This is a genomic window from Micromonospora fluostatini (genome assembly GCF_050410825.1).
Classification (GTDB): domain Bacteria; phylum Actinomycetota; class Actinomycetes; order Mycobacteriales; family Micromonosporaceae; genus Micromonospora; species Micromonospora rosaria.
Map to the genome: position 1 here is coordinate 6289055 of NZ_CP191251.1, position 57340 is coordinate 6346394.

Genomic DNA, 57340 nt, shown 5'->3' on the forward strand with positions numbered 1-57340 from the left:
GCGCCTCTTCCCTTGCCCGGGAAAAAGCCAAACCGGGACGGGCCTCGGCCGGCGATGTCACCGGCCGGGGGGTCTGGTGGTCAGGGCGGTGACGGCCGCCTCGACCAGCGCGGTGTCGAACGGGTCACCGGTAGCGAGATGCTGGAGGGCGACGCCGTCCAGGAGGGCGACGACGCTGCGGGCGGCCTCGTCGCCGACGAGGGGCGTGAGAACCTGCCGGAGTGTGTCCACCCAGGCCATGGCGAGCCCTCGCAGTTCGGGGTCGCGGGCGGCGGCCAGGTAGGACTCGAACTCGGTGAGCGCCCGTCCCCGGTCGGCGAGGTACCCGCAGAGCAGGCGGGTGAGCCGGGCCGGCAGGTCGGTGCCGTCGCCCAGGTGCGCGGCCCAGGTGCCCAGCTCGACGTCGAGGTCGGCGTGGGCCTGGGCCAGCGCGGCGGCCACCAGGTCGGCCAGGCTGGGAAAGTAGTAGGTGGTCGCGCCGAGCGGCACCCCGGCCCGGCCCGCCACCGCCCGGTGGGTGGTGCGCCCGACGCCCACCTCGGCGATCACCTCCAGCGCCGCCGCCAGGATGGCGCGGCGACGGCCCTCCGGGTCGCGGGGCCGGACCGCCCGCCGGGGGCGGTCGGCGGCGCTCAGTGCCCACCGCCGAGGTTGAGGATCACCACGCCCGAGATGATCAGACCGACCCCGACGACCTTCACCAGGCTGAGCGGTTCGCCGAGGAAGGCCGCGCTGATCGCCACGATCGCGGCGGTGCCGAGACCGGACCACATCGCGTACGCCACGCCGACCGGCACCGTCCGGACGGCCTGGGCGAGCAGGGCGAACGCCGTGACGTAGGCGACGACCAGGCCGACGGTCGGCCAGAGCCGGGTGAACCCGTTGGTGAACTTCAGCAGGCTGGTGCCGGCCACCTCGGCGGCGATGGCACCCAGCAGGAACACGTACGCCACGAGATCCCCTCATCTAGTACAAACGTACATGTACAAACGTACACCTTGACCGGGTGCCCTGGTGACGCCGAGGTACGGTGATCCGCGTAAATCTCTCGTACACCCGGAGCGGCTCCACCAGGGCGATGGGCGGCATCGCCCTGGCCGCCGGCCTGCTGATCGCCGGGCTGACGGTGAGCCCGGAGCGCCCGTCGCCCGGTGGGTACGTCCTTGCCGGACTGCTCGTCGCGACCGGGCTCGGACTGCGGATCGAAGCGGCGATCCTCGCCCGGAGTGAGGGCGAGCGGGCCGGCTGACGACCGGGTCGGTCGGGGAAAGGGGTGTGTGCGCCGGCTCCCGTGGCGTAGTCACTCAGCTGGTCACCCAGGAAAGCACTAGAGGGCACATCCATGGATCGGATGTGCCCTCTGACCTCTGTCGGGGTGGCCGGATTCGAACCGACGACCTCTTCGTCCCGAACTGGCGGCAGGCCGGTCGGGTCGGATGTCATGCGAGGTCGTCCGGCGTGCTGAGGTCGTTCGTGGTCGGGTTCGGTGGGTGGGGTTGCTGTACTTCGTTGCTGTACTGCTCGTCGACGAGGAACTGTCTGAAGTGGGTGCGCATCTCCAGCCAGTGGCGGTGTTCGTCGCAGGGGTGGAGTCGGCCGCAGCGGCACAGGCTCAGGGCGGACTCGGAGTGCTTGGTCAGCAGGATGTCCGCGTAGGCGACCTGGGCTCTGGCGTACTCGCGGAAGGCTGCTGAGGTGTAGATGGCTCCCATCGGTCACCGCCCGGTCCCGGAGGTGTGGCGGTGGTGCCAGAGGACTTCGGCGACGGCGTCGACGGGTTCGATGTCGCCGGCCGCCAGGCGCTCGCGGGTGACGGCGATCCAGGGTGGTGAGGCGGGGGTGGCTTCGCCGCAGGCGGTTCGCATTCCCTCCTGGGCGAGTTGGGCCAGCCGGCAGGGGTCGCGTTGGTTCTCATGCCAGCAGCCGGTGACCACGCAGAAGCCGGCGCTGTCGGGTCGGTGGCTTCCCAGAGGGCGCGGGCCAGTCGCCACAGCAGGCGGTGTTGGCACTCGGCGGGCGGCTCGACGGGCGGGTTGTCGACATCGAAGGACATGCGCCGACCATCCCGCCCGGCGGCGGGCCGTTCCATGGCCAGCGGTCATGTCACGGTGACATGGGACGGCTCGACCAGCGCGAACGGTCGCCCTAGGCTGTCGGCCTGAACACCTTGAGTAGTCGGAACGCGACGCTGGGAGCTGCCGTGCTGCTCGATTCGCTGCGGATACCGGAGGATGCGTGGTCGCACGGTGAGGTGCTGGCTGTCCTGGCCGCCCGGGACATCGGCGGGTTGTTCCGCTGGATCACGAGTCTCACCGGGGCGAGTCAGAGCCGGATCGGCGCGGCAGTTGGGCTGGAACAGGGCTACGTCAGCCGGATCATGGCCGGACGCAAGGTCACCTCGATCGACGTCCTGGAGCGGATCGCCGACGGATGCCGGATGCCCGACCAGGCGCGTACCACGATGGGCCTGGCACCCCGGCAGGCCGCACCACCAACCGGCCCCGACCGGCTCACCTCCAGCGAGCCGCCGGCCATCCGGACCTGGCAGGAGGACGTCCGCAGTGCCGCAGAGCTTTGGCGAGGTGACGTGAACCGTCGAGACATCCTCCGTCAGGTGGCCTTCAGCTCCGCCGGCTACACCCTGCCCGCGCTGCGCTGGTTCACCGCCCCCGACCCGGCCCCGGTCACCCAACCCGGCCGCAACACCGTCGGTCAACCCGAGATTGACACCATCCGCGCGATGACCACGACCTACCGCCGGCTGGACAACCAGTACGGCGGCGGGCACGCCCGCGACACCGTCGCCCGCTACCTCCACCAAGAGGTCACCCCGCTGCTCACCGACGGCCGGTACGACCACCCCACCGGTCAACGGCTGCTCAGCGCTGCCGCCGAACTGGCTCAACTTGCAGGCTGGCAGGCGTACGACACCGCCGAGCACGGCATCGCCCAGCGGTACCTGACCCTCGCCCTGGACTTCGCCCACGCCGCCGCAGACGACGGCCTCGGCGCGGAGATCCTCGCCGCGATGAGCCACCAGGCCACCTACCTCGGCCACACCGCCACCGGCCTCGACCTCGCCCGCGCCGCCGGCCAGACCGCCCGCCGCGCCGGCATCCCCGCCCTCACCGCAGAAGCCCACGTCATGGAAGCCCACGCCCTGGCCAAAGCCAACGACGAACGGGCCTGCGCCGCCGCCCTGCACCAGGCAGAACAAGCCCTCGACCGGGCCGACCGCAGCACCGACCCGCAGTGGCTCAGCTACTTCGACGAGGCGTACCTGTCGGCCAAGTTCGGCCACTGCTTCCACGCCCTCGGCCGCAACACCCACGCCGAACGCTTCGCCGCCCGATCCCTGCGCATGGACAACCGCTACGTACGCGGCAAAGCCTTCAACCTCGCCCTACTCGCCAGCGTCCACGCCCAGCAGGGCGAACCCGACCGGGCCTGCACCATCGGCGCGGAAGCCCTGACCCTGACCACCCAGCTACGCTCCGCCAGAGCCGTCCGATACCTCCGCGACCTGCAAACCCAACTTGCCCCACACCGGCGACTACCCGCCGTCCGGCACTTCACCGGCCGCATCAACGCCACCCTCGGCCCCCGACGCTGACCCCTACAACTCCCCGCGAGCCTTACGCGCGACCAGTTCCAGCACCGCGATCACCGTTCCGGCACCGACGATCTCACCCCGGGACACCAGGCCGTACGCCTCGTCGAGCGGGATCCAGGCGACCTGCTCAGCCTCGTTCACGTCCACGGGTGCGCCGATGTGCTCTGCCCGCCGGGCAAGGAAGAGCAGGTTCTCGGCGTCGGCCGTGCCGACCCAGGGTTGGAAGGACAGCAACGGCTCGACCGCCTGGGGCCGCCAGCCGGTCTCTTCCTCGACCTCCCGCACGGCACACTGCGCCGGGTGCTCGTCGTCGTCGACGTAGCCACCGGGCAGCTCCCACACCCACCGGTCGAACACGAACCGGTGCCGCCGCATCAACAACAGGCGCTGCTGATCGTCGAGTACGGCGACCATGGCCGACCGGGGAGCTCGGATCACGTACTGCTCGAAGCGCACCCCATCGGGCAACTCCACCTCGGCGATGCTGAGCCGCGCCCGCCGGGTGTCGTTCACGACCCGCTCGCCGTGGATGGTCCACCGGGTCAACTCCGTCGCCTGCTTCTCCACCACCCCGCCAGTATCCGCACCGAACCCCCGCTCGCGTAGTAGGCGGCGTCCACCGGGGGCACAGCCGGGTGCGCCGCCCAGACGAACCCCAACACCGAACCCGTCGGGGATGCGGTCTCCAGCTGTCGGCTGTTGCCGGTGGGCAACGTGCAGCACCGGCGAGCAGGTGCCGAGCTTCGTCGGTTCGCGTTCGAGGTCGATCTGATTCGACGCTCTTGCTGCCTCGCCACCTGACCCCTTGCTTATAGTCCTGGGCGCTTTGTGCAGTCTGCTTACATTCGTCGCCTCTGGTTGACGCCCCGACACGGTCGCCACCCTGCTGCGGATCACCGCGGTGCTGGAGAGGGCGACATGCTCGGCGCCGGACACTGCCTGAACGTCCAGAGCGGGGATACCTATCGTCGAGCCGCATCCGTAGGCTTACCCAGGTGACGAATTCCGATGTGGACGGCGGATCAGCCGCAGAACCCACGGAGCACGCTCCTCCTAGGCATTGGTCAACTCCTGAACAGCAGCTTTGGTCCTCTTTCCGTCGAGGCCAAGAGCTCAACCTAAACGGGGTCAACCCCGTAACCACCAACGTGGCCGGTTCTGACCACTGGGGTCCAGATAAGACAATACGGGCAGAGGTTCTTGCGAGCCTCCTTATCCACAGCCCTCCAGGGGAACCGGGTCGACCTAACCGGCTAATCCTGTCCGGAGCGCGAATCTCTGGCCTACTGGACCTCGGCTGCAGCAAGGTTACTCCCTTCTCTCTGAAAAACTGCCTTTTCGAAGAAGAACCTCTCTTGAATGATGCAGCGGCAGAATTTGTAGGTTTCACAAGTTGTGTACTCCCTGGACTTTCCGCCGCGCGCATGACATGTACCGGCCCTGTCTGGGTTACGCGCTGCAGGATCGCCGGGGGTGTGTGCCTAGAGGATGCAAATGTTGCCGGCGATGTGATACTCCGAGAATCCAGCTTTGAGACCCCCTCTCGGCAATTTTCGATTGACCTCGGCGGCGCGCGCATTGCAAGCGACTTGGATCTAGATCAATTAGTCGCCAACCAGGTCATCCATCTTCATAACGCCTCTATATCTGGCGACATTAACCTTACGGGTGCCAACCTGAACTGCCCTGGAGGGTGGGCCATTTCCGGAAGCCAGGTAGATGTTGGGGGCTCCATCTTCTTCACGAACAATTTCCGCTGCAACGGAGCAGTCAACCTAGAGGGAGCGAAGGTCGACGGTAAGGTACTCTTGACTGGCGCTCAGATCGTGCGTCCGGACGACATTGCACTAGTTCTAGATCACGCCGTGATTAGGCTAGGTGCCCAGGCGGACCGCGCAAGATTCGAGGGAACGGTACGTCTACACCACGCCCACATTGGCTGCCAGATCTCATTCTCGGGCGCTCAAATAATTAGATGCGCCGACAAGAAGGCGCTTTCAGCCGATCACCTCATCGTAGAGGGTTCGGTGACAATGAACAAGGGTTTTCGCTCAGAGGGATTGGTGCATCTACACGGTGCCAAGATTGAATGCAATTTACTCCTGAATGAAGCACGCATATTGACAGACAAAGGGCCGGCCTTGACGCTGGACGGCGCTTCAATTGGCGGCTTGCTGAGTGCCGATAACTGCGATTTCCAGGGCTACCTGGACCTTGAGGGTGCGACGGTTACGGGGCCCGTCAACCTCAGGGCAGCGAAGCTTGCCACAAACAACTCCTTGGCCCTTGATGTTCGTCGTGCCGACTTGCGGGGAGGAATCTTTGCAACAGGAGGCTTTAGTGCGCAAGGGTTGGTCGCTCTAGCTGATGCAAAGGTCGCCGTAGGCGTAGATTTCAGTGATGCGAGGATTACTAATCCCAGAAAGAAAGCTCTGAATTCGGCCGGACTCACACTCATTGGCAACTTCGTATGCAGTCGAGTTGAAGTCGACGGCCTTGTAGATCTAGCCGCCGCCGTCATTGACGGCGATGTGAATTTTGCAGATGCTGCCCTGACTGGAGTCCCCTTGGAAGAGGCGTCGAGGGGAACCGAAGTTGACCCGTTCCGCGGAGGTGACTGGCGGGGAGCCTCGCTTCGAGCCACTGCTAGTAAGGTTAGCGGGGACATCAACCTGCGCGGTGCACGCTTCACTCAATCTCTGGTACTTGATTCTGCCTCCGTGCAGCGGGCAGTCTACCTTGACTCAAGTCGACTTGAGGGTGAGGAATCCGGCGCTTTAGCCGCGCGCTCTTTGCGCACTGCGATGCTTAGTCTAAAGCTGAAGACGCAGCCAACAGGCGCAGTACTACTGGCCTCGGCTACCATTGGAACACTCGTCGACGACGCAAACTCTTGGCCCGAAAAAAATCCGATTTCACTTGACGGACTCCGCTACGATTTTATTGACACTGATTTAACCATAAAGGATCGCCTCCGAATTCTTCGGCATGCGACATCGACCTACGCCCCCCATCCTTATGAGCAACTAGCATCGCAGCTTTCCGCCTCGGGTCAGGACGAGGATGCAAGAAAAGTGCGACTTGCCGCCATCCGGCGCTCCTATGAAGGGTCACGTCCGCTGATTCGGGTTTGGGGTAAGGTGCAGGATACTGTTGTCGGCTATGGCTACGCACCTTTCCGGGCGCTATTCATATCCCTCCTTCTCCTCGCAGGCTCAGTCTCATGGTTCACATTCACTCCTCTCGCTTGCGGCAATCCCGGAAAGGAGGGCCTACCACTCTGCCCGATTAAAGATAATGAACACCCCACATGGGACGCCTGGCTCTACTCGGCTGACCTTCTTATTCCGCTCGTGAACCTCGGACACGAGAATTCATGGGACCCGACAGGTGCATCTAAAGTGATTACCTCAATCCTAATAGTCGGCGGATGGATTCTTACGACAACAGTTGTCGCGGCTGCAGGGCGCTCTTTGCGAGGTCGCCCATAACCGCGAAGAAGCGTTACACGCCAACCCGATTCTCCAACATTCTGCGGGCTTGTCGCACAGCAGACGACGCTCCTGCCATCCCGTCTGCCGTCGACCCGCACTTCTGGGGAGCGGGCCGCCGCCCGGCCCGCCATGTCAAGACGGCTTGGACGCCCGTACGAACGCTGGCGGGTCGGGCGGCGGCCCGCTCGGCTCGCCCGGGTTGACGGCGGGCGGGATGGCTTCCCGCCGCAACCACCCGCGGACCGCGAGCCGCCGACGGAGCCCCGGCCATCCTGGAGCCGGAGCGCCCCCGCCGGAGGCGCAGTAACCGCAACCCCGCCACCGGCCCGGCAGCCGCCGACGGACCCGGCGTGCGCTTCCCTACGCCGCGCGGGCTGCTGGCCGCGCGGCCCGGTCGGCTGCCGGCCCCACCACCCCACCGGGAAACGGCCTGTCGTCATGCGGCGGCCACCGGGCTACCCGCCCTCCGCGCCAGCCGCCGGGCGTGTTGCGTGGCCGGAGTCGGAGCGCCAGCGGAGCGACGGACGCGCGCCCTGGCGGCGGCGCGTGCGGCCCGTCAAGGGCCGCCTTGATAGACGTACAGAAAGTCCTCCCACACCGGCCGGCAGCCGACTTGTCCTCCGTCGGCAGCCGGCCGCCCTGCGGGTCACGGCGGGTTGACGTGTTGGTACCCGGTGCTAATCTGGCCCTCGTCGAGCGCACCAGCGCGGCCTTCCCGCCGGATCGCTGAGCTCGACTTCGGAATTGCTGAGCGGCCTTCCTGCCGCTGATGCGGGTCACGTCCCGCCGGCTCTCGATCGCACCGGCCACTGCGCCGACCCGGAATCCGCTGAGTGGCCAGCATGGTCTTCCCGCCGTCCACGATGGCCCTCGGATTCGCGCACCTCGACGGGTGGGGATCGCCTGCGGCAACCACCGGAAGCCGACGACCAGGCACCCCACCCGTCCCGGCCTCACCCAGAATCCAGGGACCCAGCTCAACGGCGGTACGCCACCCGATGGCCAACCCCGCCCTCCGGCGTGAGCCGCCCTCTCCGGCGGTGCCAGGAGACACCACGAACACCACTGACGGGACACCGCTCCGGCGTCCGGTGGCAGTTCGTCGCCCGTCCCTGCCACCCCTGAGGAAAACCCGTGTCCACCCTGCCCACCCTCGCCGCCAACCGTGACGCTCAGGCCCTGCACCGCGCCGCTGCCCCGGACTTCTTCGGCTGGCTGGAGCACACCCGCGCCGCCGGCGGCTGCACCCGCCCGATCCGCCTGACCGGCACCCTTACCACCATCGCACCCGGCACCGGCCGGGTCCTGGCCGAGCGGCACACCGACGAGCTGCCCGACCGGTCGCTGTACAAGGCGTGCGGCAATCGCCGTGCCGCCCAGTGCCCCGACTGCGCCTGGGTCTACGCCGGTGACGCCTTCCAGGTCGTCCGCTGCGGCCTGACCGGCGGCAAGACCATCCCCACCACCGTTGCCCGGCATCCGGTCGTCTTCGCCACCTTCACCGCGCCGTCGTTCGGCCCGGTGCACCACCGGCACATCCCCCGACACACCTGCGCCAAGCGGCGGCGCTGCGACTGCCGCCCCGCACCCTGCCGCGCCCGGAGCACCGCCGGCACCTGCCCGCACGGGCAGCCCGCAGCCTGCTTCACCCGCCACGACGCCGACGATCCGCAGCTCGGCCGACCGCTCTGCCTGGACTGCTACGACCACGACCACCAGGCCGTCTGGAACTACTTCTCCGGTTAGCTGTGGCGGCGCACGAAACAGGCCATCGAACGGCACCTCACCGCAGTATGCCGCCGACGCGGCATCCCCCACGTCCAGGTCGTCACCGACTCCGGCCGCATCCGGAGGGTGCCTCCGGTGGGGGTGTCCCACGGCAAGGTCGCCGAGATGCAGCGCCGGGGCGCGGTGCACTTCCACGTCCTGCTGCGCCTCGACGGCGTTGACCCGCACGACCGGCACGCCCTGGTGCCGCCGCCGGCCGGCGTCACCGTCGACGACCTCGACGCCGCCGTCCACGCCGCCACCCGACAGATCACCGTCACCACCCCGCCGCACCCCGACCGACCGCAGGGCTGGCCGATCGCCTGGGGCGAGCAGGTCGACGTACGCCGCATCGGCGTAGGCGACGGCGACGTGACCGATGCCAAGGTCGCCGCCTACCTCGCCAAGTACGCCACCAAGTCCACCGAGGTCACCGGCCACTGCTCCACCCGACTTACCCCGGACACCGTCGACGCCTACGCCGACCCGGAGGGCGACCACCTCGCCCGCCTCATCGACGCCTGCTGGCGACTCGGCCGCCCCGCCCACACCCCGAGCCCTCGCACCGTCGACACGACCGGCGAGCGTCAACCCGGCCTTGACACCAGACCGAACGAGTACGCCGGGCTGCGCCGGTGGGCGCACATGCTCGGCTTCGGCGGTCACTTCCTCACCAAGGCCCGCCGCTACTCCGTCACCTTTGGCCTGCTCCGCGACACCCGCGCCGCCTACCGCCGCACCGAGCACACCAGCACCGCAGACAGCGACGACACCGCCGGTACGGTCACCGTCGGCACGCTGGCCTTCGTCGGCTCCGGCTGGCTGACCGACGGGGATGCCCTGATCGCCAACACCAACGCCGCCCAACGCCGGGAACGCCGCCGGATCGGCCGGGAGGAACTCGCCCACACGACGTGGTCGGGGGTGGCGGCGTGACTCGCCCTCTCACCCCGCGTTGGTACTCGCCCGCCGAGGTCGCCGTCCTGCTCGGCTTCGGCCTGTCCAAGGTCAAGATGAAGATCGCCACCGGCGAGCTGCGTTCGGTCAAGGACGGCAAGTACCGCCGGATCCTGCCCGAGTGGGTCGACGAGTACGTCCGTGACCAGGTCGAGCGGCAGGAGGCCGCCTGATGCCCGGACGCACCCGCGCCAACGGCGAAGGCTCGATCTTCCCGTACCGCACCGGCTTCGCCGCGTACGTCTGGGTCACGAAGCCCGACGGGAGGCGGACCCGCAAGTACGTCTACGGCCAGACCCGGGAGGTCGTCCACGACAAGTGGATCAAGCTGCACCAGCAGGCCAAGGCCGGGCCGGTCGCCACCCGGGTGCCGACCCTCGGCGACTACCTGACCTACTGGCACCGGGAGGTCGTGCGCCCCAATCTCGCGCCGTTGACCTGCGCCACCTACGAGACGATCCTCCGGCTGTACGTGATTCCCGGACTCGGCGGGAAGCGGCTCGACCGGCTCCAGGTGCGTGACGTGCAGACCTGGATCAACGAGGTGGGCCGCACCTGCCAGTGCTGTGCCCAGGGTAAGGACGCCCGGCGCCCGGAACTCAGGCGGCGCTGCTGTGCGCTCGGCCGGTGCTGCGGCGACACGCCGTCCGCTCGCACGGTCAAGGACGTCCGGGGTGTGCTGCGCTCCGCGCTCAACCACGCCGCCACCGAGGAGCTGGTCACCCGCAACGCCGCCGCCCTAGTCAAGCCCCCACCGGTCCGCCGCCGCAAGGGCCGGGCGTGGACCAGTGACGAGGCGCGGCGCTTCCTGGAGTCCGCGCGGGCCGACCGCGACCCGCTGTACGCCGCGTACGTGCTGATCCTGGTGCTCGGCCTGCGCAAGGGTGAGGTGCTCGGCCTCACCGAGGAAGCCGTCGACCTGGCGGCGGGAGAGCTGTCGATCGGTTGGCAGTTGCAACGGGTCGGCGGCCAACTGCTGCACCGGGAGACCAAGACGCAGACCTCGGACGCCACACTTCCGCTGCCGGACATCTGCGCGGCGGCGCTTACCCTCCGCCAGCAGGCGAGGAAGGCCGATCGCGACGAGGCGGGTATCGCTTGGCAGGGATCGCGGCTGCTGTTCACCACCCGCTTCGGAACGCCGGTCGAGCCGCGCAACTTCAACCGCTCCTGGGACGCCCGCTGCGCCCGTGCGGGGGTCCGGAAGATCACCGTGCACGACGCCCGGCGTACCTGTGCCACCCTGCTCGTCGACCTGGACGTGCACCCGCGCGTGATCATGCAGGTGCTCCGGCACGCGGAGGTGTCGGTAACGATGGAGATTTACTCGCAGGCGTCCTCGGACGCCACCCGCGACGCCCTCAAGCGCCTGGGGGAGATCCTGCGGTGATCACCGCTGCTGTACCCGGCTGCTGTACGAAAGCACTAGAGGGCACATCCATCGATCGGATGTGCCCTCTCACCTGGTCGGGGTGGCCGGATTCGAACCGACGACCTCTTCGTCCCGAACGAAGCGCGCTACCAAGCTGCGCCACACCCCGAGGCGTGCGGACAAATACTAGCCCACAGCGCCCGGGGGGCAAACTCGGTACCCCCTTCCCTCCGGGGTCCTCGATGCCACCCCCCGGGCGACCAGCCCGGACCGATGGACGGGGCAGCTCGACAGGGTGGAACCCGCATCACCCGCGCCGGCCACGCCCTCCCGAGCCGCCTGCCGGTAGCTCAGGAGGACCGGACGTGGGTCAGCGGGGGATCAGGGTGAGGATGCTCGCCTCCGGCGGGCAGGCGAACCGCACCGGGGCGGTGGGGTGGGTGCCCAGGCCGGCCGAGACGTGCAGCCAGGCGTCCGACTCGGGCCAGCGGTGCAGGCCCTTGGCCATCGACCGGGGCAGGCCGCAGTTGGTCACCAGCGCCCCGACCCCCGGCACGCAGACCTGGCCGCCGTGCGTGTGGCCGGCCAGCAGCAGTCCGAAGCCGTCCGCCGCCATCTGGTCGAGCACGACCGGCTCCGGCGAGTGGGTGAGCGCGATGGCGAGGTCCGCCGAGGCCGAGACCGGGCCGGCCACCAGGTCGTAATCGTCCCGGCCGATGTGCGGGTCGTCCACCCCGACCAGTTCGACCAGCCGCCCGCCCGCCTTGATCGAGGTGCGGGCGTTGTTCAGGTCGGCCCAGCCGGCCCCGACCAGGACGTCCCGCAGCTCCTCGTAGGGCAGTTCGGCGCCCTCGGCGTACTCCCGGTCCGGCAGGAAGTAGGAGAAGGGGTTCTTCAGCACCGGGCCGGTGTAGTCGTTGGAGCCGAAGACGAACGCGCCCGGGTAGTCGAGCAGTGGTTGCAGGGCGCGCAGCACCCCCGGGACCGCGCCAGGGTCGGCCATGTTGTCCCCGGTCACCACGACCAGGTCCGGGTCGAGGGCGGCCAGCGACGCCACCCAGTTCTGCTTGCGGGCCTGGTTGGGCATCATGTGCAGGTCCGACAGGTGCAGGATGCGCAACGGCTCCGCGTCGGCCGGCAGCATCGGCACGTCGTACCGGCGCAGGGTGAACATGTTGCGCTCGACGAGCGCCGCGTACGCGAGGGTGGCCGCGCCGGCCACGACGGTTCCGGCCGCGAGCCGGCGGAATAGTGTGCGCTTTCGCATGGCGATCAGGGTAGTTTGACCGTCCATGAGCACGCTGAAGGACCGGCTCACCGCCGACATGCGAACCGCGCTCAAGGCGCGCGACGAACTGACCACCTCCACCCTGCGGATGGCGCTGGCCGCCGTCGGCACCGCCGAGGTGGCCGGCAAGGCCAAGCGCGAGCTCACCGACGACGAGGTGCTCGCCGTGCTGACCAAGGAGGCGAAGAAGCGGCGCGAGGCCGCGACCGCCTTCGCCGACGCCGGCCGCGCCGAGCAGGCCGCCAAGGAGAGCGCCGAGGGCGAGGTGCTGGAGCGGTACCTGCCCCGGCAGCTCTCCGACGCCGAGCTGACCGAGCTGGTCTCGGGAGCGCTCGCCGACGGCGGCTTCACCGGGAAGGCGCAGATGGGCCCGGCGATGAAGGCGGCCCAGGCCGCGGTGGCCGGCCGGGCCGAGGGCGGTCGGGTCGCCGCCGAGGTACGCCGGCAGCTCGGCCTCTGACCGGGGCCGCCGGCCGGCCGGCGGCGAGCGCCCTGGACGGACCTGTCGGGTACGACGAAGCGGGCGGCACGAATCCGTGCCGCCCGCTTCGGTGTGTCGGGTGTCGCCCGGCTCAGCCGCCGGGTCGACCGTCGGGCGGGCCCTGGCCGCCGTCGTTCTGGTTGCCACCACCACCGTTGCCGGCGCTCACCTGGATGGTGACCACGCCGCCCTTGATGGTCCGGCCGTTCGGGCTGGTGCCGGCGGCGGTCCCCGGCGGGCAACTCGACGCGACCCGCGCGTCGGAGACGACCGCCTGGAAGCCGGCGCCCTGGATCCGGGACTTCGCGCTGTCCACGGACTGACAGCTCACGTTCGGGATGCTCCGCTGGTCACCCTCGGAGATCTTCTGCCCCGGTGGGGTGAAGTTGATCCGCTCCTTGCCCTTCATCGCGGCACGGAGCGTCTCGGCCACCGGCGGGTTGATGCCGTCGCGGGTCTTGTGCGGCATCCGCTGCCGGGTCTGCGGCCAGTCCGGGTCGGCCATGATGCCGGCCACCGCGTACTGCTTGGTCATCGCGACCAGGGAGGCGGTCTTCTCCGAGTCGGTGGTGCCGGACTTGCCGGCCACCGGGGCGTCCACGATGCCCTTGACCTCGGCGGCGGTCCGGCTGCCGCCGCAGCGGCTGGTGCGGGAGTTGTCCCCGACGGGGCAGCGGGCGGCGTCGACCGCGGCGCGGGCGACCTCGGTGCTGACCGCCTTCTTGCAGCGGGGGTTGGCGATGTCCAGCTTCTTGCCGTCGGGGTCCTTGATCTCCTGCACCGGGATCGGCTCGCAGTACTTGCCGTCCGCCGCCAGGGTGGCGTACGAGTTGGCCAGGTCCAGCGGGGTGACCGAGGAGACGCCGAGGGTGAAGGCACCCCAGTCGTGCGCGTAGGCCTTGTTGTCGGCCCACTTCGCCTCCTCGCTCACCCGGAACTCGATGCCGAGCCGCTTGGCCACGTCGACCACGTTCTCCGCGCCGACCCGTTGCTGGAGCGGGACGAAGTAGGTGTTGGTCGACTGGGCGAACGCGCTCCACATGTTCTGTACGCCGCCGGCCTTCTTGTTCGAGTTCGTCGGGCAGTAGTTGTTCGTCCCCGGGCAGGCGGCGGGACTGCCCCGCTCGACGATGTACTGGGACTTGAACTGCTGCGGCGAGTCGAACGAGTAGCTCAGCGGGATGCCCTTCTCCAGGGCGGCCACGATCGTGAAGATCTTGAAGACCGAGCCGGCCTGGTACCCGGTGATGCCGTCACCGCCGGTGAGCAGCGGGTTCACGGTGTTCGGGTAGTTGCCCCGGATGCCCTTGTCCCGCTTCCTCGGCTCGCTGGCGAGCTCGTTCTGCGGCTTGTCCGGGTCGTCGAGCTTGAAGTTCCGGTTCACCGACAGGGCGCGGACCCGGCCGGTGCCCGGCTCGACCACGGCCACCATCCGGGCCGCCTTGCTCCGCACCGAGAGACCGTCGCGGACCGCCTTGTCGGCACCGTCCTGCGCCTGTACGTCGAGGGTGGTGGTGATGGTGTAGCCGCCGCTCTTGAGCCGCCGCTCCCGGTCGTACGTGGTCGAGCCGAACTCCTCCTGCTGCAGCCACCACCGGTAGAAGTAGTCGCAGAAGAAGCCCCAGCCCTTCTTGGTGGTGGCGACGCAGCCGTTGGGGGCGCGCTTGCCCTTGACCGTCAGCTTGACGGCCTTGGCCTTGTCGGCCTCCTCCTGGGTGATCGCGCCGGTGGTGACCATGTTCTGGATCACGTAGTTGCGCCGGTCGACCGCCTGCTGGTACCCGCTCTTGGTGGTCGGGTTGAAGGCGGTGGGCGCCTTCACCATGCCGGCCAGCATCGCCGCTTCCTCGATCTTCAGGTCCTTCGGGGGCTTGCCGAAGTAGACCTGGCTGGCGGCGAAGATGCCGTACGCGCCGTTGCCGAAGGCGGCGATGTTCAGGTACCGCTCCAGGATCTCGTCCTTGCTGAGCTCCTTCTCGATCTGGAGCGCGTAGTTCATCTCCCGGACCTTGCGGGCGCTGGTGTCCTCGGTGGCCGCGACCACGTCCTGCGGGTGGGTCGCCGAGTAGGCGATGTTCAGCCGCACGTACTGCATGGTCAGCGTGGAGGCGCCCTGCCGCGAGTTGGCGGCGGAGGAGTTGTTGACGAAGGCCCGCACGACGCCGTTGAGGTCGACGCCGTTGTGCTTGTAGAAGTCGTGGTCCTCGGCCGCGATGATCGCCTTCTGCATGACAGGCGAGATGTCGGCCAGCTTCACGTCCCGGCGGTTCTCGTCGTACATGATCGCCAAGGGGGTCTTGCCGTCGGAGGCGAGCACGTAGCTGATCTGCGGCGCCCGGGCCATCGTCAGCTCCTTGGGCAGGGCGCCGAATGTCTCCGCGCCCGCCTTGGCGGCTAGTCCGGACATCGCCACCGCGGGGAAGGCCGCCGCAGCGACCACGACCCCGGCCAACAGGCCACAGATGAGCAGCGATGCGGCGTTGGTCAGCACATTGTGGTCACGTTTCCGCATCCAGGTCACCTCGACAGGGTACGCGAGTAGGGAACGAGGGGCGCTGGGGCCACTTTCCCCATTTCCTGCACGCGCCGGTCTCGTTGTGCTAAACGCACGACCCCCCGTCAGTGGTTGCGCGAAACCGGGCGAGTCTCCTCCGTGGTGTTCCGGTCGCGCAGCGTTTTCCTGCACCGGGGTGGGGTAAGCGGCCGGCGATAGCCCGGGAAGCCGGGAGTGTCCGGAATGATGGATTTCGCCGACAACGTTGCGTAATCAGGCGACTACAGAGCATGATGGTGGCGACGATCCAGCCGCAGTCGTCCGTGCCGCCTTGGGGGAGGCCGGGCAGGACGACCGGGACGTGGACGGCTGGTCGCGACGACGTCGGTAGTACTCCGAGGGGGGACGTGTACAGATGGGCATGATCACTGACTGGCCGTCGCTGGCGGCGTGTCAGAACGGAGACCCGGACGCCTTGTTCGTCCAGGGCGCCGAACAGAACGTCGCCAAGCGGATCTGCCGCAGTTGCCCAGTCAGGTACGAGTGCCTGGCCGACGCGCTCGACAACCGGATCGAGTTCGGAGTGTGGGGTGGCATGACCGAACGTGAGCGCCGGGCGTTGCTGCGCCGGCACCCGCAGGTGGCGAGCTGGCGCAAGATGTTCGAGGCGGCGATGAAGAAGAACGCCAAGGACAACAAGTCCGGTAAGGACAAGGTGCTGGTCAACGTCGGTTGACCAGCCGGTTCACGGCTGGCTGATCGCCGCGCCGATCGCCCGCAGCCCGTCGACGTCGTGGACGTCGACGGGCTGTGCCGCGACCGAGACCGCCGGTACCGCCGGGAACGCCGTGGTGAACCGCGCCGCGACCCGCCGCTCGCGGTCCGCCTGCTCGGCCAGGGCGGCGTGCGCCCGCAGCACCTCGACGGTGCCCTCGTGCCCACCGGCCTCGGCCAGCCGCTGCGCGGCGGCGAGGCTCTCCGCCGCGTCCGGGGCCGCGACCGCCGGCCGGTGCACCCGGTTCAGCACCAGCCCGGCCAGCGGCATCCGCTCCTCGCGCAGCCGGCCGGCGAAGTACGCGGCCTCCCGGACCGCGTCCGGCTCCGGTGCCGCGACCAGCAGGAACGCCGTCTCCCGGGCCTGCAGGATCCGGTACGTCTGCTCGGCCCGCTGCCGGAAGCCGCCGAACATCGAGTCCAGTGCGGCGACGAAGCCGGACAGGTCGGTGAGCAGTTGGGCGCCGAGCACCTTCTGCACCACCTTTGAGAACATCCCGAAGCTCGCCGTGACGAAGCTGAACATGCTCCGCCCCCCGGTCCGCGCCGGGGCGAGCAGCAGCCGCAGCATCCGTCCGTCGAGGAACCGGGAGAGCCGGGCCGGCGCGTCCAGGAAGTCCAGCGCGGAGCGGGACGGCGGGGTGTCCACCACGATCAGGTCCCACTCGCCCCGGGCGTGCAACTGGCCGAGCTTCTCCATCGCCATGTACTCCTGCGTGCCGGCGAAGGTCGAACTCATGGCCTGGTAGAACGGGTTGGCGAAGATCTCCGCCGCCTTCGCCGGGTCGGTGTGCTGCAGCACCACGTCGTCGAAGGTCCGCTTCATGTCCAGCATCATGGCGTGCAACTCGCCGCCGCTGGCCTCGACGTCGAGCCCCTTGACCTGGCGGGGGGTGTTGTCCAGCTCGGTCAGGCCGAGGGACTGGGCCAGCCGGCGGGCCGGGTCGATGGTGAGCACCACGGTACGCCGGCCGTGCTGCTCGGCAGCGCGTAGCGCGAGCGCGGCGGCGGTGGTCGTCTTGCCCACGCCACCCGCGCCGCAGCAGACCACGATCCGGACGCCGGGGTCGGCGAGGATCCGGTCCACGTCCAGCCGCGGCGCCGCGTCTTCGGAAGGCACCAATCGAGCGTATCGGTCCACCGGGCTGCTCCGCCGGGTGCCGTGGGCAGGTGTGAGTCAATCCGCGGGGACCAGCGCCGCTGCCAGCGTCTGCAACCCGGCCCGGTCGACCCCGCCCGGCAACAGCGGCAACTCGGTGATCGGCCGCCCCAGCTCCACCAGGTCGGCCCGGAGCGAGTCCTCCAACTCGCGCCGGGCCGCCTGGTCCCGCGCCTCCCCGTGCAGCCCGGCGACGGTGGCCCGGTCGGCCGGCAGGCCGGCGGCGAGCAGCCCCCGGCGCAGCTCGGCCTGGCTGACCATGGTGCCGGCCGGCAGCGGCGCCCGCGCCGCGTTCACGATCACCCGGCCCACCGGGAACCCGAGCTGGGTCAGCTCGGCGATCGCGTCCACCGTCTCCTGGACCGGCATCTCCTCCAGCAGCGTCACCACGTGCACCGCCGCCATCGGGGAGCGCAGCAGCGCGGCGACCCCCTCGCTCTGCGTCTTGATCGGCCCGACCTTGGCCAGCCGCGCGGTCTCCGCGGTGACGTTGAGGAACCGGCCGATCCGGCCGGTCGGCGGGGCGTCCAGCACCACCGCGTCGTACACCCGGCGTGGCCCGGTGGAGCGGGTGGTGGCCTCCTTCACCTTTCCGGTGAGCAGGACGTCCCGCAGGCCGGGGGCGATCGTGGTGGCGAAGTCGATCGCGCCGAACTTGCGCAGCGCCCGGCCGGCCGCGCCGAGCTTGTAGAACATGTCGAGGTACTCCAGCAGGGCCTCCTCGGCATCCACCGCCAGGGCCCGCACCTCGCCACCGCCCGGGGCGTCGGTCAGGTGCCGCTCCTCGTACGGCAGCGGGTCGGTGCCGAAGAGCTGGGCGATGCCCTGCCGGCCCTCCACCTCCACCAGGAGGGTGCGCCGGCCGCCGGCGGCCAGCCCGAGGGCCAGCGCCGCCGCCACGCTCGTCTTGCCGGTGCCGCCCTTGCCGGTCACCACGTGCAGGCGGGCCGGCCAGCCGGGGCCGGCCGGGTCCGTCAGCCGCTCAGAGACTCGCACCGGTCGAGCCTATCCAGTCCCGGGCCGCCGGCCACCGCCTCCCGCCGCGACCACCGTCGCACCGGTGGCGGTGGGTCGGGTCGCCGGGCCGGCCGCCGTCAGCCCACCTCGCAGACCCACCAGCCCTGCTTGCGGACCACGGTGAAACGCAGGTCCTGGTCGGCGACCTTCTCGTCGGAGGTGGTCATGGTGAGTCGGGTGGTGACGGTGGCCCGGTCGCCGTTCTGGTTGTCCACCGTCGGCGAGGTCCACCGGAACCGGGGGTTGCGGTGGGCGGCGGCGTACTCCTCCACCTCGGCGACCTTCGCGGCGATCTTCTTCTCGTCCCGGGCCGCCGCGCAGACCAGGTCGGCCGCGCCGGCCGGGTCGCGGTCCCGGTAGACGGCCGCCATGAAGCTGTCCACGGCGGTGGTCGGCTCCGGGGGGCCCTCACCGTGCTCCGCGTCGCGCAGGGTCAGGAAGGCCGCCACGCCGCCGCCCCCGCAGAGCAGCACCGTCGCCACCAGGACGAGCGAGGCGATCACCAGGCCCCGCCGGTTGCGGGCCGGGCGGGGCGCGGCGTGCGCGGCCGGGCCGGTGGGCGCGGCGTGTTGGGGCCCGGTGGGCGACGTGCCGCGGGCGGTCGACTCGTCGCGGGGTGGGGGAGCAGCGGGCGATCCGGTCGGGCCACCGTGCGGCGGTTGGGTCATCTGGTCCCCCGGGGTGCGGCGTCGGGCCACCGGAAGGGGCGGCGACGCGAGTCGAGCCGTGGCGGGCGAGCCGGGCGCCCGTCGGGAAGGGTAGCGGTCTATGCCCCGATGAGAGGAGTGAGCCGGGTGTCCGGATCGCCCGCCGGTCCCCGTCGGCGGGGGCGGCGCGGGTCCGGTCCGGCGGGCGGGGTGCCCCCGGGCGAGGTCTGGAGACCACGAGGGCGGCCGGACCGCCATCGTGTACCGGACGCGGGATGTGTCGCATATGTGACTTCGAGTGATCGACTGTGCGCGTCCGGTTGAATGTCGGGACTTTCGGCCCTACCTTCGGCCGCGGTGGCGGGGGTCGGGTCGGACGGGCTGTCCGTCCCGGATGCCAGAAGACAGGACAAAAACGACGCCGGGAGGCACTGCGATGCACGACGCGGACGACACCCCCCGATCCTCTGCCCCCTTCGGCGACCGGGCCCGACGGGTCGGGGCCGGCGGAGAGGCCGACGGGCCGGTCAACGGTCCGCCCCTCAACGAACGGTCGTACCGGCGCCTCGCCGACCCCGGGGAGCTGGTCCGCAGCCTGCACCGGTCGGACGAGCGGGTCCGGGACGAGGAGGAGCCGGGGTACGTGATCCACCTGCCGATCCGGGTCGCCGACCTGGCCGCGGCGACCGCCCTGGCCGGCCGGGTCGCGGTCTCCCTCGGTTTCCTGGTCGAGTTGGACGCCGGGGAGACGACCGTCTCGACGGCCGACGACCAGAACAACCGGCAACGGGTCTTCTGCGACCTGCCGCTGGCCGACCGGTCCCGCTGTCCCCAGCCGTACGACCACGGCGGGCCGTGCGGTGAGGCGCCCACCGCTCCTGAGCAGCGCCCCGCGCCCCGGCCGTCGGCCGGACCGTAGGCTGTCGCGGAACTGTTCGACGTCCACACAGGGAGCGCTCACCGATGCAGAAGTGGGAATACTCCACCGTCCCGCTGCTGGTCCACGCGACCAAGCAGATCCTCGACAACTGGGGCGAGGACGGGTGGGAACTCGTCGCCGTGATCCCCGGCCCGAACCCGGAGCAGCTCGTCGCGTACCTGAAGCGGCCCAAGGCGTGAGCGCCGACCCGCGCGCCGTGCTCGCCGACCTCGGGCTGGAGCTGCCCGAGGTCGTTCCGCCGGTGGCCAGCTACCTGCCGGCCGTCCGGTCCGGGCAGCACGTGTACGTCTCCGGGCAGCTCCCCGTCGCCGACGGCACGCTGCTCGCCACCGGCAAGGTGGGCGACGCGGTCTCCGCCGAGCAGGCCCGGGACCTCGCCCAGCGGTGCGCGCTGAACGCGCTGGCCGCGGTGGACTCGCTGGTCGGCCTGGCGAGCGTGGTCCGGGTGGTGAAGCTGACCGGTTTCGTCGCCTCGGCGCCCGGGTTCACCGGCCAGCCGGGCGTGATCAACGGCGCGTCCGACCTGTTCGGCGCGGTCTTCGGCGAGGCCGGCCGGCATGCCCGCAGCGCGGTCGGCGTGGCCGAACTGCCGCTCGACGCCCCGGTCGAGGTCGAGGTCGTCTTCGAGGTCGCCTGAGGCGGTCCACCCGGCGATCCGGTGGTGGTGCCCGGCGGCCGGTCGTGCCCTCCGGTGGCCCGCCGCCCCGGCCCGAGCCGCTCCGCTTCCCGCGATCCGTCGGCGGTGAGTCGTCATGATCGCGGGGAGCGCCCGGCGGGGTCGTACGATCGCAGCCATGACGGGGCATGTGACCGCGCCGGTGGCGGCGCTCGCCGACGAGCTGCCGAGCTGGGCGACCCTGCTGCGGGCGCCGAACCCGGGGCCGATGACGCTCGACGGCACCAACACCTGGCTGCTGCGCGCGCCGGGCCGGGCCGGGGCGGTCGTGGTCGACCCCGGCCCGGCCGACGAGGCGCACCTGGCCCGGATCGCCGGGCACGGGCCGATCGCCGCCGTGCTGGTCACCCACGGGCACCCGGACCACACCGACGGCTCCCGTCGCCTGGCCGACCTGCTCGGCGGTGTTCCGGTCCGGGCCGTCGACCCGGCGCACACCATCGGCGCCGAGCCGCTCGCCGTGTCCACCGACCCCACCGGCAACCGGTCGACGCTGGAACTGGCCGGCCTGTCGATCGAGCCGCTGGCCACCCCCGGGCACACCGCCGACTCGGTCTGCCTCCTCGTCGAGCACGCGGGCGAGCGGGCGGTGCTCACCGGCGACACCATCCTGGGCCGGGGCACCACCGTCGTCGCCCACCCCGACGGGAACCTCGCCGACTACCTGGCCAGCCTGACCCGGCTGGCCGCGTACCGGGGGGTCACCGCGCTGCCGGGGCACGGCCCGGCGCTGGCCGACTGCGGGGCTGCCGCCGACTACTACCTCGCCCACCGGCGGGCCCGGCTCGACCAGGTCCGGGCGGCGGTCGCCGCCGGTGACCGGACCGCCGCCGAGGTGGTCGCCCGGGTGTACGCCGACGTGGACCGCTCGCTGTGGTGGGCGGCCGAGTGGTCGGTCCGGGCCCAACTGGAGTACCTCGGGCTGCCGACCGGGGAATCCGGCGGCCCGGAAGCGCGGTTGGACCAGCCGTGACCTGCCCGGTGTGCGGAACCGTCGCCGTACCCGGCGCCCGGTTCTGCCACAACTGCGGTGCCGCCCTGCCGGCCGCCGCGACGTTGCCGGCCGCCGAGCGCCGGGTGGTCACCGTGCTCTTCGGGGACCTGTCCGACTTCACCTCCTGGTCGGAGGACCTCGACCCGGAGCGGGTCGGCGCGGTCACCGACCGGGTGCTCGCCGCCCTGGCCGGCGCGGTCAAGACCTTCGGCGGGCACGTCGACAAGCTCACCGGCGACGGGATCATGGCGGTCTTCGGCGCGCCGGTGGCGCACGAGGACGACGCCGAACGGGCGGTCCGGGCCGCGCTGTCCATGCAGCGGGCGGTCCGCCGGGTCCTCGACGACGAGCGCGGCGGCGGTGCCCCGCTCGGCCTGCGGGTCGGGCTGAACACCGGCGACGTGATCGCCGGCATCCAGGCCGCCATCGAGTACACGGTCATCGGCGACACGGTCAACACCGCCGCCCGGCTCGCCGACGCCGCCGCCGTCGGCGCGGTGTACGCGGGCGGCCGGACCGCCGCCGCCACCCGGCACGTCGCCTCCTGGCGGGCGCTGCGCCCGCTGCGGCTCAAGGGCAAGCGGGAGCCGGTCGAGGCGTACGAGTTGCTCGGCCTGCTGGACGCCCCGGGCACCCGTTCCGGTCTCGGTGACGAGGCGCCGTTCGTGGGGCGGGAGACCGAGATCGGCCGGGTCGCCGGTCGGCTCGCCGAGGTGATCGACCGCACCGAGCCCCGGGTGCTGCTGATGACCGCCGAGGCGGGGATCGGCAAGTCCCGGTTCGCCGCCGAGGTGGAACGCCTCGCCGCCGGGTACGACGTGGGCGCCGGCCGGTTCGCCGCGCACACCGGGGCCCGGGTGCTCTCCGTCCGCTGTGCCGCCTTCGGCGAGCGGCGTCGGCTCGCCCCCCTGGCCGACCTGGTCCGGGCGGCGGTCGGCCTGCCCAACGACGCGGCCACCGCGTCGACCCGACCGGCGGTGGAGGAGCGGCTGCGCCGGCTCGGCCAGCGGCTGGCCCGGCTGCGCCCCGAGCCGGCCCCGGTCGCCACCGACCAGTTGCTGGCCCTGCTCGGGTACGCCGACCTGGCCACCGGCAGCCCCACCGACCAGGGCGAGTGGAGCACCAGCGGCAACCCCGCCGACGCGGAGGCGGTGCCGAACGCGGTCGCCGACCTGCTCAGCGGGCTCGCCGCCGAGACCCCGCTGGTGGTCGTGGTGGACGACCTGCACGACGCCACCGGCGAGACGATCCGGGCGCTGGGCCTGACCCTGTCCCGGCTCACCGGCCCGGTGCTGGTGCTGCTGCTCGGCCGCCCCGAGCTGGTCCGGACCGCCGGGGCGCTGACCCGGGTCGCGGACGCCGAGGTGCACGCGCTGCCGCCGCTGCGCGGCGCCGACGCCGCCCGGCTGCTCACCACGTACCTCAGCGGCGGGCGGCTGCCGCAGCCGGACACCGACCGGCTGCTCGCCACCGCCCAGGGCAACCCCTTCTACCTGGCCGAGCTGGTCACCCTGCTGATGGAGCGGGGGGCGCTGACCGCGGTCGGGGAGGGCGGGTGGCGGCTCGCGCCCGGTTCACTGGGCAGCCGGCTGCTCTCCCGGGACCTGGCCGCCGTGCTGGCGGCCCGGATCGACGCGCTGCCGCCGGACGCCCGGTCGGTGCTGCGTGACGCGGCGGTGGTCGGCGACACCGTGCCGGCCGGCACCGTGGAGGCGCTGCGCGAGCAGCGGACCGGGCGGGCCGGCCGGCCGGCGGCGGTGGTCGCCGTCGAGCTGGACCGGGCCGTCGAGGAGCTGCTGCAACGCCGGATGCTGCACCGCACCCGCACCGGGTACGCCTTCGCCACGCCGCTGATGCGCGAGGCCGCGTACGCCGGGGTGAGCAAGGCCGAACTCGCCGAGCGGCACGCCGCGCTGGCCCGCTGGGCGGCCCCCGGCGCGGACGGCGGCACCCCGCCGGCCGGTGCCGCCGGCTTCACCGAGCAGGCCCGGGACGACTTCGTCGCCGCCCACGTCGAGCGGGCGGTGGCGCTGGCCGACGCGGTGGGGCTGCGGCCGGACTCGGCGGCCCGCGCGGTCGCCGGACTGGGCGTCGCCGCGCTGGGCCGGGCCGCCCGGCGCTCCCTCGCCGCCGGTGAGCCGGCCCTCGCCGTGGAGTACGCCGAGCGGGCCGCCGAGCTGACCCGCGACGGGGTGCCGGCCGCCGACCGGGTGGTGCACGCGCGGGCGCTGCTCCAGGTCGGCCGGGTGCACGACGCGCTCGCCTCGGCCGAGAAGATCGCCGCCAACGCCGGTGACGAGGCGATCCGGGCCAGCGCGCTGCTCCTCGCCGGCCAGGCGCACCAGACCCTCGGCGAGCCGGACCGGGCGGTGACCGCCTGGGATGAGGCGCTCCAGGTCGCCACCGCCGGTGGCCTGCCGACCCTGCGCGCCTCGGCGATGCGGCGGCTGGGCATGGCCGACTTCCTGACCGGGCACCTGGGGCAGGCGAGCAGCCGGCTCGCCGCCGCGTACCAGGTCAGCCTCTCCGCGCAGGACCCGCGCGGGCAGGCCTGGTCGTTGCAGAACCTGGCCTGGGTGACCACCACCCGGGGCGACTTCGCCGGTACCGACGCGGTGCTCGGCCGGGCCGCCCGGCTCTTCGCCGAGCTGCGCGACCCGTACGGCCGGGCCTGGCTGCGCGGCACCACCGCGTACGCCCGGCTGCTCGCCGGCCGGCTGCGCGAGGCGGGCCGGCTGGCCCGGGTGTTCCTGCCGTTCGGCGAGCGGGTCGGCGAGGCGTGGGCGGTGGGCACGCTGCGGGCGGTCGAGGCGTTCGCCGCGGCCGAACTGGGCGACCTGGCCGAGGCGGACCGGGGGGCCCGCCGGGCGTACCGGGAGTTCGCCGAGGTCTCCGACGAGTGGGGGCAGGGGTTCGCCCTGGTCGTGCGGGGCGTGGTGGCGCGCGGCCTGGGCGAGCCGGAGCACGCGGCGGACCTGCTCACCGACGCGCAGGAGTACGCCGACCGGACCTCGCACCCGCTGCTGACCGGGATGGCCGGCACGTTGCGCGGGTTCGTCGCCCTGGACATGGGGGACCACGAGACCGCCGAGGCGGCGGCGCGGGCCGTGCTGACCGCCGTCGAGCCGCACAACCCGCAGGCCCCGGCGCAGGTCGGGCCCCGGGTCCTGCTGGCCACCGCGCGGCTGGCCGCCGGGGACCCGGCGACCGCGGTCGGGCTGCTCGCCCCGGTGGCGACCGTCGCGGCGAGCCGGCCGTCGCTGCTCTTCTCCCGCCGGCACACCATGGCCCGGTACGCCGGCGCGCTGCTCGCCCACGGGCAGCGGGAGCAGGCGCTGGACTGGGCCCGGCGCGCGGTCGCCGCCCCGGCGGAGGACGTCCGCAGCCAGGTGGTCGCCGCCATCGTGCTCGCCGAGGCGCTGGCCGCCACCGGGCAGCCCGCCGAGGCGCTGGCCAGTGCCGAGGACGCGGTGCGCCTGGCCTTCGCGACCGAGCAGATCAGCGAACGCCTCGCCGCCACCACGTTGCACCACCGCCTGCGGGCCGACACCTGACCGCCGTCGCGCCGGATGGCGGGATGTGCCGGTTTCGCCGATGTGCGTGTCGGTCGTACCGGCTAGCGTGTGGGGGCACGACGGGCTCCACAGTGGTACGGGGAGGGGTGTCATGAGGTTGCCGCGTTCGGTGGCCGGCTGGACGATCGCGGTCTTCGGCATCCTGGCGCTGGTCATGGGGGCGGTCGGACTGCTCTGGCCCGAGGCGCAGCTACGGATGCTCGGCTTCGAGGTGCCGGAGCAGCGCGCCCCGGGCGACTACACGGGCACCTTCCTGATGGCCTCCTCGATGGCCGCCTTCAACATGGGGGTCTACTACCTGCTGGCCACCGTCACCGAGTGGCGGGCCTTCTACCGCTTCACCGTCTACTTCCGGTTGTTGACGTTCACCGTGTTCACCATCGCGGTGCTGGCCGGGATCGCCCCGGACCGCTTCTTCGGGGTGGCCGCCTGGGAGGGGCTCGGGGCGGTGGCGACGGCCGTCGGGCTCCGGGTGGACGCCCGCCGGGCGGCGGCCGGTGGGGAAGGGGTGGACGCCGCCGACCGGAGCGCCCCGGCCGGGGCCGGGGCCGGCCCGGACACAGGCCGCTGAGCCGCCGATCGAGTTGGGTATTTTCGAGCTGTGACCGACACCCCGCCCGGCGCCATGCCGACGCCCATCGTGCCTGGTCTGACGGATTTAGAGGTATTTGCCCGGGGTGGCTACGCCACCATCTACCGCGCCGTGCAGATCTCGGTCGGGCGCGAGGTGGCGGTCAAGGTGGAGAACCGCACTCTGGACAGTGAGCGGGACCAGGCCCGGTTCCTGCGGGAGGCACGGGCCGCCGGGCGGATGTCGTCGCACCCGCACGTGGTGGACCTCTTCGACGTCGGGGTCACGGTCGACCAGCACCCGTACCTGATCATGGAACTCTGCGACGGGTCGTACGCCGAGCGGATGCGGACCTCGCCGCTCGGCCCGGCGGAGGCGTGCGACCTCGGCATCAAGATCGCCGACGCCGTCGCCCACTCGCACGCGGCGGGCGTGCTGCACCGCGACGTCAAGCCGGCCAACATCCTCTACTCGAACTTCAACTCGGCGGTGCTGGCCGACTTCGGGCTGGCCGTGGTCGCCGAGCTGCGGGACGCCTCGGTCGCGCTGGAGGTGCTGACCCCGGCGTACGCCCCGCCGGAGATGTTCAACCACGCCCCGCCCTCGCCCGCGGTGGACGTCTACGCGCTCTGCGCCACCCTCTACGCGGTGATGTACGGCCGGCCGCCACGCTGGCGCACCGAACGCAACCCGAGCCTGGTCACCGTGCTGGAGATGTTCCACCAGCCGATCCCCGACCTGCCCGGCGTGCCGGGCGAACTGCTCGACGTGCTGCGCGCCGGGATGGACAACGACCCGGCCGCCCGCCCGACGGCGGTGGAGCTGCACGGCCTGCTCGCCGGCCTGGGACTGGCCCCGGGCACGTCCAGCGGGATGCCGCTGCTCGGCAACCTCCAGGTGGCGGGGCAGGGCGGCGCGGACCAGCCGACCGACCCCGACGACGGGCTCTCCCGCGACGGCACCGCCCAGCCCCGCCCCCGTGCGCCCATCGAGCAGGACGAGCACGCCACCGTGCCGACGACCGCCGCGCGGTGGCGTCGCCGCTGGTTCCTCGGCGGCGCCGGGGTGCTCGCGCTGGCCGGGTCGGCCGCGGCCGGCGCCTGGGTCGCCAGCGGTACCCCGACCTGGTCGTCGCAGACCTCGGTGGTGAGCCGGACGACCAGCCCGGCGGGGCCCTGGGGCGCGCTGCCGGGCTGCCTCCCGGGCACCGGCGGGGAGGCGGCGCTGCCCGGCGGGGCCCGCTGCGCCCCCGAACTGGAGTGCTTCGGGCCGGTCCTGGTCCGGGGCGGGCAGGCCCGGGCGGCCCGGGTGTCCTGCGACGGCCGGCACACCTGGGAGAGCTTCGCCGAGGGGGACCTGCCGGCCGGGCTGGTCGGCGCGGGGCACGACGAGGTACGCGGCGACCCCACCGTGCAGGCGGCCTGCGGCCCGCAGACCTTCCGGTTGACCAGTGGAATGGCCCCCACCGGGTGGAACCTGGAGGTGCTGCCGCCGGTCGAGGACGAGGCCGGTGGGTTCTACCGCTGCCTGGCCGGGCGGGGCGTGGACGCGCTCGCCGTGCCCACCCTCACCGATCGCTGAGCCGGCCCGCGCGCCGTCGCCGGACGTCCACCGCGTGCAGCGCGTCCCGGCAGTCGAACGCCTCCAGGGTGTCGGCGTCGACGGCGGAGCCGCCGGGCACGTGGTGTTCCGCCGGCGGCATGCCGGTGGCCTGGGCGCGCTGCTGCCGACTGGCGCTCGCGGCCACGCCGGCGGTCACCGTGCAGAGGACGCAGAGCAGCGCCAACCCGACGGTCACCACGTCGTCACGCCCCCACACCAGCAGGGCGCCCAACAGGGAGGCCGCCGCCAGGGACGCGGTGACCGCCACCCCCTGGGCATCGAACGGGGGTAATCTCCTCACCTGACAAGCATGTACCGGTCGGGCGGCTTGTCAACCGCGGCCGGGTGGCGTCCCCCAGTGTGGGCGCGGGTTGCTGCGCAGGGTCACTGGACGACTACGACTACCGTCGGTGTTCCGCAGGCCACGCTCCCCGGTGAGGTCGCCGATGAACCAGCTCTTCTCCCGTGCCCGGGTCCGGTCGATGGCCACCACCCTCGCCGTCTCGCTGACCCTCACGCTGGCCGCAGCCGCCGGCTGCGACAGCCGGCAGGAGCCGAGGGTCCCCTCGGTCCGGGACAAGCTCCGCGAGTCCCACATCTACGACCAGCCGAAGCTACGCATCGGCGTCTCCGCGACCTCCCCGCTGATGGGTCAGCGCAACGCCGACGGCACGTTCGCCGGCTTCGACATCGAGATCGCCCGGTACATCGCCTCCTCGCTGAGCTACGAGGGGGCGGAACGGGTCGACTTCGTCGCGCTGACCACCGAGGAGCGGATTCCGGCCCTGCAGAGCGGCCAGGTCGACCTCGTGGTGGCGAGCTTCTCGATGACCGAGGAACGCGAGAAACTGGTCCAGTTCGCCGGGCCGTACCTGGTCACCACGCCGGAGGTGCTGGTGCCGACCCGGCTCAAGGACAAGATCCGCACCCTGGAGGACCTGGCCGACCCGGCGTACAAGGTCTGCGTCAGCGGGGGGTCGACCACCGAGACCGAACTGCGCGGGCACGACGTGCCGGTGGTGGTCGTGATGGAGGTCGGGCACTGCGTCGACGGCATCCGGGAGGGCCGGTACCACGCCGTCGCCTCGGACGAGACCATGCTCGCGGGGTACCGCTACCAGTACCCGGACGAGTTCGAGATCGTGAACATGCCCTTCGGCACCAGCGAACTGCTCGCGGTCGGGGTGCCGATCGGCGACCCGGCCCTGCGCGACCTGGTCGCCTTCTTCCTGCAGAAGAGCTACCTCCAGGGCCGCAAGACCGGGTCGAGCCCGTGGCAGAGCGCGTACAACCGCACGCTGGGTGGCTGGTTGGGGGTGGAGCGGACCCAGCCGCAGCCGCTCGACGTCCCCGACCTGGTGGACTTCGACGAGCGGGCCCCCCGGCGATGAGCGCGCCCCCGGCCCCCGCCGCCGCAGCCGGTGCCGACGGGACCGGCGCGGCCCCGGGCGGCGGGTCGCTGCGGGGTGGCCTGGGGCGGGGCGACCCGGCGGAACGCCGGGCGCGGGCCAGCCAGTCGTTCTGGTCGGCGGTGGTCGGCGTGCCCGCCGTCTTCTCGGTGCTGCGGCTCGGCGTCGAGGCCGGCGGCGAACTCCAGACCACGCTGCTGCTGGTGGCGAACGTCGGGCCGGTCAACCTGCTCGCCGGCTTCCTCACCACGGCGGCCCGGCTGCTCTCCACCGGCCTGGTCGCCGTGTTCGCCCTCGGCGCCGTCCTGGCGGTGAGCGCCGACCGGCTGCCACCGACGTTCCGCCGACCGCTCTTCGCCCGCTGGGTCGAGATCACCCCCGACTGGTTCGTGGTGGCCAGCTTCCTGCTCGCCCTGGCCACCTGGAAGCTGCTCTACCTGCCGCTGCTGCTGCCCGCGTTCGCCGCCGCGTTCCAACTCGGGCCGGAACGCCTGCACGAGCGGATCGGCGCTCGGATCGCCATCGCGGCCGGGCTGTATCTCGGGTACCTCTGGTTCCTGCGACCCACCCTGTTCGACGCCGCCGCCCAGCGGGAGTCGCTGGTGATCGCGCTGGTGACCGTCCCGCCGCTGCTGGCGCTGGCCGTCACCGGGCCGCTGCCCGGCCTGGTGATCCGGCCACTGGCCCCGGTGGCCCAGGTCGCCGTGCTGGTCGGGCTCGTCTGGGCGGCCCTGCCGGTGATCAGCACACCGGTGCTGCCGCTGACCGTGACCACGGTGGCCACCGCCCAGGCGGACACCGAGGACATCCGGGGGCACGTGGTCAGCGTCGACGACATCAGCATGGTGATCCTCCAGGAGCAGGGCGGCGTCCGGTACGTGCCGGTCGACCAGGTCCGGGCGCAGGTGCTCTGCCCCGCCGAGGAGGAACTGCCCCGGCACCGGCTGCGCGTCCACGACTTCCACGTGGAGGACTCGCTGCTGGAAGGGTTGGGCCGCCGGGTACGCCCGGTGCACCGCATCGACGCCGCCTGCCGCGCCATCGGCTGAGGTGTAAGGAAGGGCCCCCTGTTAACGCATACGGTCGAGAAGGGAACCCTTCTCACCCCCGTCGAGCGGGGGCGGGCAGCGGCAGCGGGAGCGGGGCAGGGGGAAAGGGGCAGCGGGTCAGCGGCCGTCGCGGGGGGCGAAGACGGCCAGCGCCTCGGCGTCGCTGTGCCGGGAGCGCAGGTAAACCTCGGCCCAGGTCGCCGCCTCCGGGTACGTCGACTCCGCCGCCACCCGGGCGCACGCCGCCGCCACGTCGAAGTCGGTACGGCGTAGCTGCACGCCCGGCCCGAGCAGCGCCCAGTACGCCCCCGGCCCGCCGTACGGCATCCCGACGCTGCCGGGGTTGACCACCAGCCGGCGGTCGACCAGCCGGGTGAAGGGCATGTGGGTGTGCCCGCAGACCACGGTGCGGACCGGATCGGGGACGTCCGCGAGCACCTCCGCCCAGCGGGACAGCCGGGTGTCGACGAGAACGACCTCCTCGTCGTCGCGGGGCGTGGCGTGGCAGAACAGCACCTCACCCAGCCCGGCGACGGGCAGTGTGACGGTCAGCGGCAGGGCGGCCAGCCGGTCGACCTGGTCGTCGCGGAGTTGCCGGGCGCCCCAGTCGGAGACCTCGATGCCGGAGGGCACCCCGGCCCGCGCCTCGACCAGTTCCCGGTCCGCGTTGCCGCGTACCCACCGGGCCCGGTCGCCGAGCGTGGCGAGCAGGTCCAGCGTCTCGACGGGCTGGGGTCCGGCGGCGAGGTCGCCGGTGAGCACGACCAGGTCCGCCGAGGCGACGTCCGGCTCGGCCAGCACCGCCTCCAGCGCGGGCAGGGCGCCATGGATGTCGGAGAGGACGGCGACGCGTTCCAGCATCCACCCATCGTGATCCGGGGCCCGCCGGCCGGTCCAGCGCTTCTGCGCTGGGCAGACGGCACCGCTCCCGGCTGCCCGGACCCGCTGCCCGCTCAGACGCGGGCGCGGCGGGCCAGGCGCTCCGGGTCCAGGATGATGATGCTCTTGCCGTCCAGCCGCAGCCAGCCGCGCGAGGCGAAGTCGGCCAGCGCCTTGTTGACGGTCTCCCGGGAGGCTCCCACGAGCTGGGCGATCTCCTCCTGGGTCAGGTCGTGGGTCACCCGCAGCACGCCACCGTCGCGGGTGCCGAACCGGCCGGCCATCTGGAGCAGGTTCTTCGCGACCCGCCCGGGCACGTCGGTGAAGATCAGGTCGGCCAGCGAGTCGTTGGTGCGGCGCAGCCGGCGGGCCAGCACCCGCAGCAACTGCTCGGCGATCTCCGGCCGGTTGTTCAGCCACGGCCGCAGGGCCTGCTTGCGCAGCCGTACCAGGCGGGTGTCGGTCACCGCCGTGGCGGTCGCCGTCCGTGGCCCCGGGTCGAAGAGGGACAACTCGCCGACCATGTCCGACGGGCCCATCACGGCGATCAGGTTCTGCCGGCCGTCCGCTGCCCGGCGACCGACCTTGATCTTGCCGGACAGGAGGATGTACAGGCTGTCTCCGGGCTCGCCCTCGTTGAACACGACCTCGCCCTTGCGGACCTCGATCGTCTCCATCTCCTTGGCGAGCGCCTCGGCAGCCTCCGGGTCGACGCCCTGGAAGATCCCGCTGCGGGCCAGTACCTCGTCCATCGCGCACCTCCGCCTGCGCGTGCCGTCCGTCGGCCCGGGTTCGCCGTCCGCTGATCCCTCGCGCGCCGCCAAGTCTAGGCGCATGTGAGCAGTAATCAGAGGTGCACCCCTGGAAACTTGATCGTTGGACGTAACCTGCCCGACCTGATCAACCACTACGATTCCGGTCGCCGCCGGATGCGAGCGCTCCCACGACGGCCCAGGTCACCGGGACAGTAGGGTCACCGGTGTGCTGACCGAGCCCGTACTGACCACCCGCGCCGAGGACGGTGGGAACCCACCGGTGCTCGTCTGGCGGGCGGAGCGACCACTGCGCGCGGTCAGTTCGGCTCCGCTCGGCGGCGGGCTCGGCGTACGTCGGTGGGTGGTGAACGCGACCGTGCCGATGTCGTACCACCGGGACGACCCGGCCGACCACCTGGCCGCGCTCGCCGCCGGCCTCGGCCTCGACGGGCCGGGGGTCGGCCTGTTGACCGGGGTGGACGTCGCCGACGTGGTGAGCCGGACGGACACCGGGGTCCGGGTCTGGGCCACGGTCGGCCTCGGCCTGCCCCTCTGGGCCGCCGCCCCCGCGTCGACCGGGGGGCCCGCCGCACCCGGACCCACGCCGGCCGACGAGCCCGCGACGTCCGCCCCGGCCGACGGGCCTGCCGGGCCCGTGCCGGCCGGGGGATCCGGGACGCCCGCGTCGACCGGGAGGTCCGTGGTGCCCGTGCCGGCCGACGGGGCCGCCGTGCCCGTGCAGGCCGACGGTGCCGCCGCCGTCGCGTCGCCCGGGGAGCCCGTGCCGGGCCCGGGGCCCGCGTCCGGTGCCGGCGGCGGGCCGGTGCCGCCGGAGCCCCGGCGGGTCGGCACGGTCAACATCGTGGTGTACGTGCCGGTGCGGCTCGGCGACGCGGCACTGGTCAACGCCGTCGCCACGGCAACCGAGGCGAAGACGCAGGCGATCATCGAACTGGGCCGGGCCGGCACCGGCACCCCGACCGACGCGGTCACCGTGCTCTGCCCGGTCGACGGGCCGGTCGCCGACTACGGCGGGCCCCGGAGCCGGTGGGGTGCGCCGCTCGCCCGCGCCGTGCACGCCGCCGTCCGCGCCGGGGGAGCCGCCGACGCGCCCCCGTGGTCCGGGAAGGTGCGGACGGCCGAGTTCGTCCGAACGGCCATCGCCACACGGAAAACCGGGCGGTAGCGTCGGCGGCGATGTATGCTGCCGCCCCCCTCGCGTCCCGCTCGCGTCGCCGCCTCCCGCTCGTCTTCGGCGCGGTCCTGACCGTGCTTCTCGCCGCCGGCTGCGCCGAGCCCGCCGCCACCCCGCTGTGGCAGCCGCCGGCCGCCGGTGGGGCGAGCGGCAGCCCCGCCACGAGTGGACCGCCGGCCGAGGCGGAGCAGGTGATCTCGCTCTCCGCGACCGGCGACATCCTGATGGGTAACGCCCCGAACCGGCTGCCCGCCAACGGCGGGAAGGGTTTCTTCGACTCGGTCACCGAGGCGCTGGAGGCCGACCTGGTGATGGGGAACCTGGAGGAGCCGCTGACGGTCGACACCGGCACCGGCAAGTGCGGCCCCAACTCGACCCGGTGCTTCCAGTTCCGGGCCCCGCCGGAGTACGCGCAGCACCTGCGCGACGCCGGGTTCCACCTGCTCAACATGGCCAACAACCACGGCTACGACTACGGCCCCAAGGGGTACACGAACACCCAGGAGGCGCTGGAGAAGTACGACCTGGAGCACACCGGCGCGCCGGACCAGATCACCGTGGTCGACGTCAAGGGCGTCAAGGTCGCCGTCGCCGGCTTCTCGTCGTACGTCTGGTCGAACAGCCTGGTCGACATCGACGCCGCCGAGAAGGTGGTGAAGAAGGCGGCGACCCAGGCCGACCTGGTCGTGGTGCAGGTGCACATGGGGGCCGAGGGCGCGGCGATGACCCGGGTCAAGCCCGGCACCGAGATGTTCCTCGGCGAGAACCGGGGCGACCCGATCAAATTCTCCCGCCGGATGGTCGAGGCCGGGGCGGACCTGGTCGTCGGGCACGGGCCGCACGTGCTGCGGGGCATGGAGTTCCACCAGGGCCGGCTGATCGCCTACAGCCTGGGCAACTTCGCCGGAGGCGGGAACACGCTCAACAACTCCGGCCGGCTGGGCTGGGGCGGGGTGCTCAAGGTGTCGCTGAAGCCCGACGGCACCTTCGTCGAGGGCGAGTTCGTCTCGACGTACATGAACGGGACCGGCAAACCGACCATGGACCCGGACGACCGGGGTCTCGGCCTGGCCCGCGAGCTGACCCGGATGGACTTCCCCAAGACCGGTGCCCGCTTCTCCGACAGCGGCACGATCACCACCCCCCGCCCCGCCTGACCTCTCCCTCCCCCACCTCCCGTCCCGCTCCCGGGCTGGTCGCGGTGATCAAGGGCTTCCCGTCAGGGTCGCGCCCTCGCGTCGACAAAACCCGGCACGGGCCGGGTGGGGCCGGCGGGAGGGTGGGTTGGAGTGGGGGGCGGGGTGGGCGACGTAGGCTGGCCGGCGTGAGCAGGAGTGCCAACGAGACCGACCTCGGGCGTACCCGCCGGGCCAGGCGGATCGGGCGGGTGCTGGCCGAGACCCATCCCGACGCGCACTGCGAGCTGAACCACTCCGGGCCGTTGGAACTGGCCGTGGCGACGATCCTCTCCGCCCAGTGCACGGACAAGAAGGTCAACGAGGTCACGCCGAAGCTCTTCGCCCGCTATCCGACCGCCGCCGACTACGCCGGGGCGGACCGGACGGAGATGGAGGAGCTGATCCGGCCGACCGGGTTCTACCGGAACAAGACCAACTCGCTGATCAACCTTGGGCGGAAGCTGGTCGAGCGGTACGACGGCGAGGTGCCCGGCCGCCTCGTCGACCTGGTGACCCTGCCCGGGATCGGCCGCAAGACCGCCAACGTGATCCTCGGCAACGCCTTCGGCGTACCCGGTATCACCGTCGACACCCACTTCCAGCGGCTGGTGGGGCGGTGGCGGCTGACCACCGAGACCGATCCGGTCAAGATCGAACACGCGGTCGGGGCGCTGTACCCCCGGCGCGACTGGACGATGCTGTCGCACCGGATCATCTTCCACGGGCGGCGGGTCTGCCACGCCCGCAAGCCCGCCTGCGGGGCCTGCACCCTGGTGAAGCTCTGCCCGGCGTACGGCACCGGGCCGACCGATCCCGCGCTGGCGGCCAAGCTGCTCAAGGGCCCCCGGGCGCGGGACCTCGCGGTGGCCGCCGGGGTCGACCCGGACCTGGTGCCGACGGCGGCGACGGCGGCGGAGGTACCGTGAACCGACGACTCGCCGCCCTGCTCCTGCCGGTACTGCTGCTCGTGGCCGGCTGCACGACCGAGCCCGGACCGGGCCCCGTGCCGACCGCCCAGGGCGACACCCGGCCGTCGCCCTTCGCCGACTGTGCCGCCCTCACGTCCGTTCCGCCGTCGGCCGGCCCGGACACCCCGGCCCCGGCCGACTCCGCCGGCCCGCTGGTCGGGCAGCGGCTGCCGGACCTGGTCCTGCCCTGCTTCACCGGTGGGGACAACGTCGCGCTCGCCGAGGTACGCGGCCCGGCGGTGGTCAACGTGTGGGCGTCCTGGTGCCCGCCCTGCCGTGAGGAGCTGCCCGCCTTCCAGCGGCTCGCCGAGCGGGCCGACGGCCGGTTCCAGGTGATCGGGATCAACAGCCGGGACCGCCGGACCGGCGCCCAGTCCATCGGCGAGGACTTCGGCGTCCGGTTCCCCATGCTGTACGACCAGGGTGACAGCGTGCAGAGCGCGGTGGAGCGCAACGCGATCCCGATGACCCTCTTCGTGGGCGCCGACGGCCGGATCCGGCACCTCGACGTCTCCGGGGCCCTCGACGACGCCAGCCTCGCCGACCTGGTCCGCCGGCACCTCGGCGTGCGGGTGACGGCGTGACCCGTCGACCACCGGAGTGGATGACGCCGCTGCTGACCCGGCTCGCCACCGCCCAGGTGACCGACTTCACCCAGCTGACCACCCCGACCACGGGGGGCCGGGAGAGCGCCGTACTGGTGCTCCTCGGTGAGGAACCGGACGCGGGCCCGGACGTGCTGATCCTCCAGCGCGCCGCGACCCTGCGCAACCACGCCGGGCAGCCGGCCTTCCCCGGCGGCGCGGCCGACCCCGGCGACGCGGACGCCGCCGCGACGGCGTTGCGGGAGGCGAACGAGGAGGTCGGTCTCGACCCGACCAGCGTGACGGTGCTGGCCGAGCTGCCCCGGCTCTGGATCCCGGTCAGCGACTTCGTGGTGACCCCGGTGCTCGCCTGGTGGCACACGCCGCACCCGGTGCATCCCCGGGAGCCGGCCGAGGTGGCGCACGTGGCCCGGCTGACCGTCGCGGAGCTGGTCGACCCGGCCAACCGGCTGCGGGTGCGCCACTCCAGCGGGTGGATCGGCCCGGCGTTCACCGCGCGGGGAATGCTGGTCTGGGGGTTCACCGCCGGGGTCCTCGCCGCGCTGCTGGAGATGGCCGGCTGGGCCCGGCCGTGGCCCCGGGACCGGGTGATCGACCTGCCGCCCACCGGGGCGAGCCCGGCGCCCTCGGCCGGTACCGACCCGGTGGACGAGGTCGCGGGTCCGCTCACCTGACGGTCACGCTCCGCCAGCGCCGGCCGTCGGGCGTGCGCGGTGCCCGTACCCTTGACGGGTGTCCGCCGTTGATCTCGTGCTCCTGCTGCTCATGCTCGTGTTCGCGATCAGCGGATACCGTCAGGGCTTCGTCATCGGGGTGCTGTCGTTCGCCGGCTTCTTCGTGGGTGCGCTGGTGGGGCTCCAGGTGGGCCCGATGCTGGCCAACCAGTTCGTCGACAGCGGCATGCGGGTGCTGATCTCCCTGGTGGCGGTCTTCGGGCTGGCCGTGATCGGGCAGGCGTTGGCCGGCTGGCTCGGTTCCCACCTACGCCGGACGATCACCAGCGAGATCGGGCGGCGGGCCGACGACGTGGGCGGCGCGTTCGTCTCGCTGCTCGCCGTGATCCTCGTCGCCTGGCTGGTCGCGGTGCCGCTGGGCTCCTCGTCGCTGCCCTGGCTGGCCTCCTCGGTGCGCAACAGCGCGGTGCTGAGCGTGGTCGACCAGGTCATGCCGGACGAGGCGCAGCAACTCTCCACCGCGCTGCGGGACACCGTCGACACCAACGGCTTCCCCGACGTCTTCGGCAACCTGGCCCCCACCCGGGCCCGGCAGGTCTCCCCGCCCGACCCGGCGCTCGCCGGCTCCGAGGTGGTCGCCAACGGGCAACGCTCGGTGGTGAAGGTGCTCGGTTCCGCCCCGAGCTGCTCCCGGCGGATCGAGGGGTCCGGGTTCGTGTACGCCCGGGACCGGGTGATGACCAACGCGCACGTGGTCGCCGGCACCGAACGGGTGGCCGTCGAGCTGAACGGCCGGCGGTACGACGGGGACGTGGTGGTCTACGACCCGGACCGGGACCTCGCCGTGCTGCGGGTGCCCAACCTGCCCGGCCCTTCGATGCGCTTCGCCGCCGGCAACGCCGGCAGCGGGGCCGACGCCATCGTGCTGGGCTTCCCGCTCGACGGGCCGTACGACGCGCAGTCGGCGCGGATCCGGGACGTCGACCGGATCACCGGGCCGGACATCTACTCCTCCGGGGACGTGACCCGGGAGATCTACACGATCCGGGCCCTGGTCCGCAGCGGCAACTCGGGTGGGCCGCTGGTCTCCTCCAACGGCCTGGTGCTCGGGGTGATCTTCGCGGCGGCGGCCGACGACCCGAACACCGGCTTCGCGGTGACCGCCGCCGAGGCCCGTCCGGTGGCGCTGGCCGGCGCGGAGAACACCCGCCCGGTCGGCACCGGCGGGTGCACCTGAGCAGCCGCTCGGGCCGGGTGGGTCAGGTGGGTGGGGCGGGGGGCCGGGCGCGCCAGAGCGCGAAGCCGGCGACCGTGGCGGTGACCACGGCCGCGCCGAGCAGCCAGCCGGCCAGCACGTCACTGGTCCAGTGCACACCGAGGACGATCCGGCTGAGCCCGGTCCCCACGGCGAGGGCGACGGCCGCCGCCCACAGCGCGGCCCGCCGGCCGGGCCGGCCCCGGGCGGCCGGCAGGAAGACCACCAGCAGGACCCCGGCGGCGAGGGTCGCGTTCAGCGCGTGACCGGAGGGGAAGGCGTACCCGGCGGCGGACGAGACCGGGTCGAGCAGGTCGGGCCGGTCCCGCCCGACGACCAGTTTCAGCAGCGGGCCCAGCAGCCCGCCGCCCACCATGGTGACGGTCACCCAGGCGGCCAGCCGCCGGGCACCGCCCCGGACCAGCCAGAGCACCAGGAACAGCGCCCCCACCCGCAGCGGGTTCGGCGCGAAGACGTCCGTCCAGAGGCTGGTCAGCCGGACCCAGCCGGGGTTCGTCAGGGCGTACGCGTGCAGCGCGTCGGTCACCCGTACGTCCAGGTCCCGCAGGGGCGGCCAGCCGGTGAGGACCAGTACGGCCAGCCCGGTGAACGGGAGCATCAGGAGGCCGGCGACGGCGGCCAGGGTGAGCCGCAACCCGCGTGGCTGCTCCGGGGCCAGCCGGCGGCGTAGCCAGGACGGCGGGGAGTCGGGTACGGCGGTGTGCGGGACAGGCCGATTCATGCCTCCGATTTCTACCCTGAACAGTGCCGGATCAGACCGGTCCGGGCGGGTCAGCGCCCCGAATGACGGATTCGGCGGACCACCAACGCGGCCCCGGTGACCAAGGCGGCGAGGACCGCCACCCCGGTCCAGAGCCGGTCGGGGCCCGAGTCGTCCCGCCCGCCGGCGGGGTGCGCGGTCCACCAGGTCTGCTGCCGGGGCGCGGCGAGGTCGAGCGAGTCGGTGCCGGTACCGGCGGCCTGCTCGTCCGGGGCCGTGCCGGGCGCCGGCCCGAACCCGGCCACCCCGGGCGAGAGGTTGTCGTCGAGGGGGTTGCGCGGCACCGACGGGACGTCGGTGGTGAGCGCCGCGACGGGGTCGACCAGCCCGTACCCGAACCGGTCGTCGCGGCCGGTGGGGCCGATGTCCCGGGCGGTGGTGATCAGGCGGTTGACCACGTCCCCGGCGGACATCCGCGGGTACTTCGCGCGGATCAGCGCGGCCGTGGCGGCCACCAACGGGGCGGCGAAGCTGGTGCCCTGCACCCGCCAGTAGCCACCCGGGCGGGCCCCGACCAGCCCACTGGCCGGGGCCGTGAGCACGGTGTCCGGCCCGGTGATCGAGCCGGACCAGAGCTGCTCGGTGTCGCGTTCGAGGCCGGCGACCGCGACCACGCCGGGCTCCCGGGCCGGATACCACACCTTGCTGCTGGTGGAGGTGGCGACGTTGCCGGTGCACGCGACGACCACCACGTCCCGGGCGAACGCGTAGTCGACCGCGGCGGCCAGGGCCGGGCTGTCGCCGCTGCCGCCGAGGGACAGGTTGATCACGCGGGCGCCGTTGTCGACGGCCCAGCGCACCCCCTTGGCGACGATCAGCGCGTCGTCGTAGCGGTTGTCCTCGTCGAGGACCCGGACCGGAAGGATCTTCGCGTCCGGGGCCAGCCCGACCACGCCCCGCTTGTCGTCGTTGCGCCCGGCGATCAGGCCGGCGACCGTGGTGCCGTGGCCGACCGGGTCCGGGCTGCCGGAGCGGCCCGGGTCGACCAGGTCGAGCCCGGGGAGCACCTGGCCGGCGAGGTCCGGGTGGGTGCCGTCCACTCCGGAGTCGATGACCGCGACGGTGACGTCCCGCCCCGTCGACGCCCGCCACGCCGTGTCGGCCCGCAGCGCGTCCAACTGCCACTGCTCGTCACGGACCTGGTCGACCCGGGTCGGCGTGTCCACCGGGGCGAACCCGCCCGGCGGCACGAGCCCGACGGGCGTGGTGAGCGTCGCCGCCCCGGGGGCCGTCCAGGTGACCGCCGCCGGCGCGGCGGGGACCGCCGGACTGCCCATGGCGGTGGAGGTGGCCAGGTCGGCAGTGGTGGCCAGGATGGGAGCGGTGACCAGGTCGCCAGTGGTGGCCAGGGCGGGGGAGGCCGGGCCGGCGACCGAGACGGCGGTCACCGTGACGCCGAGCAACGCCCGGCCGGCCAGTCGTCGGGCCGCTGTCGAGCAGCCGTGCCGAGTCCCAGTCACATCCTCAGCCATTCATCGCGACAGACACATGATGCTCGGAGATTACCGAATTCCCCGCCGGCCACGGAGCGAACCGCGCAGATGTCCTCGCTCGACGATCCCCACCGGCTGCCCCGCCTCGCCTCACGGGGGTGGCAGGTGGGCGAGCTGCACCAGCCGTACGCCCTCCCGGCGGGTGACCAGCCGACCCCGGCCCGGCGGCAACGGACCGGGCCGGACGGGGCCGACCAGCGGACCCTCGTCCGGGCTGCCGGTCATCACCAGCCCGGCGGTGGCAAGCTCCCGCAGCCGTTGCACGATCGGCTCGAACTGGGCCCGCGCCGCGCCGCCGGAGCGGCGGGCCAGCACCAGGTGCAGGCCGACGTCCCGGGCCTGCGGCAGGAACTCCTCCAGGGCCCGCAGCGGGTTCGCCGGGCCGCTGGCCACCAGGTCGTAGTCGTCCACCAGCACGAACAGCTCCGGCCCGGACCACCAGGACCGCTCCCGTAGCTGCGTCGGGGTGACCTCCGGACCGGGGATGCGCTGCTGGAGGTACCCGGCCGAGGACTCGACCAGGTCGGTGGTGTGCGCCGCCGCGGTGCCGTAGCCGATCAGGTGCGGCAGGTCGTCGATCGCGCCGAGCAGGCTGCGCCGGTAGTCCACCAGGATCACCCGGGCCTGTTCCGGGGTGAACCGTCGGGTGATCGAGGTGGCCAACGCGCGCAGGAACGACGACTTGCCGCACTCGGCGTCACCGAAGACCACGAAGTGCGGCTCGGCGGCGAAGTCGAGCAGCACCGGCCGCAGGTCCGCCTCGGCGATCCCCACCGGCAGCCGCAGGCCCGTCGTCGCCGTCAGGTCCAGGTCGGCGTAGGGCAGCACCGGTGGGAGCAACCGGACCGGGGGCGCGGGCGGACCTGCCCACCGGCCGGCGACCGCCTTGACCAGGTCGACGGTCTCCCAGCCGGGGCCGGTCAGCCGGGGCAGCGCGGTCAGGAAGTGCAGGCTGCCGGCGGTCACCCCCCGACCCGGCGTCGCCTCCGGCACGTTGGCCGCCGCCCGCCGGGCCACCATGGAGTCCGACGGATCGTTGAGCCGCAACTCGATCCGGGAACCGAAGAGGTCCCGGATCGCCGGGCGGAAGTCGGTCCACCGGACGGCGCTGGCGACCACGTGCACCCCGTACGACAGGCCCCGGGTGGCCAGGTCGGTGATCAGCGGCTCCAGATCGTCGTACTCGCCACGCAGGGTGGCCCACCCGTCGACCACCAGGAACACGTCGCCGAACGGATCGGTCACCGGCTGGCCGGTCGTGGCCAGGGCGGCCCGCCGCTGCCGGTACGCGGCCATCGACTCGACACCCAGCTCGGCGAAGCGGTGCTCCCGGTCGGCCAGCACGGTGACGACCTCGCCGACGGTCCGTCGTACGGCGGTCGGGTCGGACCGACCGGTGACCCCGCCGACGTGCGGCAGGTCCCGCAGCGCCGCCAGCCCGCCGCCGCCGAAGTCGAGGCAGTACACCTGGGCCTCGGTCGGGGTGTGGGTCAGCGCCAGCGCGCAGACCAGCGTCCGGAGCAGGTTCGACTTGCCGCTCTGCGGCGCGCCCACCACCGCGACGTGCCCCGCCGCGCCCTCCAGCGACAACCAGAGCAGGTCGCGGCGCTGCTCGTACGGCTTGTCCACGACGGCCACCGGCACCTGGAGGGCACCGTGCAGCTCGGGGTTGCCGAAGGTGACGCCCCGGGCCGGGTCGGTGCCGACCGGGCCGAGCAGGTCGTCCAGGGCGGGCGGGTCGCCGAGCGGCGGCAGCCACACCTGGTGAGCCGGCGGGCCCTGCCCGGCCAGCCGGTCGACCAGCACGTCGAGCAGGCTCTCCGCCCCCGCCTCCTCGGTGGCGGCCGGGGCCGGGGCGGCCGGCTCGGGCACCGGCACGTGGTGTGTGGAGAAGGTGAGCAGCCGGGGCGCGCCGGGGGCCCCGGTGGCCGTGGCCGCACCCCGGCGCCGGGCCGCCCCGGAGACGTACGCGGCCCGGAACCGGACCAGCGGCTCGGTGCCGAAGCGGAGGTACCCGTGCCCGGGGGAGCGGGGCAGCTCGTACGCGTCCGGCACGCCGAGCACCGTCCGGGACTCCAGCGCGGAGAAGGTCCGCAACCCGATCCGGTACGACAGGTGGGTGTCCAGCCCGCGTAGCCGCCCCTCCTCCAGCCGTTGCGAGGCGAGCAGCAGGTGCACCCCCAGTGACCGGCCCAGCCGGCCGATCTGCACGAACAGGTCGATGAAGTCGGGCTTGGCCGACAGCAGCTCGGAGAACTCGTCGCAGACCAGCAGCAGGGAGGGGAGCGGGGCCAGCGGGGTGCCGGCGGCCCGGGCCCGTTCGTAGTCCCGCAGGCTGGCGAAGTTCCCGGCCCGGCGCAGCAGCTCCTGCCGGCGGACCAGTTCGCCGTTGATCGCGTCGACCATCCGGTCCACCAGGGGCAACGCGTCCGCCAGGTTGGTGATCACGGCGGCGGTGTGCGGCAGCCGGTCGAAGGAGGCGAAGGTCGCGCCGCCCTTGAAGTCGACCAGGACGACGTTGAGCTGCTCGGAGCTGTGCGTGGCGGCCAGTCCGAGGACCAGCGTCCGGAGCAGCTCGGACTTGCCCGAGCCGGTCGCCCCGATCAGCAGCCCGTGCGGCCCCATGCCGTCCTGCGCGGACTCCTTGAGGTCGAGTTCGATCGCGCCGCCGTCGGTGCCCACCCCGATCGGCACCCGCAGCCGGTCCCGCGCCGACCGGGGCGCCCAGCCCTGCTCGGCGGTGAAGTTCTCCGGGTCGCCGATGCCGAGCAGCTCGGGCAGGCCCAGCTCGGCGCCGGGAGCGGCGTCGGGACCCCGACCCGGGGTGGCCAGCCGCAACGGCGCGAGCCGCCGGGCGACCGCCTCGGCGTCGGTGGCCGCCAGCCGGTCGGCGGTGCCGACCTCGGCCTGCCCGTCGGCGGAGTGCGAGTGCAGCCGGCCGTCGCGGATCTCCAGCAGCAGCGCGAACCGGTCGAGCAGCCGGGGCGGCGGGGTGTCCAGGTCGATGACGGTGACCGCGTCGATGCCCCCGTCCCCGGTCAGCTCGGTGGCCCCGGTCAGGTCAGCGCCGTCGAGCACGACCACCACGTGCGGGCCGTCGGTGGCCGGCCCGGTCGGGCTGAACCGGGACCGGGCCGCCAGCACCTCGTCGAGGAGGCGTTCCAGCTCGGCGGCGGAGCTGGCGACCAGGCGCACCGGGCCGAGGGCGTCGGTGCGGGCGGGGTGGTGGGCGTGGGGCAGCCACTTGACCCACTCCCAGGCGGCCCGGCGCTCCGGGCCGGCGCAGACCGCGACGAGCAGCTCGTCCGGGGCGTGGAAGACGGCGAGCTGGGTGAGCATCGCCCGGGTCAGCGCCTGCGCGCCGGTCACCCCGGCGGCCCGCGCGTCCAGCGCGGCGGCCGGACCCGGCACGGCGGCGTCGCCCCGCCCGCCGCCCGCCACGTCCCGGACGAAGACCCGGGCGAAGCTGCGCAGCGAGAGGGCCACCGGCAGGTCGGGCACCACCGAGTACGCGTCGAGGAACCGGCGCAGCGCGCCGGCGGTCATCGGCTCCAGCTCCTCCAGGGGGCGGGTGACCGGTGGCACCAGCGGGGTGGCCAGCGTCTGGGGGCCGACCGCGACGCGGACCACCGCGAAGTCGGGGTCGGCGGGGCGGCGTTCCCAGACCCGGTGGCTCTCCACCGTCGACCACAGGTGACCCGGGTCGGGGTGCCGGTAGTAGAGGCCGGCCCGCTGCTGCCCGGCGGTCTGCCGCACCCGACGGCGCAGGGCGGCGAGGTGGCGCAGGTACTCCCGGCGGGCGGCCATCATCTCCGACTTCTTCGGCGAGCCGGAGGCGGCGCCCCAGGAGGTGGCCAGCATCGCCACCGAGGAGAGCCCGAACATGCCCCCGACCACGTACGAGTAGGCCCCACCGCCCCGGCCGAACATCATCGCCATCGCGACCGTGCCACCCACCATCGGCAGCACCATCAGTAGCTGCTGCCAACGTCCGCCGGTGCTGGCCGGGATCTCCGGCGGCCCGTCCACGGGCAGCTCCCCGACCGGGATCTCGGGTGCCGGCCGCCGGGGTGGCCGCTTGATCACGACAGTGGACACACACCCTCCCCCACAGCGCTCGGTAACCCGAGCCTGGCTCATCGTAGGTAAAGTCCTGTCGTCCGCGCAGCCACCACTCCCGCTCGATATGGAGATGAGTCGATGTCGATCGGCCTGGCCCGGGTCACCATCAGCGCGCCACAGCGCCGGGTGGACGTCGCCCTGCCGGAGCAGGTTCCCCTGGCCGAGCTGCTGCCGGAGGTGCTCCGGCACGCCGGGGAGGGGCTCGCCGACGACGGCGAGCGGCACGGCGGCTGGGTGCTGCGACGGACCGACGGCGTCGTGCTGCACACCGCTCAGGCGCTGTTACCGCAGGGGGTACGCGACGGCGAGGTGCTGCACCTGGTGCCGGCCCGCGCGCAGTGGCCCGAGTTGGAGTACGACGACGTGGTGGAGGCGATCGCCGACGGGGCCCGCCGGCGCGGCAGCGCCTGGTCGCCGACGGCCACCCGGGCCGCCGCCCTGGCCGGCGCCGGGGTGCCGCTCGCCGTCGGGCTGGCCGCCGTGCTGACCGGACAGGGCGGCGGCTGGCCGGTCGCCGTGGTGGTGGCGCTGCTGCTCACCCTCGCCGGCACGGTGGCCTCCCGGGCGTACGGGGACGGCCCCGTCGGCGCCACCCTCGGTGGGTACGCGCTGCCGTACGCCTTCGCCGCCGGTGCCGTGGCGGTCAGCACCGGCGACCCGGTCGGCCCGGTGCCGGCTCTGCGCTGGCTGGGCGCCCCCGAACTGCTCGCCGGTACGGTGGCGTTGCTGCTGGTCGCGGTGCTCGGCCTGCTCGGCGTGGCCGCCCGGCTGCGGGTCTTCGTCGCCGGTGCCACGGTCGGTCTGGTCGGTGCGCTCGCCGCGCTCGGCGGGCTCGTCCTCGCCCCGGCCGCGACGGCGGCGGTGCTGCTCTGCGTGCTGGTCCTCACGGTGGGGGCGGTGCCGTTGCTGGCCATCCGGTTCGGCAAGCTGCCGCTGCCCCCGGTGACCCTGCCGGCCGGCGCGGACGGTGGGCCGGACCGGGCGCGCGACCTGCCGGACCGGTCCCGGGTGCACGCGGCGGTGGCCCGCACCGAGGAGATGCTGACCGGCCTCCTGCTCGGGCACGCCGTCCTGGCGGTCGCCGCGACGGTCGTCCTGGGGGCGCTGGGTGGTACGGCCGGGTTGCTGCTGGTGGCGGTCGGGTCGGCGGTGCTGCTGCTGCGCGCCCGGCTCTTCGTGGCGCTGCGGCACCGGGCGCCGACCGTCGCCGCCGGGCTGGCCGGGTTCGCCGTCGCGGGACTGGTGCTGGTCGACCGGGCCGGGCCGACCGGGTTGGCCGTGCTGACCGCCGCCGGGCTGGTCCTGGCGCTGGTGACGGTGGCGGCGGGCAGCACGTACGCCCGGCGGCCGGTGTCGCCGTACCTCGGCCGGATCGCGGACCTGACCGACACCGCGCTGGTGGTCTCCGTGGTGCCGGTGGCCTGCGCGGTGCTGGACCTGTACGACCGCGCCCGTGGGCTGCTGGGTTAGCAGCCCACGGGCGCGGTCGGCGAACGGTCCGGCCGGTGGCCGGGTCAGTGCGGGGCTTCCCCGCGCGCCTCGGCCTCCTGGTGACGCCGGTACGAGGCGACGATCTCGGCCTCGGCCTCGATGCGCCCCACCCAGGTCGCCCCCTCGACGGACTTGCCGGGCTCCAGGTCCTTGTACACCTCGAAGAAGTGCTGGATCTCCAGCCGGTCGAACTCGCCGAGGTGGTGGATGTCGCGCAGGTGCTCCTGGCGCGGATCCTCGTAGGGCACGCAGAGGACCTTGTCGTCGCCGCCCTTCTCGTCGGTCATCCGGAACATGCCGATGGTGCGGCACCGGATGAGGCAACCGGGGAAGGTCGGCTCGGGCACCAGCACCAGCGCGTCCAGCGGATCGCCGTCCTCGCCCAGGGTGCCCTCGATGAACCCGTAGTCGGCCGGGTACTGCGTGGACGTGAAGAGCGTACGGTCGAGCCTGATCCGACCGGTCACGTGGTCCACCTCGTACTTGTTGCGGTGACCCTTGGGGATCTCAACCGTGACGTCGAAATCCATCTCACGCTCCCTCGTTGCCCACGCTGGCTGACGGAACCAGTGGCGCTCCGGTCGGATGAATGCCCACCCGTCGGCTCCGGCCGCCGCATAGTCTTCGGACCGAAGTAGTGTCACCCAAGCCGATTTTGCGCTGGGGAGGAGGGGGCCGTGGGGAGGGAAGATTCACACTACCGCCCGGACGGCGCCGACGGGCGACGGACCGGCAGACCGGGCGGCGGCGGGGCGACCGGCCGCGTTCCGGTGCCGGAGGCCCAGCTTCCCCGGGCCGCCGACCAGGGCATCCGGCCCGGTGTCGGCGCGACCGACGGCGTCGGCTCCCCCCAGCCGCAGGGCCCGGCCGACGGCGGGTACGGTGCCGGCCGGCACCTGCCCCCACCGCCGGTCTACCGCCCCCCGGGCGCGACCGCCCCGGAGCCGACCGCCGGCCCGATGCACCCCGCGGATCCGTCCGGGCCCGGCGCGGCCACCTCGTCCGGCGGCGCGGCGGACGGCCCGCCGTTCGGCGGTGGCGCGGACGCCCCGCCGCCCGGTGGCCCCGAGCCGGCCCGGCCCCGGCGCCGCCGGGGACTGCTCGCGCTGGCCGGGGTGCTGGTCCTCGGCCTGGCCGCCGCCGGGGTCGCGGTGGTCCGCCCCGGCCCGGTCGCCGGCTGGTTGGGTGACCCGAGCGCCGCGCCGCAGCCGAGCGCCACGCCCGACCCGCCGCCCGTCGCGGTGCTCGCCGCGCCGGACCCGAGCGCCGCGTCGCCGACCCCCGACGGGGTACGCGCCGCGCTGGAGCCGCTGGTCGGCGCGGCGGCCCTGGGCAGCCGGGTCAACCTGTCCGTGACCGACGTGCAGACCGGCGACCTGCTGTACGGGCGGGGCGCCGACGACGGCACCGTGCCGGCCTCGGTCACCAAGCTGGTGACCGCGGTGACGGTGCTCGCCGCCCGGGGCCCGGCGTACCGGATCCCCACCCGGGCGGTGGCCGGCCCGAACCCGGGCGAGGTGGTCATCGTGGGCGGCGGCGACCCGACGCTGGCCGTCGACGACGACGGTTTCTATCCCGGTGCCGCCCGCCTGACCGACCTGGCCGAGCAGGTCCGGCAGGCTCTCGGTGGGGCCGCCCCGACAAAGGTGATCGTCGACGCGACGCTGTACGCGGGGCCGAAGTACGAGCCCGGCTGGGACGCGGACATCCCCACCGGGGGCTACGGCGGCGCGGTCACCGCGCTGATGACCGACGGCGCCCGCCAGGACCCGGCCGCCGCCCGCAAGACCCTGGCCAGCGGCAGCGGTCACGCCGTACGGGTACCCGAGCCCGACCTCACCGCCGGCCGCGCCTTCGCCCGGCTGCTGGGGGTGCCCGACGCCGCCGTGCAGCGGGGCCGTGCCCCGGCGGCGGGCGGGACCGCCACCGGCTCGCCGGCACCCGGCACCGAGCTGGGCACGGTCGAGTCGCCGCCGGTGATCCGGCTGGTCGACATCATGATCAGCGACAGCGACAACCTGGTCGCCGAGGCGCTGGCCCGCCAGGTCGCCCTGGCCCGCGACCAACCCGCCTCGTTCGTCGGCGCGGCGAAGGCCATGGACGAGGTGGTGGCCGAGTTGGGGCTGCCCGCCGACGAACTGGCCCTGGCCGACGCCAGCGGCCTGTCGCGGACCAACCGGATCAGCCCGTCGCTGCTCACCGACCTGATCGCGCTCGCCGGCAACGGCAGCCACCCCGAACTGGCCGCCATCTTCGGTGGCCTGCCGGTGGGTGGCTGGTCCGGCACCCTGCTCGACCGGTACGACTCGGCGGTGACCTCCGCCGGGGCGGGCGTGGTCCGGGCCAAGACCGGCACCCTGACCGGGGTGCACGCCATCGCCGGGCTGGTGACCACCGTCGACGGCCGGCTGCTCAGCTTCGCCGTCCTCACCGACCGGGCCCCGGCGGGCACGACCGACGAGACCCGGGTGGCGCTGGACCGGATCGCCGCCGCGCTCGCCGGCTGCGGCTGCCGCTGACGCCCGCAGCGGAGCCGGCCCGCCGCCCCCGGATTCCCGGCCCTGGCGACACCGCCGCAGGTCGGCACCCGGCCGGGCTTTACCGGCGCGGGTACGGTTGGGGCATGGCGCAGTTCGTGGACTGGGATCTGGCCGCCGCGACGGCGGGGGCGTTGAGCAAGTCCGGCCCCCGGGTGTCGTACGACGAGGCCACCGATGTGGTCGCCGACCTGCGGCGGCTGACCGACGAGGCGGCCGGGCACGTGGCCGACTACACCGGCCTGCGCGCGCAGGTGGCGCACCCACCGGTGCGGGTGGTGGACCGGCGGGACTGGGCGGCGACCAACATCGCGGGGCTGCGTGAGGTGATCACCCCCCTGGTCAACCGGCTCTCCGGTGACAAGCAGCCCGGGGCGCTGACCGAGGCGATCGGCTCCCGGCTGACCGGGGTGCAGGCCGGCACCGTCCTGGCGTACCTCTCCGGGCGGGTCCTCGGGCAGTACGAGGTCTTCTCCGCCGACCCCGGGCAACTGCTCCTGGTCGCGCCGAACATCGTCGAGGTGGAGCGCAAGCTCCAGGCCGACTCCCGGGACTTCCGGCTCTGGGTCTGCCTGCACGAGGTGACCCACCGGACCCAGTTCACCGCCGTACCGTGGATGCGGGCGTACTTCCTCGGTGAGGTGCAGGCGTTCGTGGACGCCTCGCAGAACAGCGAGCACTTCGTGGAGCGGCTGCGCCGGGGTGTGGCCACCCTCGCCGACGCGATCCGCGACCCGGAGAGCCGCACCAGCGTCCTGGACATCGTGCAGACCCCCGCCCAGCGGGCCGTACTGGACCGGCTGACCGCCCTGATGACCCTGCTGGAGGGGCACGCCGAGTTCGTCATGGACGGCGTCGGCCCGGAGGTCATCCCGAGCGTGGAGAGCATCCGCGCGGCGTTCAACCGGCGTCGTGAGTCGGGCAACCCGCTGGAGAAGGCGATTCGCCGGCTGCTCGGCGTCGAGGTCAAGATGCGCCAGTACGCCGAGGGCCGCAAGTTCGTCCACGGGGTGGTCGAGCGGGTCGGCATGCCGGGCTTCAACAAGATCTTCAACTCCCCGCTGACCCTGCCCCGGCTGGAGGAGTTGGGCGACCCCGACGCCTGGGTGGCCCGGGTGCACGGCCCGGTCGGCCCGCTGCCGGCCGCCGGCTGACCCGACCGTCCGTGGCCGCGCTCGCCCCGCCGGTCGCCGCGATCCGGGTGGCGGTCCGCTCGGCCCTGACCGGCGTACCGGCCGGCGGCCCGGTCCTGGTCGCCTGCTCCGGGGGAGCCGACTCGCTCGCCCTCGCCGCGGCCACCGCCTTCGTGGCGCCCCGGCTCGGGCGTACCGCCGGGCTGGTCACGGTCGACCACGGCCTCCAGCCCGGTTCCGCCGAGCGGGCCGCCGAGGTGGCGCGCTGGGCGAACGGGTACGGTCTCGCCCCGGTCGAGGCGGTCCGGGTGACCGTGGCGGGGCGTCCGGGGGGCCCGGAGGCGGCGGCCCGACTGGCCCGGTACGAGGCGCTGGCCGAGGTGGCGCGGCGGCACGGGGCGGTGGCCCTGCTGACCGGGCACACCCGGGACGACCAGGCGGAAACCGTCCTGTTGGCGCTGGCCCGGGGGGCCGGCCCCCGGGGGCTCGCCGCGATGCCGCCCCGACGGGACCTCGACGGCGTACCCCTGCTGCGGCCGTTGCTGTCGGTCGGCCGGGAGCAGACCCGCGCCGCCTGCGCGGTGCTCGACCTGGAGCCGTGGGACGACCCGCACAACGTTGACCCGTCGTACGCCCGCTCCCGGGTGCGGGCGGACGTGCTGCCCGCGCTGGTCCGCGCGCTCGGCCCGGCGGTGGTGGACAACCTGGCCCGGACCGCCCGCCAGCTCGCGGCGGACAACGCCGTGCTCGACGACCTGGCCGCGACCGCGTTGGCCGGGAGCCGGGCGGCCGGCGGCGGTCTGTCCGTGGACGGGCTGGCCGCCCTCGCCCCGGCGGTGCGCACCCGGGCGCTGCACGCGTGGGCCCGGGAACTGGGTGCCCCGTCCGCCGCACTCTCCCACCGGCACGTCGCCGCCCTCGACGCGCTGGTGACCGCGTGGCACGGGCAGGGGGCGGTGCACCTGCCGGGCGCCCTGTGCGTGGTCCGCCGGGCCGGCCGCCTCGTCACCGCCGCACCCTGAGCGACCCGTTCGCGTCGGATGTCCGGCCCGGTCGGGGCCTTCGGGGCCGGATGTCCGGTTCGTCGGGGTGGTCGGGGGCGCCGGCCGGTCGGAATGGCTGGTGGGGTGGGGTCGTTATACCTGGCGTACGACCGAGCAGGGCACCGCTCCTCGCCTGGTGGGGCGCGGGGTCGGGTCGCCGGAATGATGGTGGCCGGCCGGTCGTTGTACATGGTTCCGGCGTGGTGAGCCGCCCCCGTTGAGTTCCCGCGCTGGTCTTTTCCACTTCAGTGAGCGCCCCTGACGGTGCTCGTGCGCCCGCGTCCCCTGGTGTGGGTGTCGATCCCCCGAATGGAGCTGGTCATGAACTCGATCATTCGTAGGAGTGTGCTGGGTGTTGCTGGTCTGGCTGTCGCCGGTGGTCTGGCGGCGGGTCCGCTGAACCATCAGGACGCGGCCCCGGTGACCGGGCTGGGCGCTGTCGCGGTGCAGGAGAGCGCGCCGGACACGGCGACGCTGCTGCCGCACGGTGAGCCGGCGGGTCAGTCGCGGATCGACCTGAACGACGAGCAGGTGGCGAACACGAAGGCGATCATCGCGGCGACGAAGAAGGCCGGGATGGACGAGCGGGCCGCTGTCGTGGCGATCGCCACGGCGTTGCAGGAGTCGAAGTTGGAGAACCTGGGTCATCTGGGTGACCGCAACGACCACGACTCGCAGGGCCTGTTCCAGCAGCGCCCGTCGTCGGGTTGGGGCACGGTGGAGCAGATCACCGACCCGGAGTACTCGACCCTGGCGTTCCTGAAGGGTCTGAAGCAGGTCGACGGCTGGGAGGACATGCCGCTGACCGTGGCCGCGCAGACGGTGCAGGTGTCGGCGTTCCCGAACCACTACGCGCAGTGGGAGAAGCAGGCCGCCGACCTGGTCGCCGAGCACTGGAAGAGCTGATCATCCGCCGGCCGGTACCCCACCCGGGGTGCCGGCCGGCTTCGTCGTGCCCGGCGGGCCAACCTGCTGCCGCGCGTCGGCGCCGGCCGGCGGCGAGCAGCAGGCGTCCCGGCCTCAGCCGGCGTGCAGGCGGTCGCGGAACGTGCTCCGGTAGCTGTTCGGGGTGGCGCCCACCCGGCGGGTGAAGTGGTGCCGCAACGTGGCCGCGTCACCGAAACCGGCCCGGTCGGCGACGTTCTCCACGGTCAGCCGGGTCTCCTCCAGCAGCCGCCGGGCCAGCAGCACCCGCTGGTTGGTCAGCCAGTCGTGCGGGGTGGTCCCGGTCTCGGCCCGGAACCGGCGGGCGAAGGTGCGCGCGGACATCCCGGCCCGCGCCGCCAGGTCGTCGACGGTGACCGGGCGGTCCAGGTGCCCCATCAGCCACTGCAGCACCGGCTCCAGGGTCGGCGCCTCGGGCGTCGTCGGGATCGGCGCCTCGATGTACTGCGCCTGCCCACCGTCGCGGTGCGGCGGGACGACCATCCGGCGGGCCAGCCGGGTGGCCACCGCCGAGCCGTACTCCTCGCGGACCAGGTGCAGGCAGGCGTCGATGCCGGCGGCGGTACCGGCGCTGGTGAGCAGCCTGCCGTCCGCCACGTAGAGGGAGTTGACCCGGATCCGGGCCCGGGGATGCCGGCGCTGCAACTCGTCGACGTGCCGCCAGTGGGTGGTGCACTCCCGGTCGTCGAGGAGCCCGGCCGCGCCGAGCACGAAGGCCCCCGCGCAGACGCTCATCACGTACGCCCCCCGGTCCGCGGCGGCACGCAGGGCCTCCAGGACCGCGTCGGGGATCGGCGTCCCCTCGGCGTGGGCGGGCACGGCGACCAGGTCCGCGTCCGCGACCGCCCCCAGGTCGGTGTGCGGGACGAGGGCGAATCCGGACTTCGTCCGCACCGGGGCGCCGTCGGCGGTGCAGACCGTGAACCGGTGGGTGGGGAAGCCGTCCTCGCTGCGGTCGGTGCCGAAGATCTCGGCGAGCACGCCCAGCTCGAAGACGGCGACGTTGTCGAGCGCGATGACGGCCACCGAGTGGAGCATGTGACGAGGGTAACCCGGGCGCTGGCAGGATTTCTAGGTCGGGTGGCATTCCTGCCACTGTTCGGTGGGATCGGCCCGGCGCAGACTGGATTCAGTCCGGTGCGCACCGGCGGCGAAATCGAGAGCAGTCACGCGAAAGCGAGCGCCGCCATGGAGATCCTGTTCTTTCTCTTCCTGTTTCTCGCCCTCGCCGCCGCCTCGGCGGCGGGGCTGACCGTGGACAGCCGCGACTCGGCGGACTGGCGGTCGACCGACGAGGGCCGCCGGCTCCGCCCCGGGGCCTGCTGACCGGAATGTGGGCTTCTGTTCCTGATGTCCCGGCGGGGTTGCGGTAAAAGCAGCGGCCCCGCCGACGGAGGCCCACCGGCGTACGGCAGGCTAGGAGCATGGCTGACGGCTCCTGGTACGACGCCGACATCGACCACGTGATCATTTCCGAGGCACAGATCCGCGAGAAGACCGCAGAACTGGCCAAGCAGGTTTCGGTGGACTACGCCGGAGCGACCGACGCGCTGCTGCTCGTCTGCGTTCTCAAGGGCGCGGTCATGTTCATGGCCGACTTCGCCCGCGCGCTCGGGCGGCACGGCCCGCCGGCCGAGTTGGAGTTCATGGCCGTCTCCTCGTACGGCCAGGGCACCTCCTCCTCCGGGGTGGTCCGCATCCTCAAGGACCTGGACCGGGACATCGCCGGCCGGCACGTGGTGGTCGTCGAGGACATCGTCGACTCCGGGCTGACGCTCAACTGGCTGCTGCGGTACCTGGAGTCCCGGTCGGCGGCGAGCGTCGAGGTGGTGGCGCTGTTCCGCAAGCCCGACGCGGTGAAGGTGCCGGTCCCGGTGAAGTACGTCGGCTTCGACATCCCCACCGAGTTCGTCGTCGGGTACGGCCTCGACTTCGGTGAGCGTTACCGCGAACTGCCGTACGTCGGTGTCCTGAAGCCGGACGTCTACGCCCGTAGCTGAATCGGCGGGTCCGGTTCCGGGCCCCGCCGCGCCGTCCGGTCGGCCGATCCGGTGCCGGCGACCGCCCGGTGGGGGCGGGACCGCGTCCGGTTCGCGTCCGTCTAGCGGACGTACAGCACACTTTCAGCCGACCCGGCTACCGTAGGTGTCGGTGGCGTGGAGGTGGCTCCGCGCCCGGCCCTCCGCCCCGCGTGACCGGGCGGGCGGGTGGCCGGAGCGGATCTCCCCGCCACGCCGGCCTTCCGCCGGTGCACCAGCCCGCGTCCGGGCGGGGTCACGGCTTCGTCCGTCGGCTCCGGCGGGCGGGGGCGCGTCCGCGAGACGACCCTCGCGTCCGGTGCTGTCGCTCCCCTGCGAGCAGCCCCGAAACGCTCACACCTCGCGTGCACGGTGTACCGTCGAATGACCGCAGCGCGGCAGTTTCGTGCTTCGGGGTCGAGGCCGGCCCGCACGGCGGCTCCGGCGAGCCGCCCCGGCGGCGACACCATCAGACGGTCAGGACGTCGATCAGGAGGATGCGGGCGTCTCGGCGCTCGACGACAGCATGGAACGTACGCGTTTCTTCCGCCGACCGGTGGTCTGGATCATCCTGGTCATCCTCGGCGCCGTTGTGCTCAGTCAGCTCTTCACCGCTGGGCCCAGCTACCACCGGGTGGACACCACCGTTGCGCTGGACCAGCTCAACACTGCGAAGATCGATAAGGTCGTCTACCAGGACAAGGAACAGACGATCCGGCTGGACCTGGCCGAGGAGGCCGAGTTCGGGGACACCACCACCAAGCTGATCGAGGCCCAGTTCCCGTACGAGGCCGGCCAGCAGGTGTGGAACCAGGTCCTCGAGGCCAAGGCCGCCAACCGGGTCACCGGCCCGGCCGACGTCGAGGTGTCGTCGGACAGCATCTGGGTGAGCCTGCTGGTCAACCTGCTGCCGATCGCGCTGCTCGTGCTGCTGCTGCTGTTCTTCATGTCGCAGATGCAGGGCGGCGGCTCCCGGGTGCTCAACTTCGGCAAGTCCAAGGCCAAGATGATCACCAAGGACACGCCGAAGACCACCTTCGCCGACGTGGCCGGCTCCGACGAGGCCGTCGAGGAACTGCACGAGATCAAGGACTTCCTGCAGAACCCGGCGAAGTACCAGGCCCTCGGCGCGAAGATCCCCAAGGGTGTGCTGCTGTTCGGTCCGCCCGGTACGGGTAAGACCCTGCTCGCCCGCGCGGTCGCTGGTGAGGCCGGGGTGCCGTTCTACTCGATCTCCGGCTCCGACTTCGTCGAGATGTTCGTCGGTGTCGGCGCGAGCCGGGTCCGGGACCTCTTCGAGCAGGCCAAGGCGAACGCCCCGGCGATCGTCTTCGTCGACGAGATCGACGCCGTCGGCCGGCACCGTGGCGCCGGCATGGGCGGTGGCCACGACGAGCGCGAGCAGACGCTCAACCAGCTCCTCGTCGAGATGGACGGCTTCGACGTCAAGGGCGGCGTCATCCTGATCGCCGCCACCAACCGGCCGGACATCCTCGACCCGGCGCTGCTGCGCCCCGGCCGGTTCGACCGGCAGATCCCGGTGGACGCCCCCGACATGGAGGGCCGCAAGGCCATCCTGCGGGTGCACGCCAAGGGCAAGCCGTTCACGCCCGACGTCGACCTCGACGCGGTGGCCCGGCGGACCCCCGGCTTCAGCGGTGCCGATCTGGCCAACGTGATCAACGAGGCCGCGCTGCTCACCGCCCGCAAGGACCAGCGGGCGATCAGCAACGACTCCCTGGAGGAGTCGATCGACCGGGTGATCGCCGGCCCGCAGCGCCGGACCCGGGTGATGGGCGACCAGGAGAAGAAGATCACCGCGTACCACGAGGGTGGGCACGCGCTGGTCGCCTGGGCGTTGCCGCACGCGGCACCGGTGCACAAGGTGACGATCCTGTCCCGGGGCCGGTCGCTGGGGCACACCCTGGTCCTGCCGACCGAGGACAAGTACACCCAGACCCGGGCCGAGATGATCGACACCCTGGCGTACGCGCTGGGCGGCCGGGCCGCGGAGGAACTGGTCTTCCACGAGCCGACCACGGGTGCCGGCAACGACATCGAGAAGGCCACCCAACTGGCCCGCGCGATGATCACCCAGTACGGCATGAGCTCCAAGCTCGGTGCGATCAAGTACGGCACCAGCGGCGACGAGCCGTTCCTCGGTCGCAACATGGGCCACGAGCGGGACTACTCCGACTCGGTGGCCGCCGAGATCGACGCCGAGATGCGCGCCCTGATCGAGCTGGCCCACGACGAGGCCTGGGAGATCCTGGTGGAGTACCGGGACGTGCTGGACAACATGGTCCTGGAGCTGATGGAGAAGGAGACCCTCTCCACGGCTGACATGGCCCGGATCTGCGAGCGGGTGGTGAAGCGTCCGCCGATGGCCCCGTACAACGGGTTCGGCAAGCGGCAGCCCTCCACCGAGCCGCCGGTGCTGACGCCCGCCGAGAAGGACGCGCTGAAGGCACAGGCCCAGGCCGACGGCGCGCAGGCCACGGTCGGCGGTGGTGGGAACACCTCGTCGAACAGCTCGGACGGCCCGCACTGAACACCGACGACACGGCGGCCGGACCCGGACAGCCGGGGCCGGCCGCCGCCGACTCTGCCACCGAGCCCGGCGACGACGGGCTGGACTACATCGCCGCCCGGCTGATCAACGGCAAGCTCACCGGGCGTCCGGTCGAGGAGGCCATCGACCTGACCCGGATCGAGAAGGCGGTCCGCGAGATCCTCATCGCGGTCGGCGAGAACCCCGACCGGGACGGCCTCGTGCAGACCCCGGCCCGGGTGGCCCGCGCGTACGCCGAACTCTTCGCCGGGCTGCGGGTCGACCCCGCCAAGGTGCTCACCACCACCTTCGAGGCCAACCACGAAGAGTTGGTGCTGGTCCGGGACATCGACGTGATGAGCCTCTGCGAGCACCACCTGCTCCCGTTCCGGGGCAGCGCGCACATCGGGTACATTCCCGGCCCGGACGGCCGGATCACCGGCCTGTCCAAGCTGGCCCGGCTGGTCGAGGTCTTCGCCCGCCGGCCCCAGGTGCAGGAGCGGCTCACCTCCCAGATCGCCGACCTGCTGATGGAGAGCCTCGCGCCGCGCGGCGTGGTGGTGGTGCTCCAGTGCGAGCACATGTGCATGGCGATGCGGGGCATCCAGAAGAGCGGCGCCCAGACCATCACCTCGGCCGTCCGGGGCAGCCTCCAGCACGACGCGAAGTCACGGGCCGAGGCGATGGCGTTGATCATCCCCCGCTGAGCCGGTTGCTCGTCCCGCACCTCCGGCCCGCCCCGGCGCACCGCGCCGGGGCGGGCCGTTCGCTGCGGCTCGACGGTCGCCTCGGGCGGCTCAGGGACGCGCCGGTGGGGGTGTCGGTTCGGCAGGTCGGGGGCTGGGGTCAATCGACGGGCGGCTCGGGTCAGCCGGCCAGCATCACCAGGAGCAGGCCGGCGGTGGTCAGGACCGCCGGGACCAGACAGACCAGCGCCCCGAAGCGGGGGGTGCGGTCCAGGCGCCCATCCGGTCCGGGGCGCACCAGTCGGCCGAGGCCGACCCAGCCGGCGAGGAAGGCCACCGCCGGCATCGGCACCCCACCGAGCAGTGCCGCCACGGTCACCGGGCCGGGGCCCGCCACCAGGTGGAGCACCACCTGGAGCACCGGTACGAGCAGCGCCAACGGCCCGTACACGACCAGGTTGCGGAGTCGGACCGGCCACCGGTCCAGCCGGAACAGCCCCGGTGAGTCCAGTACCGCCTCGCCGTCCGTCACCCAGCCCCGCGCCGCCCGCAGCGCCGTCAGCACGGCCGCCGGCCCGCTCGACATCGTTCGGGTGGCCGCACTCACCTCGGGCGGCGACGGTTGCAGCGACATCGCCGGTACCCCCAGCTCCCGGAGCCGGACCTGCTGGGCGGTGAGTCTCGTGCGGACCTCGGCCAACTCCTCCCGGGCGGCCTGCACCCCGCGGTGCTGCTCGCCGGCGGCGGTGGCGGCGCTGCGGCGTACCGCGTCGAGTTGCCGGGCGGCGGCGAGGTAGGCCGTCCAGGCGGCGGCCACCGGCTCGGCGTCGGACTCCACCCGCTCCTCGGGCCCGTCCGGCTCAGGCCGGTCGGGAGTGTTTTCGGCGTCGACCCGGGATGTGGGGGTGGCCGGCACGCTCTGCCCGGGGTCCGAGGCACCGTGGCCCTCGGACCGGACCGCCCCGCCGGGACGCGCCTCCCGCTGCGGCTCCCGTGCCGGCACAGGGGCGGGGTCGAGCTGGTCGCGGGGTGCCGGGGCCGGCTGGTCCCGCGACGTGGTCGGCTGCGGGTCGCCGGCGCCCGGCCGGGCGGGAGCAGGCACCGTCCGCATGTCACCCGGTGGGCTCACGTCTGGTCCTCCTCGTCCTCGTC

At 73.0% G+C, this 57340-nt stretch carries 51 protein-coding genes, 1 tRNA gene and 2 pseudogenes (2 of these 54 cut by a window edge); 33 read left to right on the forward strand and 21 right to left on the reverse strand.

From position 1 onward, the window contains the following. Position 1: a 1-nt sliver of an XRE family transcriptional regulator gene (locus tag ACQUFX_RS27995; RefSeq protein WP_428963201.1), read on the forward strand. The gene continues 1025 nt to the left of window position 1, outside the view; only 1 of the gene's 1026 nt is visible here; the start codon falls outside the window, past its left edge; the stop codon is cut by the window's left edge — 1 of its three bases falls inside, at position 1. Positions 2-57: 56 nt separating this feature from the next. Here ACQUFX_RS27995 and ACQUFX_RS28000 read toward each other — a convergent pair whose 3' ends face one another. Next, positions 58-636 carry a TetR/AcrR family transcriptional regulator gene (locus ACQUFX_RS28000; RefSeq protein WP_428967105.1) on the reverse strand — a complete coding sequence of 193 codons (579 nt, stop codon included), beginning with the start codon at positions 634-636 and terminating at the stop codon, positions 58-60. Continuing rightward, a complete protein-coding gene (locus ACQUFX_RS28005) occupies positions 633-953 on the reverse strand; it encodes a DMT family transporter (protein WP_428963202.1) in 321 nt (106 codons plus the stop codon). The genes ACQUFX_RS28000 and ACQUFX_RS28005 overlap by 4 nt, the downstream gene beginning before the upstream one ends. 77 nt (positions 954-1030) lie before the next feature. Here ACQUFX_RS28005 and ACQUFX_RS28010 point away from each other — a divergent pair, with 77 nt between their 5' ends. Further along, on the forward strand, positions 1031-1249 hold the full coding sequence (locus tag ACQUFX_RS28010; RefSeq protein ID WP_428963203.1) for a hypothetical protein: 219 nt from the start codon (positions 1031-1033) through the stop codon (positions 1247-1249). Positions 1250-1439: 190 nt separating this feature from the next. On the opposite strand, the gene ACQUFX_RS28015 is transcribed toward ACQUFX_RS28010, so the two are convergent. Beyond that, complete coding sequence (locus ACQUFX_RS28015; RefSeq protein ID WP_428963204.1) at positions 1440-1712, reverse strand: hypothetical protein; 273 nt, start codon at positions 1710-1712, stop codon at positions 1440-1442. A gap of 3 nt (positions 1713-1715) precedes the next feature. Then, positions 1716-2053, reverse strand: a pseudogene (locus tag ACQUFX_RS28020) (hypothetical protein). Positions 2054-2200: 147 nt separating this feature from the next. Between ACQUFX_RS28020 and ACQUFX_RS28025 the strand changes: the two are divergent. Then, a complete protein-coding gene (locus ACQUFX_RS28025) occupies positions 2201-3613 on the forward strand; it encodes a helix-turn-helix domain-containing protein (RefSeq protein WP_428963205.1) in 1413 nt (470 codons plus the stop codon). 3 nt (positions 3614-3616) lie between these two features. On the opposite strand, the gene ACQUFX_RS28030 is transcribed toward ACQUFX_RS28025, so the two are convergent. Continuing rightward, positions 3617-4183: an NUDIX hydrolase gene (locus ACQUFX_RS28030; protein ID WP_428963206.1), complete on the reverse strand. Its 567-nt coding sequence runs from the start codon at positions 4181-4183 to the stop codon at positions 3617-3619. Positions 4184-5088: 905 nt separating this feature from the next. On the opposite strand from ACQUFX_RS28030, the gene ACQUFX_RS28035 reads away from it, so the two are divergent. From ACQUFX_RS28035 to ACQUFX_RS28050, 4 genes and pseudogenes are all read left to right on the forward strand, one after another. Then, positions 5089-7104, forward strand: a complete 2016-nt coding sequence (locus ACQUFX_RS28035; RefSeq protein WP_428963207.1) for a pentapeptide repeat-containing protein — start codon at positions 5089-5091, stop codon at positions 7102-7104. Positions 7105-8250: 1146 nt separating this feature from the next. Next, a pseudogene (locus tag ACQUFX_RS28040) lies at positions 8251-9810 on the forward strand (replication initiator). Beyond that, the gene (locus tag ACQUFX_RS28045; RefSeq protein WP_428963208.1) at positions 9807-10004 is read left to right on the forward strand and encodes an excisionase family DNA-binding protein; all 198 of its coding nucleotides are present in this window, start codon (positions 9807-9809) and stop codon (positions 10002-10004) included. The pseudogene ACQUFX_RS28040 and the gene ACQUFX_RS28045 overlap by 4 nt, the downstream one beginning before the upstream one ends. Then, positions 10004-11221 carry a tyrosine-type recombinase/integrase gene (locus ACQUFX_RS28050; protein ID WP_428963209.1) on the forward strand — a complete coding sequence of 406 codons (1218 nt, stop codon included), beginning with the start codon at positions 10004-10006 and terminating at the stop codon, positions 11219-11221. The genes ACQUFX_RS28045 and ACQUFX_RS28050 overlap by 1 nt, the downstream gene beginning before the upstream one ends. 74 nt (positions 11222-11295) lie before the next feature. On the opposite strand, the gene ACQUFX_RS28055 is transcribed toward ACQUFX_RS28050, so the two are convergent. Both ACQUFX_RS28055 and ACQUFX_RS28060 read right to left on the reverse strand, forming a co-directional pair. Then, positions 11296-11372: transfer RNA gene (locus ACQUFX_RS28055), tRNA-Pro, on the reverse strand. 201 nt (positions 11373-11573) lie between these two features. Next, positions 11574-12470, reverse strand: a complete 897-nt coding sequence (locus ACQUFX_RS28060) for a metallophosphoesterase (protein ID WP_428963210.1) — start codon at positions 12468-12470, stop codon at positions 11574-11576. Between the two features lie 25 nt (positions 12471-12495). On the opposite strand from ACQUFX_RS28060, the gene ACQUFX_RS28065 reads away from it, so the two are divergent. Then, on the forward strand, positions 12496-12951 hold the full coding sequence (locus tag ACQUFX_RS28065; protein ID WP_067366130.1) for a GatB/YqeY domain-containing protein: 456 nt from the start codon (positions 12496-12498) through the stop codon (positions 12949-12951). A gap of 112 nt (positions 12952-13063) precedes the next feature. Here ACQUFX_RS28065 and ACQUFX_RS28070 read toward each other — a convergent pair whose 3' ends face one another. Next, the gene (locus ACQUFX_RS28070; RefSeq protein WP_428963211.1) at positions 13064-15484 is read right to left on the reverse strand and encodes a penicillin-binding protein; all 2421 of its coding nucleotides are present in this window, start codon (positions 15482-15484) and stop codon (positions 13064-13066) included. Between the two features lie 397 nt (positions 15485-15881). Between ACQUFX_RS28070 and ACQUFX_RS28075 the strand changes: the two genes are divergently transcribed. Continuing rightward, positions 15882-16202, forward strand: coding sequence for a WhiB family transcriptional regulator (locus ACQUFX_RS28075; protein ID WP_428963212.1), 321 nt, complete (start codon positions 15882-15884; stop codon positions 16200-16202). Positions 16203-16211: 9 nt separating this feature from the next. Here ACQUFX_RS28075 and ACQUFX_RS28080 read toward each other — a convergent pair whose 3' ends face one another. The 3 genes from ACQUFX_RS28080 to ACQUFX_RS28090 all read right to left on the reverse strand — a co-directional run bounded on the left by ACQUFX_RS28080 (position 16212) and on the right by ACQUFX_RS28090 (position 19084). Next, positions 16212-17363 carry an ArsA family ATPase gene (locus tag ACQUFX_RS28080; RefSeq protein ID WP_428963213.1) on the reverse strand — a complete coding sequence of 384 codons (1152 nt, stop codon included), beginning with the start codon at positions 17361-17363 and terminating at the stop codon, positions 16212-16214. A 54-nt stretch (positions 17364-17417) separates the two neighbouring features. Continuing rightward, complete coding sequence (locus ACQUFX_RS28085) at positions 17418-18395, reverse strand: ArsA-related P-loop ATPase (protein WP_428963214.1); 978 nt, start codon at positions 18393-18395, stop codon at positions 17418-17420. A 98-nt stretch (positions 18396-18493) separates the two neighbouring features. Next, positions 18494-19084, reverse strand: coding sequence for an Rv0361 family membrane protein (locus ACQUFX_RS28090; RefSeq protein ID WP_428963215.1), 591 nt, complete (start codon positions 19082-19084; stop codon positions 18494-18496). 415 nt (positions 19085-19499) lie between these two features. Here ACQUFX_RS28090 and ACQUFX_RS28095 point away from each other — a divergent pair, with 415 nt between their 5' ends. The 7 genes from ACQUFX_RS28095 (at position 19500) to ACQUFX_RS28125 (ending at position 27400) form a co-directional block, all read left to right on the forward strand. Further along, complete coding sequence (locus ACQUFX_RS28095; protein ID WP_428963216.1) at positions 19500-19982, forward strand: hypothetical protein; 483 nt, start codon at positions 19500-19502, stop codon at positions 19980-19982. A 44-nt stretch (positions 19983-20026) separates the two neighbouring features. Further along, the gene (locus ACQUFX_RS28100; RefSeq protein WP_157527479.1) at positions 20027-20182 is read left to right on the forward strand and encodes a DUF4177 domain-containing protein; all 156 of its coding nucleotides are present in this window, start codon (positions 20027-20029) and stop codon (positions 20180-20182) included. Further along, positions 20179-20640 carry a RidA family protein gene (locus ACQUFX_RS28105; protein ID WP_428963217.1) on the forward strand — a complete coding sequence of 154 codons (462 nt, stop codon included), beginning with the start codon at positions 20179-20181 and terminating at the stop codon, positions 20638-20640. Before ACQUFX_RS28100 ends, ACQUFX_RS28105 begins: the two co-directional genes overlap by 4 nt. 157 nt (positions 20641-20797) lie before the next feature. Next, a complete protein-coding gene (locus tag ACQUFX_RS28110; protein WP_428963218.1) occupies positions 20798-21652 on the forward strand; it encodes an MBL fold metallo-hydrolase in 855 nt (284 codons plus the stop codon). Continuing rightward, positions 21649-25227, forward strand: a complete 3579-nt coding sequence (locus tag ACQUFX_RS28115; RefSeq protein WP_428963219.1) for an adenylate/guanylate cyclase domain-containing protein — start codon at positions 21649-21651, stop codon at positions 25225-25227. The genes ACQUFX_RS28110 and ACQUFX_RS28115 overlap by 4 nt, the downstream gene beginning before the upstream one ends. A gap of 112 nt (positions 25228-25339) precedes the next feature. Beyond that, a complete protein-coding gene (locus ACQUFX_RS28120; protein WP_428963220.1) occupies positions 25340-25819 on the forward strand; it encodes a hypothetical protein in 480 nt (159 codons plus the stop codon). Positions 25820-25849: 30 nt separating this feature from the next. Further along, the gene (locus ACQUFX_RS28125; protein ID WP_428963221.1) at positions 25850-27400 is read left to right on the forward strand and encodes a serine/threonine-protein kinase; all 1551 of its coding nucleotides are present in this window, start codon (positions 25850-25852) and stop codon (positions 27398-27400) included. Here ACQUFX_RS28125 and ACQUFX_RS28130 read toward each other — a convergent pair. Continuing rightward, entirely contained in the window at positions 27387-27722 is a 336-nt protein-coding gene (locus ACQUFX_RS28130) for a hypothetical protein (protein ID WP_428963222.1), read from the reverse strand. The two genes, ACQUFX_RS28125 and ACQUFX_RS28130, sit on opposite strands and share 14 nt — an antisense overlap. 145 nt (positions 27723-27867) lie before the next feature. On the opposite strand from ACQUFX_RS28130, the gene ACQUFX_RS28135 reads away from it, so the two are divergent. Then, positions 27868-28812, forward strand: coding sequence for a transporter substrate-binding domain-containing protein (locus ACQUFX_RS28135; RefSeq protein WP_428963223.1), 945 nt, complete (start codon positions 27868-27870; stop codon positions 28810-28812). Beyond that, positions 28809-29879, forward strand: coding sequence for a hypothetical protein (locus ACQUFX_RS28140; RefSeq protein ID WP_428963224.1), 1071 nt, complete (start codon positions 28809-28811; stop codon positions 29877-29879). The genes ACQUFX_RS28135 and ACQUFX_RS28140 overlap by 4 nt, the downstream gene beginning before the upstream one ends. Before the next feature lie 117 nt (positions 29880-29996). Here the strand turns inward: ACQUFX_RS28140 and ACQUFX_RS28145 are convergent, their stop codons facing one another. Further along, positions 29997-30740 carry a metallophosphoesterase family protein gene (locus tag ACQUFX_RS28145; protein ID WP_428963225.1) on the reverse strand — a complete coding sequence of 248 codons (744 nt, stop codon included), beginning with the start codon at positions 30738-30740 and terminating at the stop codon, positions 29997-29999. A 92-nt stretch (positions 30741-30832) separates the two neighbouring features. Continuing rightward, complete coding sequence (locus tag ACQUFX_RS28150; protein WP_007073398.1) at positions 30833-31510, reverse strand: Crp/Fnr family transcriptional regulator; 678 nt, start codon at positions 31508-31510, stop codon at positions 30833-30835. 229 nt (positions 31511-31739) lie between these two features. On the opposite strand from ACQUFX_RS28150, the gene ACQUFX_RS28155 reads away from it, so the two are divergent. The 6 genes from ACQUFX_RS28155 to ACQUFX_RS28180 all read left to right on the forward strand — a co-directional run bounded on the left by ACQUFX_RS28155 (position 31740) and on the right by ACQUFX_RS28180 (position 37370). After that, entirely contained in the window at positions 31740-32699 is a 960-nt protein-coding gene (locus tag ACQUFX_RS28155) for an adenosylcobinamide amidohydrolase (protein WP_428963226.1), read from the forward strand. A gap of 11 nt (positions 32700-32710) precedes the next feature. Beyond that, a complete protein-coding gene (locus ACQUFX_RS28160; RefSeq protein ID WP_428963227.1) occupies positions 32711-33865 on the forward strand; it encodes a CapA family protein in 1155 nt (384 codons plus the stop codon). Positions 33866-34032: 167 nt separating this feature from the next. Continuing rightward, the gene (gene nth, locus ACQUFX_RS28165; RefSeq protein WP_428963228.1) at positions 34033-34812 is read left to right on the forward strand and encodes an endonuclease III; all 780 of its coding nucleotides are present in this window, start codon (positions 34033-34035) and stop codon (positions 34810-34812) included. Beyond that, positions 34809-35438, forward strand: coding sequence for a TlpA family protein disulfide reductase (locus tag ACQUFX_RS28170; protein ID WP_428963229.1), 630 nt, complete (start codon positions 34809-34811; stop codon positions 35436-35438). The genes nth and ACQUFX_RS28170 overlap by 4 nt, the downstream gene beginning before the upstream one ends. Further along, a complete protein-coding gene (locus ACQUFX_RS28175; protein WP_428963230.1) occupies positions 35435-36133 on the forward strand; it encodes an NUDIX hydrolase in 699 nt (232 codons plus the stop codon). The genes ACQUFX_RS28170 and ACQUFX_RS28175 overlap by 4 nt, the downstream gene beginning before the upstream one ends. Positions 36134-36191: 58 nt before the next feature. After that, positions 36192-37370, forward strand: a complete 1179-nt coding sequence (locus ACQUFX_RS28180) for a MarP family serine protease (protein WP_428963231.1) — start codon at positions 36192-36194, stop codon at positions 37368-37370. A 22-nt stretch (positions 37371-37392) separates the two neighbouring features. Here the strand turns inward: ACQUFX_RS28180 and ACQUFX_RS28185 are convergent, their stop codons facing one another. The 3 genes from ACQUFX_RS28185 to eccCa all read right to left on the reverse strand — a co-directional run bounded on the left by ACQUFX_RS28185 (position 37393) and on the right by eccCa (position 43760). Further along, entirely contained in the window at positions 37393-38130 is a 738-nt protein-coding gene (locus tag ACQUFX_RS28185) for a phosphatase PAP2 family protein (protein ID WP_428963232.1), read from the reverse strand. Between the two features lie 50 nt (positions 38131-38180). Beyond that, the gene (gene mycP / locus ACQUFX_RS28190; protein WP_428963233.1) at positions 38181-39629 is read right to left on the reverse strand and encodes a type VII secretion-associated serine protease mycosin; all 1449 of its coding nucleotides are present in this window, start codon (positions 39627-39629) and stop codon (positions 38181-38183) included. Positions 39630-39752: 123 nt separating this feature from the next. Then, the gene (gene eccCa / locus ACQUFX_RS28195; RefSeq protein WP_428963234.1) at positions 39753-43760 is read right to left on the reverse strand and encodes a type VII secretion protein EccCa; all 4008 of its coding nucleotides are present in this window, start codon (positions 43758-43760) and stop codon (positions 39753-39755) included. 102 nt (positions 43761-43862) lie between these two features. Between eccCa and eccD the strand changes: the two genes are divergently transcribed. Further along, positions 43863-45254, forward strand: a complete 1392-nt coding sequence (eccD, locus tag ACQUFX_RS28200) for a type VII secretion integral membrane protein EccD (RefSeq protein ID WP_428963235.1) — start codon at positions 43863-43865, stop codon at positions 45252-45254. 44 nt (positions 45255-45298) lie between these two features. Here eccD and ACQUFX_RS28205 read toward each other — a convergent pair whose 3' ends face one another. Beyond that, positions 45299-45805, reverse strand: coding sequence for an inorganic diphosphatase (locus tag ACQUFX_RS28205; protein WP_067366206.1), 507 nt, complete (start codon positions 45803-45805; stop codon positions 45299-45301). Between the two features lie 429 nt (positions 45806-46234). On the opposite strand from ACQUFX_RS28205, the gene dacB reads away from it, so the two are divergent. From dacB to ACQUFX_RS28225, 4 genes are all read left to right on the forward strand, one after another. Next, positions 46235-47794: a D-alanyl-D-alanine carboxypeptidase/D-alanyl-D-alanine endopeptidase gene (gene dacB, locus ACQUFX_RS28210; protein WP_428967106.1), complete on the forward strand. Its 1560-nt coding sequence runs from the start codon at positions 46235-46237 to the stop codon at positions 47792-47794. 104 nt (positions 47795-47898) lie between these two features. Continuing rightward, the gene (locus ACQUFX_RS28215; protein ID WP_428963236.1) at positions 47899-48966 is read left to right on the forward strand and encodes a zinc-dependent metalloprotease; all 1068 of its coding nucleotides are present in this window, start codon (positions 47899-47901) and stop codon (positions 48964-48966) included. Between the two features lie 11 nt (positions 48967-48977). After that, on the forward strand, positions 48978-49967 hold the full coding sequence (gene tilS, locus ACQUFX_RS28220) for a tRNA lysidine(34) synthetase TilS (protein ID WP_428963237.1): 990 nt from the start codon (positions 48978-48980) through the stop codon (positions 49965-49967). A 342-nt stretch (positions 49968-50309) separates the two neighbouring features. Continuing rightward, positions 50310-50894, forward strand: a complete 585-nt coding sequence (locus ACQUFX_RS28225; RefSeq protein ID WP_428967107.1) for a hypothetical protein — start codon at positions 50310-50312, stop codon at positions 50892-50894. A 114-nt stretch (positions 50895-51008) separates the two neighbouring features. Here the strand turns inward: ACQUFX_RS28225 and ACQUFX_RS28230 are convergent, their stop codons facing one another. Continuing rightward, a complete protein-coding gene (locus ACQUFX_RS28230) occupies positions 51009-51971 on the reverse strand; it encodes a GlxA family transcriptional regulator (protein ID WP_428963238.1) in 963 nt (320 codons plus the stop codon). A gap of 42 nt (positions 51972-52013) precedes the next feature. On the opposite strand from ACQUFX_RS28230, the gene ACQUFX_RS28235 reads away from it, so the two are divergent. From ACQUFX_RS28235 to folE, 4 genes are all read left to right on the forward strand, one after another. Then, entirely contained in the window at positions 52014-52259 is a 246-nt protein-coding gene (locus ACQUFX_RS28235; RefSeq protein ID WP_428963239.1) for a hypothetical protein, read from the forward strand. A 98-nt stretch (positions 52260-52357) separates the two neighbouring features. Next, positions 52358-52933, forward strand: coding sequence for a hypoxanthine phosphoribosyltransferase (gene hpt / locus ACQUFX_RS28240; RefSeq protein WP_067369720.1), 576 nt, complete (start codon positions 52358-52360; stop codon positions 52931-52933). Positions 52934-53477: 544 nt separating this feature from the next. Continuing rightward, on the forward strand, positions 53478-55502 hold the full coding sequence (ftsH, locus tag ACQUFX_RS28245; protein WP_428963240.1) for an ATP-dependent zinc metalloprotease FtsH: 2025 nt from the start codon (positions 53478-53480) through the stop codon (positions 55500-55502). A gap of 89 nt (positions 55503-55591) precedes the next feature. Continuing rightward, positions 55592-56209, forward strand: coding sequence for a GTP cyclohydrolase I FolE (gene folE / locus ACQUFX_RS28250; RefSeq protein WP_067369714.1), 618 nt, complete (start codon positions 55592-55594; stop codon positions 56207-56209). 160 nt (positions 56210-56369) lie between these two features. Here the strand turns inward: folE and ACQUFX_RS28255 are convergent, their stop codons facing one another. Together ACQUFX_RS28255 and ACQUFX_RS28260 are read right to left on the reverse strand one after the other, a co-directional pair. Next, entirely contained in the window at positions 56370-57317 is a 948-nt protein-coding gene (locus ACQUFX_RS28255; protein WP_428963241.1) for a hypothetical protein, read from the reverse strand. Next, a protein-coding gene (locus ACQUFX_RS28260) for an FtsK/SpoIIIE domain-containing protein (RefSeq protein ID WP_428963242.1) crosses the window boundary here: on the reverse strand, positions 57314-57340 show its end. 2919 nt of this gene lie beyond the right edge of the window; the window shows 27 of its 2946 coding nt (coding positions 2920-2946); its start codon lies beyond the right edge, outside the window; its stop codon occupies positions 57314-57316. The genes ACQUFX_RS28255 and ACQUFX_RS28260 overlap by 4 nt, the downstream gene beginning before the upstream one ends.

Coding starts and splice junctions, on each gene's coding strand:
- ACQUFX_RS28205 (WP_067366206.1), bottom strand. CDS start 45,805: ATGGATTTCGACGTCACGGTTGAGATCCCCAAGGGTCACCGCAACAAG.
- ACQUFX_RS28075 (WP_428963212.1), top strand. CDS start 15,882: ATGGGCATGATCACTGACTGGCCGTCGCTGGCGGCGTGTCAGAACGGA.
- ACQUFX_RS28090 (WP_428963215.1), bottom strand. CDS start 19,084: ATGACCCAACCGCCGCACGGTGGCCCGACCGGATCGCCCGCTGCTCCC.
- eccD (WP_428963235.1), top strand. CDS start 43,863: ATGTCGATCGGCCTGGCCCGGGTCACCATCAGCGCGCCACAGCGCCGG.
- ACQUFX_RS28100 (WP_157527479.1), top strand. CDS start 20,027: ATGCAGAAGTGGGAATACTCCACCGTCCCGCTGCTGGTCCACGCGACC.
- ACQUFX_RS28120 (WP_428963220.1), top strand. CDS start 25,340: ATGAGGTTGCCGCGTTCGGTGGCCGGCTGGACGATCGCGGTCTTCGGC.
- ACQUFX_RS28015 (WP_428963204.1), bottom strand. CDS start 1,712: ATGGGAGCCATCTACACCTCAGCAGCCTTCCGCGAGTACGCCAGAGCC.
- ACQUFX_RS28185 (WP_428963232.1), bottom strand. CDS start 38,130: ATGAATCGGCCTGTCCCGCACACCGCCGTACCCGACTCCCCGCCGTCC.
- ACQUFX_RS28065 (WP_067366130.1), top strand. CDS start 12,496: ATGAGCACGCTGAAGGACCGGCTCACCGCCGACATGCGAACCGCGCTC.
- ACQUFX_RS28140 (WP_428963224.1), top strand. CDS start 28,809: ATGAGCGCGCCCCCGGCCCCCGCCGCCGCAGCCGGTGCCGACGGGACC.
- dacB (WP_428967106.1), top strand. CDS start 46,235: ATGCACCCCGCGGATCCGTCCGGGCCCGGCGCGGCCACCTCGTCCGGC.
- ACQUFX_RS28145 (WP_428963225.1), bottom strand. CDS start 30,740: ATGCTGGAACGCGTCGCCGTCCTCTCCGACATCCATGGCGCCCTGCCC.
- ACQUFX_RS28095 (WP_428963216.1), top strand. CDS start 19,500: ATGCACGACGCGGACGACACCCCCCGATCCTCTGCCCCCTTCGGCGAC.
- ACQUFX_RS28150 (WP_007073398.1), bottom strand. CDS start 31,510: ATGGACGAGGTACTGGCCCGCAGCGGGATCTTCCAGGGCGTCGACCCG.
- ACQUFX_RS28060 (WP_428963210.1), bottom strand. CDS start 12,470: ATGCGAAAGCGCACACTATTCCGCCGGCTCGCGGCCGGAACCGTCGTG.
- hpt (WP_067369720.1), top strand. CDS start 52,358: ATGGCTGACGGCTCCTGGTACGACGCCGACATCGACCACGTGATCATT.
- ACQUFX_RS28135 (WP_428963223.1), top strand. CDS start 27,868: ATGAACCAGCTCTTCTCCCGTGCCCGGGTCCGGTCGATGGCCACCACC.
- ACQUFX_RS28215 (WP_428963236.1), top strand. CDS start 47,899: ATGGCGCAGTTCGTGGACTGGGATCTGGCCGCCGCGACGGCGGGGGCG.
- ACQUFX_RS28110 (WP_428963218.1), top strand. CDS start 20,798: ATGACGGGGCATGTGACCGCGCCGGTGGCGGCGCTCGCCGACGAGCTG.
- ACQUFX_RS28160 (WP_428963227.1), top strand. CDS start 32,711: ATGTATGCTGCCGCCCCCCTCGCGTCCCGCTCGCGTCGCCGCCTCCCG.
- ACQUFX_RS28070 (WP_428963211.1), bottom strand. CDS start 15,484: ATGCGGAAACGTGACCACAATGTGCTGACCAACGCCGCATCGCTGCTC.
- ACQUFX_RS28225 (WP_428967107.1), top strand. CDS start 50,310: ATGAACTCGATCATTCGTAGGAGTGTGCTGGGTGTTGCTGGTCTGGCT.
- ACQUFX_RS28230 (WP_428963238.1), bottom strand. CDS start 51,971: ATGCTCCACTCGGTGGCCGTCATCGCGCTCGACAACGTCGCCGTCTTC.
- ACQUFX_RS28050 (WP_428963209.1), top strand. CDS start 10,004: ATGCCCGGACGCACCCGCGCCAACGGCGAAGGCTCGATCTTCCCGTAC.
- ftsH (WP_428963240.1), top strand. CDS start 53,478: ATGGAACGTACGCGTTTCTTCCGCCGACCGGTGGTCTGGATCATCCTG.